The organism is Methanosarcina baikalica, assembly GCF_031461075.1.
In the GTDB taxonomy this organism is placed as follows: domain Archaea; phylum Halobacteriota; class Methanosarcinia; order Methanosarcinales; family Methanosarcinaceae; genus Methanosarcina; species Methanosarcina baikalica.
Genome location: NZ_JAVKPK010000016.1, coordinates 1 through 57,671, shown reverse-complemented (window position 1 = coordinate 57,671; position 57,671 = coordinate 1). Strand labels below are relative to the sequence as shown.

At 41.6% G+C, this 57,671-nt stretch carries 45 protein-coding genes and 1 tRNA gene (1 of these 46 running past the window's edge); 20 read left to right on the top strand and 26 right to left on the bottom strand.

The window, feature by feature from the left end; genetic code table 11:
• The 8 genes from RG963_RS05630 to RG963_RS05595 all read right to left on the bottom strand — a co-directional run.
• Positions 1-324: the beginning of a pyridoxal phosphate-dependent aminotransferase gene (locus RG963_RS05630; RefSeq protein WP_310575297.1), read on the bottom strand. The gene continues 819 nt to the left of window position 1, outside the view; 324 of the gene's 1,143 nt are visible here — the first part of the coding sequence; its start codon is at positions 322-324; the stop codon falls past the left edge of the window.
• A 55-nt stretch (positions 325-379) separates the two neighbouring features.
• Entirely contained in the window at positions 380-784 is a 405-nt protein-coding gene (ribH, locus tag RG963_RS05625; RefSeq protein ID WP_048108716.1) for a 6,7-dimethyl-8-ribityllumazine synthase, read from the bottom strand.
• 39 nt (positions 785-823) lie between these two features.
• A complete protein-coding gene (gene ribC, locus RG963_RS05620) occupies positions 824-1,288 on the bottom strand; it encodes a riboflavin synthase (RefSeq protein ID WP_310575296.1) in 465 nt (154 codons plus the stop codon).
• 82 nt (positions 1,289-1,370) lie between these two features.
• Positions 1,371-2,522 (bottom strand): pyridoxal-phosphate-dependent aminotransferase family protein, encoded by a 1,152-nt coding sequence (locus RG963_RS05615; RefSeq protein ID WP_310575295.1) that lies wholly within the window; start codon positions 2,520-2,522, stop codon positions 1,371-1,373.
• 330 nt (positions 2,523-2,852) lie between these two features.
• Positions 2,853-3,416, bottom strand: a complete 564-nt coding sequence (locus RG963_RS05610; protein WP_310575294.1) for a CBS domain-containing protein — start codon at positions 3,414-3,416, stop codon at positions 2,853-2,855.
• Between the two features lie 266 nt (positions 3,417-3,682).
• Positions 3,683-5,977, bottom strand: coding sequence for a CDC48 family AAA ATPase (locus tag RG963_RS05605; protein ID WP_310575293.1), 2,295 nt, complete (start codon positions 5,975-5,977; stop codon positions 3,683-3,685).
• 78 nt (positions 5,978-6,055) lie between these two features.
• Positions 6,056-6,562: a flavodoxin family protein gene (locus RG963_RS05600; protein WP_310575292.1), complete on the bottom strand. Its 507-nt coding sequence runs from the start codon at positions 6,560-6,562 to the stop codon at positions 6,056-6,058.
• A 240-nt stretch (positions 6,563-6,802) separates the two neighbouring features.
• A complete protein-coding gene (locus RG963_RS05595) occupies positions 6,803-6,979 on the bottom strand; it encodes a winged helix-turn-helix domain-containing protein (protein WP_310575291.1) in 177 nt (58 codons plus the stop codon).
• Between the two features lie 913 nt (positions 6,980-7,892).
• Here RG963_RS05595 and RG963_RS05590 point away from each other — a divergent pair.
• The 5 genes from RG963_RS05590 to RG963_RS05570 all read left to right on the top strand — a co-directional run bounded on the left by RG963_RS05590 (position 7,893) and on the right by RG963_RS05570 (position 15,767).
• A complete protein-coding gene (locus RG963_RS05590; RefSeq protein WP_310575290.1) occupies positions 7,893-8,078 on the top strand; it encodes a hypothetical protein in 186 nt (61 codons plus the stop codon).
• Between the two features lie 218 nt (positions 8,079-8,296).
• Positions 8,297-10,870, top strand: a complete 2,574-nt coding sequence (locus RG963_RS05585) for a PocR ligand-binding domain-containing protein (protein ID WP_310575289.1) — start codon at positions 8,297-8,299, stop codon at positions 10,868-10,870.
• Between the two features lie 162 nt (positions 10,871-11,032).
• Positions 11,033-11,167, top strand: a complete 135-nt coding sequence (locus RG963_RS05580) for a hypothetical protein (RefSeq protein ID WP_310575288.1) — start codon at positions 11,033-11,035, stop codon at positions 11,165-11,167.
• A gap of 346 nt (positions 11,168-11,513) precedes the next feature.
• Positions 11,514-13,394, top strand: coding sequence for a PKD domain-containing protein (locus RG963_RS05575; RefSeq protein ID WP_310575287.1), 1,881 nt, complete (start codon positions 11,514-11,516; stop codon positions 13,392-13,394).
• A 717-nt stretch (positions 13,395-14,111) separates the two neighbouring features.
• Complete coding sequence (locus RG963_RS05570; protein WP_310575286.1) at positions 14,112-15,767, top strand: PKD domain-containing protein; 1,656 nt, start codon at positions 14,112-14,114, stop codon at positions 15,765-15,767.
• Between the two features lie 693 nt (positions 15,768-16,460).
• Here RG963_RS05570 and RG963_RS05565 read toward each other — a convergent pair.
• Positions 16,461-16,534, bottom strand: a tRNA-Val gene (locus tag RG963_RS05565).
• A gap of 878 nt (positions 16,535-17,412) precedes the next feature.
• Positions 17,413-19,200, bottom strand: coding sequence for a replication factor C large subunit (locus tag RG963_RS05560; RefSeq protein ID WP_310575284.1), 1,788 nt, complete (start codon positions 19,198-19,200; stop codon positions 17,413-17,415).
• Between the two features lie 455 nt (positions 19,201-19,655).
• Here RG963_RS05560 and mtxX point away from each other — a divergent pair, with 455 nt between their 5' ends.
• The 3 genes from mtxX (at position 19,656) to mtrH (ending at position 22,118) form a co-directional block, all read left to right on the top strand.
• Positions 19,656-20,513, top strand: a complete 858-nt coding sequence (gene mtxX / locus RG963_RS05555; protein WP_310575283.1) for a methanogenesis marker protein Mmp4/MtxX — start codon at positions 19,656-19,658, stop codon at positions 20,511-20,513.
• Complete coding sequence (locus RG963_RS05550) at positions 20,510-21,103, top strand: tetrahydromethanopterin S-methyltransferase subunit A (protein ID WP_310575282.1); 594 nt, start codon at positions 20,510-20,512, stop codon at positions 21,101-21,103. Before mtxX ends, RG963_RS05550 begins: the two co-directional genes overlap by 4 nt.
• A gap of 82 nt (positions 21,104-21,185) precedes the next feature.
• Complete coding sequence (gene mtrH, locus RG963_RS05545) at positions 21,186-22,118, top strand: tetrahydromethanopterin S-methyltransferase subunit H (RefSeq protein WP_310575281.1); 933 nt, start codon at positions 21,186-21,188, stop codon at positions 22,116-22,118.
• Between the two features lie 35 nt (positions 22,119-22,153).
• On the opposite strand, the gene RG963_RS05540 is transcribed toward mtrH, so the two are convergent.
• Both RG963_RS05540 and ilvD read right to left on the bottom strand, forming a co-directional pair.
• Positions 22,154-22,336, bottom strand: a complete 183-nt coding sequence (locus RG963_RS05540) for a hypothetical protein (RefSeq protein ID WP_310575280.1) — start codon at positions 22,334-22,336, stop codon at positions 22,154-22,156.
• 145 nt (positions 22,337-22,481) lie between these two features.
• Positions 22,482-24,143 (bottom strand): dihydroxy-acid dehydratase, encoded by a 1,662-nt coding sequence (gene ilvD / locus RG963_RS05535; RefSeq protein ID WP_310575279.1) that lies wholly within the window; start codon positions 24,141-24,143, stop codon positions 22,482-22,484.
• A gap of 575 nt (positions 24,144-24,718) precedes the next feature.
• Between ilvD and RG963_RS05530 the strand changes: the two genes are divergently transcribed.
• The 5 genes from RG963_RS05530 to RG963_RS05510 all read left to right on the top strand — a co-directional run bounded on the left by RG963_RS05530 (position 24,719) and on the right by RG963_RS05510 (position 28,682).
• A complete protein-coding gene (locus RG963_RS05530; RefSeq protein WP_310575278.1) occupies positions 24,719-24,970 on the top strand; it encodes a class I SAM-dependent methyltransferase in 252 nt (83 codons plus the stop codon).
• Positions 24,937-25,260, top strand: coding sequence for a class I SAM-dependent methyltransferase (locus RG963_RS05525; RefSeq protein ID WP_310575300.1), 324 nt, complete (start codon positions 24,937-24,939; stop codon positions 25,258-25,260). The genes RG963_RS05530 and RG963_RS05525 overlap by 34 nt, the downstream gene beginning before the upstream one ends.
• Positions 25,261-25,807: 547 nt before the next feature.
• A complete protein-coding gene (locus RG963_RS05520) occupies positions 25,808-25,960 on the top strand; it encodes a hypothetical protein (protein ID WP_310575277.1) in 153 nt (50 codons plus the stop codon).
• Positions 25,961-26,254: 294 nt separating this feature from the next.
• Entirely contained in the window at positions 26,255-28,021 is a 1,767-nt protein-coding gene (locus tag RG963_RS05515; protein ID WP_310575276.1) for a PAS domain-containing protein, read from the top strand.
• Positions 28,022-28,235: 214 nt separating this feature from the next.
• On the top strand, positions 28,236-28,682 hold the full coding sequence (locus tag RG963_RS05510) for a flavodoxin domain-containing protein (RefSeq protein WP_310575275.1): 447 nt from the start codon (positions 28,236-28,238) through the stop codon (positions 28,680-28,682).
• Between the two features lie 443 nt (positions 28,683-29,125).
• Here the strand turns inward: RG963_RS05510 and RG963_RS05505 are convergent, their stop codons facing one another.
• The 5 genes from RG963_RS05505 to fae form a co-directional block, all read right to left on the bottom strand.
• Complete coding sequence (locus RG963_RS05505; RefSeq protein WP_310575274.1) at positions 29,126-29,419, bottom strand: transcriptional regulator FilR1 domain-containing protein; 294 nt, start codon at positions 29,417-29,419, stop codon at positions 29,126-29,128.
• 20 nt (positions 29,420-29,439) lie between these two features.
• On the bottom strand, positions 29,440-29,559 hold the full coding sequence (locus RG963_RS05500; RefSeq protein WP_310575273.1) for an HTH domain-containing protein: 120 nt from the start codon (positions 29,557-29,559) through the stop codon (positions 29,440-29,442).
• 370 nt (positions 29,560-29,929) lie between these two features.
• A complete protein-coding gene (locus RG963_RS05495) occupies positions 29,930-30,337 on the bottom strand; it encodes a DUF1699 family protein (RefSeq protein ID WP_310575272.1) in 408 nt (135 codons plus the stop codon).
• Between the two features lie 999 nt (positions 30,338-31,336).
• On the bottom strand, positions 31,337-32,779 hold the full coding sequence (locus RG963_RS05490) for an MBL fold metallo-hydrolase (RefSeq protein ID WP_310575271.1): 1,443 nt from the start codon (positions 32,777-32,779) through the stop codon (positions 31,337-31,339).
• 645 nt (positions 32,780-33,424) lie between these two features.
• Positions 33,425-33,907 carry a formaldehyde-activating enzyme gene (gene fae / locus RG963_RS05485; RefSeq protein WP_310575270.1) on the bottom strand — a complete coding sequence of 161 codons (483 nt, stop codon included), beginning with the start codon at positions 33,905-33,907 and terminating at the stop codon, positions 33,425-33,427.
• 499 nt (positions 33,908-34,406) lie between these two features.
• Between fae and RG963_RS05480 the strand changes: the two genes are divergently transcribed.
• From RG963_RS05480 to RG963_RS05465, 4 genes are all read left to right on the top strand, one after another.
• The gene (locus RG963_RS05480; RefSeq protein WP_310575269.1) at positions 34,407-37,385 is read left to right on the top strand and encodes a hypothetical protein; all 2,979 of its coding nucleotides are present in this window, start codon (positions 34,407-34,409) and stop codon (positions 37,383-37,385) included.
• Between the two features lie 15 nt (positions 37,386-37,400).
• Positions 37,401-38,558: a DUF7286 family protein gene (locus tag RG963_RS05475; RefSeq protein WP_449566834.1), complete on the top strand. Its 1,158-nt coding sequence runs from the start codon at positions 37,401-37,403 to the stop codon at positions 38,556-38,558.
• Between the two features lie 4 nt (positions 38,559-38,562).
• Complete coding sequence (locus RG963_RS05470; protein WP_310575267.1) at positions 38,563-39,168, top strand: sarcinarray family MAST domain-containing protein; 606 nt, start codon at positions 38,563-38,565, stop codon at positions 39,166-39,168.
• A 444-nt stretch (positions 39,169-39,612) separates the two neighbouring features.
• Positions 39,613-39,945, top strand: coding sequence for a hypothetical protein (locus tag RG963_RS05465; RefSeq protein WP_310575266.1), 333 nt, complete (start codon positions 39,613-39,615; stop codon positions 39,943-39,945).
• 735 nt (positions 39,946-40,680) lie between these two features.
• Here the strand turns inward: RG963_RS05465 and RG963_RS05460 are convergent.
• Positions 40,681-41,181 carry a hypothetical protein gene (locus RG963_RS05460; protein ID WP_310575265.1) on the bottom strand — a complete coding sequence of 167 codons (501 nt, stop codon included), beginning with the start codon at positions 41,179-41,181 and terminating at the stop codon, positions 40,681-40,683.
• Positions 41,182-41,781: 600 nt separating this feature from the next.
• Between RG963_RS05460 and RG963_RS05455 the strand changes: the two genes are divergently transcribed.
• Positions 41,782-43,491, top strand: a complete 1,710-nt coding sequence (locus RG963_RS05455; protein ID WP_310575264.1) for an exonuclease SbcCD subunit D — start codon at positions 41,782-41,784, stop codon at positions 43,489-43,491.
• Entirely contained in the window at positions 43,488-46,700 is a 3,213-nt protein-coding gene (locus RG963_RS05450; protein WP_310575263.1) for a DNA double-strand break repair ATPase Rad50, read from the top strand. The genes RG963_RS05455 and RG963_RS05450 overlap by 4 nt, the downstream gene beginning before the upstream one ends.
• A 56-nt stretch (positions 46,701-46,756) precedes the next feature.
• On the opposite strand, the gene RG963_RS05445 is transcribed toward RG963_RS05450, so the two are convergent.
• The 6 genes from RG963_RS05445 to RG963_RS05420 all read right to left on the bottom strand — a co-directional run bounded on the left by RG963_RS05445 (position 46,757) and on the right by RG963_RS05420 (position 52,056).
• Complete coding sequence (locus RG963_RS05445) at positions 46,757-47,545, bottom strand: C15orf41 family protein (RefSeq protein WP_310575262.1); 789 nt, start codon at positions 47,543-47,545, stop codon at positions 46,757-46,759.
• Positions 47,546-47,882: 337 nt separating this feature from the next.
• A complete protein-coding gene (locus tag RG963_RS05440) occupies positions 47,883-48,599 on the bottom strand; it encodes a hypothetical protein (RefSeq protein ID WP_310575261.1) in 717 nt (238 codons plus the stop codon).
• A 62-nt stretch (positions 48,600-48,661) separates the two neighbouring features.
• Positions 48,662-49,513: a ribose-phosphate diphosphokinase gene (locus tag RG963_RS05435; RefSeq protein WP_310575260.1), complete on the bottom strand. Its 852-nt coding sequence runs from the start codon at positions 49,511-49,513 to the stop codon at positions 48,662-48,664.
• Between the two features lie 79 nt (positions 49,514-49,592).
• Entirely contained in the window at positions 49,593-50,060 is a 468-nt protein-coding gene (gene moaC / locus RG963_RS05430) for a cyclic pyranopterin monophosphate synthase MoaC (RefSeq protein WP_310575259.1), read from the bottom strand.
• A gap of 125 nt (positions 50,061-50,185) precedes the next feature.
• Positions 50,186-50,371: a hypothetical protein gene (locus tag RG963_RS05425; RefSeq protein ID WP_310575258.1), complete on the bottom strand. Its 186-nt coding sequence runs from the start codon at positions 50,369-50,371 to the stop codon at positions 50,186-50,188.
• 176 nt (positions 50,372-50,547) lie between these two features.
• Complete coding sequence (locus RG963_RS05420; RefSeq protein ID WP_310575257.1) at positions 50,548-52,056, bottom strand: NAD(P)H-hydrate dehydratase; 1,509 nt, start codon at positions 52,054-52,056, stop codon at positions 50,548-50,550.
• Positions 52,057-52,481: 425 nt separating this feature from the next.
• Between RG963_RS05420 and RG963_RS05415 the strand changes: the two genes are divergently transcribed.
• On the top strand, positions 52,482-53,942 hold the full coding sequence (locus RG963_RS05415; RefSeq protein WP_310575256.1) for a DHH family phosphoesterase: 1,461 nt from the start codon (positions 52,482-52,484) through the stop codon (positions 53,940-53,942).
• 218 nt (positions 53,943-54,160) lie between these two features.
• On the opposite strand, the gene RG963_RS05410 is transcribed toward RG963_RS05415, so the two are convergent.
• Positions 54,161-56,644 carry an oligosaccharyl transferase, archaeosortase A system-associated gene (locus tag RG963_RS05410; RefSeq protein ID WP_310575255.1) on the bottom strand — a complete coding sequence of 828 codons (2,484 nt, stop codon included), beginning with the start codon at positions 56,642-56,644 and terminating at the stop codon, positions 54,161-54,163.
• Between the two features lie 388 nt (positions 56,645-57,032).
• On the bottom strand, positions 57,033-57,149 hold the full coding sequence (locus tag RG963_RS05405; protein ID WP_396654690.1) for a transposase: 117 nt from the start codon (positions 57,147-57,149) through the stop codon (positions 57,033-57,035).
• Between the last annotated feature and the right edge of the window lie 522 nt (positions 57,150-57,671).

Here is a 57,671-nt window from a genome sequence, read left to right as displayed (position 1 = left end):
ACCCAACATTATTTCAAAAATTCCCTGCTTTGCCCCTGGAGTTACCAGCACGCTTGAATCGGTCACGTCGAGATTGTTTTCCGTTCTTAATTTTTCGGCAATGGCTGCCCTCAATTCCGGAATGCCTCCGGAAGGGGAATAGTGGGTTTTTCCCTCATACATGGCCTTTGCCGCAGCATCGCAGATATTTTTCGGGGTATTGAAATCAGGTTCACCAAGGCTGAAATTGATAACGTCTGTACCCTCTTTAATCATTCTGGTTGCAATGTTGGAGATCCTGATCGTTGCGGATTCTTCTACACGCTTGAGCCTTGTGGATGTCATGGGGATGATCCTGGTTTGTTACATTTTGGTAGCTTATTTAAAAGATCACAGGAATTCACAGCCGCCGCACCAGCTTTACTGCAGCTTCAACTGCTCGTTTTGCATAGTCCACACGCTCATGAGCTGCCATCCGAGTCATGCCTGGGCCTGGAATCCCGAGAGTTACAGGTTTATTGAACTCAAGGGAAAGATCCATGATTTTTCTTGCAGCATGCTGCATAACAACCTGATCATGATCAGTCTCACCCTCGATTACAGATCCTATAGTAACCACGGCATCGATGTCATCCCTCTGGCAAAGCTTCTTGATTGCAAGGGGCATGTCAAAGACCCCAGGAACGAGAATGGTCTCTTTAACTGTTGCCCCCAGGAACTCTGCGTGTTCTCTTCCAAGCAGTTCCATCTGATAAGTCAGATCCCTGTTAAATTCAGCTACAACAAATCCTAGGCTGATAGTCATCTAATAAGGTCTCCAGTCATTGTTTTTACTTAAATTGATTCAAATCCTCAATGGGCCTGCATCTTCAAAACCCTGCCTCTGGCCGGTACCGGCTTCCCGAATTAAATTTTCAGGTTTGAAGAGCAATTTTATCACGTTTAAAGCGTGTTCCCGGGTTCGTCTGTCCATAAGAAAAGCAAGTTCTTTCTCATCTTTTCCCTCATCCTCATGGACAAAGACTTCGATAATATGGGTATTGGTCATGAGCTGGGCCATGATAAGACCCTGTGAAGCTTCATGCGCACACATCTTGTCTTGTTGCTTTGCACCGGGCATGCCGAGGGCCATGACGATATCGCAACCCCCTTCCTCAATAAGTTTTTTGGCTGCGACCGGAAGGTCCTTTATCCCGGGTACGGTAACTCTCTTAATTTTTACGGATACATTTTTTTGTATCTCGTCAATTGCCGCACGCCCCATATTACAGCGTGCGAATGTGGTATCTGCAATTCCTATTGTAGGCATGTGAATCCGATCGGAACTTCAAGATTAAAATATTTTTTGGGTTTTCCTGAAAAGGTTTAATAGATCTATAAATTTAGACTATTCAGACCCTATCAATAACCCTGGTTGCAGCTTCTGTGCCTGCTCCCAGGCTTTCAATGTAACCACGTTTATTCAGTACGATTTCCAACTGCTGGATGGTTGAGAGTACATCCCTTGCTGTAATATTTCCCATGCATCCGATTCTGAAAATCTTGCTCTTCAGGCGTTCCTGCCCGCCTGCGATAATTACGCCTCTCTTCTTCATATCGTTCTTTATATCCTCTCCATCAATGCCTTCAGGAGCTTTCATGGCAGAGATCGTATTGGAGTAATGGCTGTACTCGTTAAGCTGCGGGAACATCTCGATCTTCATCTCGGCAACTGCCGCTCTTATGGCTTCTGAAAGAATTCTGTGCCTTTTAATTCTCGCCTCCATTCCTTCCTCTTTTACGATATGCAGGGCTTCCTGAAGTGCGTAGAAAAGAGGAATTGCAGGAGTATAGGGTGTTTCTGGCCTGGGTTTATCCCCACTCTTTTTATATGCCATGAGGTCGTTGTAGTAGGGCTTTTTTGAGACACTCTTCATAGCCTCGAAAGCTTTTTCACTTACGGAAACGACTGCAAGCCCTGGAGGGGCTGCAAGGCACTTCTGTGAACCTACAATTGCAATGTCAACTCCCCATTCATCGACTTTGACGTCATCTCCTCCAAGAGAGGTCACGCCATCCATGATAAAGAGGGCGTCATGTTTTTTAGCAAGTTTGCCAATTTCTGAGGCCGGGTTAAGAATACCTGTTGAAGTCTCATTGTGGACAAGGGTGATGGCTTTTGCTCCTTCCTCAAGCTTTTCCTTGACCATTTCAAGGTCAATCGGAAGGCCCCATTCGAATACAAGGGGAACAACTTCCGCATAGCGGGCTGCAAGATCTTTAAAGCGCTCTCCAAATTTACCATTTTCTATGGCAATAACTTTGTCCCCGCTTCCAGCCACAGAGCCGACAGCAGCTTCCATTCCCGCAGTTCCCGAACCACTGAGCAAAAAAATGTTATTCTTTGTCTGGAAAACGCTGGAAAGGATTTCCCTGCAATCGGTATAAATTCCGGCAAATTCCGCACTCCGATGATTGATCATCGGTTTTGACATGGCTCTAAGGACTCTGGGTGCAACAGGTACGGGACCAGGCATCATGAGAAGGGTATCTTCCAGATCCATATGTATTATGCTCCACATTTTCAAATATTTAATCGGTTTTTGTTTTTATCTATTTAAGGAAATTTTTATAAAATTCTGTAGTTTTAAAATCCTACAGTTATTAAATAATTCAGAGTTATATCGGTATGGATACGGTGTGCCCTAACGGCTCTAAAGTATCTCTTATTATCCTGGCACTTATTTTAACAGGATTTATTAAATACAGTTACTTTGGACAGATCAAGCATTAAATCAAATTTAGAGTTCAGGTTTAATTGAATCCTAGTATATAATTGATGTGCTTTCCATGTTCAGCCTCAGACGTCACCCTGTTAGGAAGAAGGATTCCGGTTATTGGTTCTGAAGGAGCCTCATAACATCATGTTTTGTTACGACACCCACTACGGTCCCTTTTTCCACCACCAGTACTGCAGGATTTCCTTCCAGTATATGCGAAACTATTGAGATAGAAATGCCGGGAGATACTGTTGGGAAAGACTCTCCCATTATCCCGGAGACTTTCAACTGGGAAATTGATTTTTTCTTATTTTCGCCCATTAATTTCACTATCATATCTTCCGAAATACTTCCAACCGGAATGTCACCGTCAAGCACAGGAATTTGTGAAAAACCATGAACATGCATCAAGTTTACTACCTCTTCCAAGGAGTCATCCGGAGAAACATGAATAACAGGGGAATGCATCAAATCTCTTATGATAATCTGCTGTTCCTTCTCAGCTTCCTCAAAAGCATCAAGGATTTTCCGGACAGTCGAAAGTCTTGGGTCCACATCTCCTGATTCTATACGAGCTATAAGAGGCTGGCTTACTCCTGCCCTTTTAGCCAAGTCGCTCTGGGTAAGCCCGAGTTCATTTCTTCTTTTTTTAAGATCTTCGGGTGTTGGAAGCTGCATATATATTACCGATAGTAATTATGATATTTAATATCATTGGTTAACATAATTAACAAAGTATAGATATAAATGAATCTCGGAACTAGAAAATCGCTCTCGGAAAAAGCTTTGTAACACAGGTGAGTAAGAATGAATCTAATTAAAAAATTGGTCGACTTTAAAGATCATCTAGTTCAATAACAGAGTAAAAAATTTAATAATGCCATAAGGAAATTGGGTTAAATAGATAAATAGGAAATAATAGTAAAATAAATCGCCGTCCTTACTCAGCTATAAGAGGGGTTTTCTATTTCCTTAGATTTCCTGGTTCTGAGCTCGCCTTTTATCGCTTCGTAATATTTCATAGTATCCGGAGTAACTGAAGGACCTGATTCTGCAATTGCTTTAATGAAGTGCCTCTGCTTGACACTTTTTGCGTGAAGGTCCTCACGTAGGGCATACCTTCCCGCCTTTTTGCACACAGCTGCAATGTCTGCACCTGTATACTGATCTGTCATTAAAACGAGACTTTCAAGATCAACATCCTCTGCAAGAGCCATTTTCGCGGTGTGAACTTTGAAAATTTCCCTTCGAGCTTCCTCACCAGGAATCGGTACGAGAATAAGTTCATCAAAACGCCCTGGCCGGATGAGAGCAGGATCAATAATGTCAGGGCGATTGGTTGCGCCGATAACCACCACCCCCCTAAGTTCTTCGAGCCCGTCCATTTCGGAAAGGAGCTGATTAAGTATCCGAGCCGTAACCTGAGGCTCCCCTGCGGAGATTCCACGAATGGGGGCAAGAGAGTCAAGTTCGTCCAGGAAAACAATCGAAGGGGCAACCTGCCTTGCCCGCATGAAGACCTCAGCAATCTTCTTTTCCGACTCTCCGTACCACTTGGAGAGGAGGTCACTTCCTTTAGCAGTGATAAAGTTGGCATCGGATTCATGGGCAATAGCTTTTGCCAGGAGGGTCTTTCCAGTGCCAGGGGGGCCATATAGAAGCACTCCTTTAGGAGTTTCCACCCCTATGTCCCGGTAAGATTCAGGATTTTTAAGCGGCCATTCCACGGCTTCTTTCAAGAGGCACTTTATATCTTCCAGACCGCCCACATCATCCCAGCTAACGTTGGGAATCTCAATAAGTATTTCCCGGATAGCTGAGGGCTGGACTTCTTTCGTGGCATCTTCGAAGTCTGCTCTTGTGACCTGCAGGGAGTCCAGGATTTCTTTTGGGATCTGGGGTTCTTTCAGGTTGATCTTCGGAAGGATACGCCGAAGAGCACTCATGGCGGCTTCCCGACAGAGTGCTGCAACGTCAGCCCCTACAAACCCATAGGTAATCTGGGCGAGGTCCTTGAGGTTTACGTTCTCGGTAAGGGGCATCCCCCGGGTATGGATATGGAAAATCTCTAGCCTGCCTTCCGTGTCCGGGACCAGGAGTTCGATTTCCCTATCAAACCGACCTGGACGACGTAATGCCAGGTCCAGAGCTTCGGGGCGGTTTGTTGCACCTATAACGATCACGTTTTTACGGCTTTTCAGGCCGTCCATCAAGGAAAGGAGCTGGGCGACCACTCTTCTCTCAACCTCCCCTGTGACTTCAGCTCTTTTTGGAGCAATGGAATCGATCTCGTCCAGAAAGATAATTGCAGGGGCATTCTTTTCGGCCTCATCGAAGATATCACGGATCGCTTTTTCGGATTCCCCGTAATATTTAGACATTATTTCCGGGCCGTTAATAGATATAAAATAAGCATCCGATTCATTTGCAACCGCCCTTGCAAGCATGGTCTTACCCGTCCCTGGAGGACCGTGAAGCAAAACTCCCTTTGGGGCATCAATCCCTAACCGGTCAAAAAGTTCAGGGTGTTTTAGAGGAAGTTCTATCATTTCCCTGACCTTTGTAATGGCATCCTTGAGCCCACCCAGATCTTCGTACATAACAGTGGGAATGTTTTGCTCAGGAGCAATTTCCACGGCTTCGGGAAGGAGTTCGATTTCGGTCATGTCCGTGATCTTTACGATCCCAGACGGAGATGTGGAAACAACCTGCAGCTTGATTTCTCCGAGTCCGAATGAGGGGCCGAAACCCTGCCCGAAAAAGTCCTGGAAAAAGTCATCGAACATGAGTCCCTTGCTATAGGTGTCCTTCTCTCTGGACTTCCTTAAGCTGGTGGTGGAGATGAAGTCCCCTTTCGAAACCGTACGGTTCATGAAGACCCCACTGAGAATCTCACTGGGAGCATAGATCTGCAGACCTCTCATTACGGGAGATAGGGTCATATGTTTTGCTTCTTTCCATTCTGCTTTGCGGATTTCCACATATTCCCCTATGCTTGTCTTCGAATTCGTTCGGATAAGCCCGTCCATACGAACGATGTCAAGGCCCTCATCGCTAGGATAAGGCCGCCCTATGAGGGCTGAAGTTGCCTTCTCTCCCCTGATTTCCACAACATCAAAGGAATTTAGGCCCAGTTTTTCCCTGAAGCTTTCGTCTATCCGAACTATGCCTTTTCCAACATCCCGTTGATCAGCCTCTGCAACCTTCAATTTAATTATTGTTTTATCCTTATCAGTCAAATAATACCCCCATTTACAGCAGTAAGAGTGTTCAGGACTTTTGTGAAAAAAAATCAGCGGCTTTCGGGCTAGTCAGCTTCAGGCGCTTACCTTCTTTGCCCCCTCATCAAGTTTTTTTAAATTGGTAGGGATAGAGTTTTCTTTAAGCAACTTTGCTAAATATTTTCTGTTGAAAAGCGTGGTGCCGGCGACATTGTGCACCCCGTCTTCATTTCCAGTAACTATCACCCCTGCAACCTTTCCATGAAGGGCATACTGCCTGGTTTGGGGTCTCCTCTCGACGTATGTCCCATCCAGCCTTTCGATAACCATCCGGGTTACCGAAGAACGTACCCTGACCCAGATCGGAAATGCTATTATCGGGATATCACAGGCCGTTATTTTTTCAAGGATCAAAGGCCACTCATCTCCTCCTCTTTCATCCGAGGAAACCCCGAAAGCTACGTTATCTATAATCCTTATTATTTCACTTTCAACACTATGTTCTTTAAAAATAGCCTCTGAATTATCAATAAGAGCACAGGTATTCGAAATCATAGGCGGTTTTTTCAATGTGCAATTTAAGAAAAGTACCTTCATCGCCATAGTATATATATTTCCAAACTGCCTTTATATATACGGGGGCGCATGATAATTCAGAAATATTAGTACTGAATTACTTACAGACAGCTCTTCCTCAAATGCTTCCTGGCTGGGGTTTGTAATTGAAATGTTAAAAGAAGTAAGAGTAACGAAAAATCCGTTTAGAATGCAATATAAAAGTAAACCGAAAAAAGGAAAAAATGGGAATACTTGATAAAAAATTAAAAAGAAATTAAAAGCTGCTTAAAGTTTGAGTTCCTTAGCCATTTCCTGAAAAACTTTTCCTTTGTCGGTGGTGATAAAAATCCCATTTTCATGTCTGATAAGCTCTTTTTCTTTCAACATTTCAAGGTATTTCTGAGCAATATTAAAGTTTAGATTTACCTCATATACAATATGAGTTTTCTTCGCCCCATTCATTGCTACTCTTAAAATATCTACTGCAATATCAGTCCTGCTCCTTCTCTTAATACTGACTCCTCCCCCACTGTAGATTTGGAAATAATCTTTGTATGAAGTTACGCTTAAAAAATATTAAAGCGTATCTTTTTGTAGGTAACAAAGATTCTAAATCTTAATCGTTTTCCTTTCTATATAACAATATCAGTATTATATAAAATATCAAGTTATAAAGAAAAATGATTATAACTGATGATTTACGTTTGCGGCCGAGGAAAAGGGGAAATTATAGGAGGAAAAGGGGAAATTATAAGAGAAAAAGGGGAAATTATAGGAGAAAAAACAGGAAACAGCTGTTGTTTAGTCTTTTTAAAACAAAAATCAGTTTTGAAAAAGGATAATATACACTAGAAATATATAAATAAAAACTGAAAAGATACACAAAAGTATATATGTAAGTTATATGTGAGCCAATACTAGGTAATAAATTTAAGGAGCTCATAAATAATTTAACTCACAAGAGTATGGTGGGCCCGTTGATTAGAACGCAGAATCCCCACAGTTTTTAAAGACTTTATTTGGAATTCTAGTATAAATGATGATTTTAATTCACATTCTAAGGCCATTAATCCTTTAATATCAAATTTCTTCAAGAAAAATAATTGCGATGAAAGTTCAGAGAGTGAAAATTACGATAAAAGCCTAGAGAATTGTAGTTGCGATAACAGCTTACAAAAAAATAATTGTCATAAAAGCTTGAAGCTTAATGATTTATGGCTTGAATGCAAAAAAGATTTCTGAGAGGAGTGCGGATTGCGGAATTTGTTTAATTATTTCGAAGATGAAGAAATAGATGAAATATGTGGTCATCGCCTCGAAAAATGGAGACGTTTTGTGAAGATTGAAAAGTCTGGCGTCGTTGAGGTTTACGTAAATGGTGAAGAAATCAAAAACGGATATGAAGAGCGATGTAAGGGTGCATTATAACTCATCAAAACCTGCTGAAAACCTGCTGAAGTGGAGGCTTTGGATACATACTCCAGGGGACGAGTATTTATGTAGCTCCAGGGCAGGAGAGGCATTACCTCATGAAGCTTGGCATATGGTGCAGCAGGCATAGGAAAGGGTAAAGCCGACGATGCAATTTATACTACTTCTTTCAAACACTTCACATGCGAGCTGTTATTAGTATATAGCATGATTTATAAATATAATCGAATGAGAATCTGCATTGCTACCAAAACGGAATTTGCTAGGAACAATAGAGAATAATAATTGGACCTGGCCTGTTTGAAGCGACAAACAAATTGAGCTCTTCGTGGTTGGAGAAGGTGTGAGATGAGAGAAAAACCGAGAGATTCTGGTATTGAGAAAAAGCGAGATGAGGAAGCACCGGGCCAGAGAGAGGAATGTCTCAAGCTGAGATTGCAGAACGGCTTCTCATCTTCTCGGAGGATAGAGAACCTTGAGCTGGCTGACATTATTGACATCCAGGCTATCCAACCCCTAATGAACGATTTCTATAAACTTACTCATATTCCCATAGGCTTAAACGATCTCAATGGAAATGTCCTGGTAGGTGTAGGATGGCAGGATATCTGCACCAAATTCCACAGAGTCCATCCCGAAACCTGCAAACACTGCGTAGAAAGTAACATAAAGCTATCTTTAGGCGTTACCCCTGGAGAGTTTAAAATGTATAAGTGCAAGAACAACATGTGGGACATCGTGACTCCCATCCTGGTGGGTGACCAGCATGTTGGCTATGTCTTCGGCGGGCAGTTCTTTTTTGAGGATGAGCCTGTAGACTACGAATTCTTCAGGACTCAAGCTAGACAGTATGGCTTTAATGAGGAAGAATACATGGCAGCGCTTGAAAAAGTTCCGCGGTTGAGCAGGGAAGCTGTGGACACAGGCATGGGCTTTTTCATGACATTTGCCAACATGCTCTCACAGATAAGTTATAGCAATATCAAGCTGGCCCACTCGCTAGAGGAACGCAATGTTCTAGTGGATGCTCTTCAGGAGAATAAGAAAGATTTCGACCGTGCCCAAGCAGTGGGAAATATCGGAAGCTGGCATCTGGATGTGTGCAAAAATGAGTTGAAATGGTCCGATGAAAATCACCGTATCTTCGGCATCCCAAAAGGCACCCCTTTGACCTATGAGACTTTTCTTTCAACGGTTTATGCAGATGATAGGGAGTATGTCGATAAGAAATGGAAAGCAGGGTTAAAGGGTGAACCATACGATCTCGAACATCGAGTTGTCGTAGACGGTAAGATCAAGTGGGTACGTGAAAAGGCATATCTTGAATTTGACAAAGCCGGATCGGTGGTCGGTGGCTTCGGCATAACGCAAGACATTACCGAACTTAAAAAGGCAGAAGAAGCTCTAAAAAAAGCACATGAAAGTTTAGAAGAAAAAGTTAAAGCACGCACATCTGAACTTGAAGAAGCTTATAAGGCGTTAATGGAAAGTGAAAAAAGTCTTGCTGAAGCTCAAAGAATGGCACACCTTGGAAATTGGGATTGGAATATTGTAACCAACGGATTGCACTGGTCTGATGAAAGTTGCCGTATTTTCGGTCCAAGTCTTCAAAAATTAGGCTCAACTTACGATTCATTCTTAAATTATGTGCATCCAGAAGATAGAGACTGTGTGGATAAAGCCGTTAAAGAAGCATTAGATGGAAAACCCTATGAAATTGATTACAGGATTATCTCAGCCGACGGAGTAGAGCGCATAATTCATGCACATGGAGAAGTCATTTTTGATGAGGAAAATATTCCTGTTCGAATGAGAGGGACAGTCCAGGATATTACGGAGCGTAAAAAAGCAGAAGAAAAGATTCAGAGCTTAGCAAATATTGTGGAATCATCTGATGATGCTATTATAACCGAGTCGCTTGATTATATTATCACAAGCTGGAATAAAGGAGCAGAGCAAATATACGGTTATTCAGCGGAGGAAATTCTAGGAAAGCCGATATACACCCTGGCTCCACCTCATTTAGAGGAAGAAACAAAAAAATTAGTTGAACGAGTTAAACAGGGAAAAAAGATCCAGCAATACGAGACTTTACGATTAAGAAAGGATGGTAGAATAATCAATGTTTCAATAACTCTTTCTCCGGTTTTTGATATTTATGGGAAACTCACTGCTGTTTCACTTATTTACAGAGATATAACCAAAAGAAAAGAAGCAGAAGCAGCTCTGGAAAAAATACAGGAAGCCCACATAAAAGAAATCCACCATAGAATCAAGAATAACCTACAAGTAATCTCATCTCTGCTTGACCTTCAGGCAGAAAAGTTCTCTACGCTCGAAGTTTGTCACACTTCGGAAGTTGTTGAAGCTTTTACGGAGAGCCAGAACCGTGTGGCTTCAATGGCTCTGATTCATGAAGAGCTCTACAAAGGAGATGAACTGAAAACTCTTGATTTTGCAGCTTATCTTCAGAACTTGACTGCAAATCTTTTCGAGTCATATAATCTTAGAAATAATGATATCGTCCTTAAGCTGGACCTTGAGGGGATCCATCTTGGTATGGATACTGCAATACCTCTTGGCATTATTGTGAACGAGCTGGTCTCAAATTCCCTAAAGCATGCTTTCCCTGCCGGAAGAGCAGGCGAAATTAGCATAAAACTCTGCAAAAATGAAAGTTTTGCCGTAAACTATGACATTCCCGGTCCATGCCCATCCTGTATGGAAAAAAAGGGCTTTCATTACGTACTCACCGTAGAGGATAACGGAAAAGGCATTCCCGAAGAAATCGAATTTCCAAATGCGGATTCCCTCGGACTCCAGCTTGTAAATATTCTTGTTGAGCAGATAGATGGCTGTATAGAACTCAAACGGAATCATGGAACAAAGTTCACCATCTGGTTTAGCAATGTAGAAACATGAACCAACAAGGATTATTGGGATTCAGTACCTCCAGGCTTCTCCTTCTGTAACTTTTTTCTTCCTTTTGCAGAGGATAAAACTCATTTGATTCTTGAAATCTCTTTTACCCTTTTTGCGCCTTCATCCTGTATTTCACAGCAAATGTTCCTTGGTTCTCCTTTTGTGATAACAGGAAAGAAAGCAGAGCAGAGCAGAGAAAAGAAGAGCAGAGCAGAGAAAAGAAGAGAAGAGCAGAGAAGAGAAGAGCAGAGAAGAGCAGAGAAGAGAAGAGCAGAGAAGAGCAGAACACATGGGTAGCAGAACCTATTACAACAGTTAAAAACGGTAATCAAAGCACTACTACGATTAGGGCAACTGAAGGAAATGAAAAGACTTCAAGGTTTAAATTAGTATTTAGACTCGTTTCTCTATTGTGTATATTCCTTAAATTCGGAGAAGGTGGTTTTTCCCCACTTCTTTTTGAAAATAAATCTAGTGAGTTATAGAAAAATTTCGGCAATATTAAATAATAATATAAATATTTGAGTATTAAGGCTGTATAATTTTCAAAAGTTCAAAACTCTTTAGCATTTAAGCAACATTCCAGCCTGCTTAATAAATAGATATAGGGGTTTTTCCAGTGTGGAAAATGAAAAATCGTTTTATGGCATTATTATCTGCCATTCTAATATTAATGGCAGGTTCTGGAATTGGTGCTGCAGCTGATGAACCAGCACAGGCTGCAGGTAATAATTCAACATTGAATCAGTACAATCTGGCATCTACTGTACAAAGCTCTTCGCCAACGATTACTGAAACAAGAATAACAACAAACCCATCAAATTCGTGGGAACCTTCAATTTATGGAAACAAGATCGTGTGGACCGATGACCGTAATGGAAACAATGATATTTACATACAAGATCTGTCCACTAAAAAACAAATTCATACTACCAATACGGCAGCTCAGCACAGTCCAGATATCTACGAAAATAGGGTTGTATGGGAAGATGAGCGCAATGGAGGCCATGATATTTACTTGCAGGATCTTTCCACTTCCAAGCAAACTCGGATTACAACCAGTGGAAAAGCTTGCAGTCCTAAAATCTACGCTAACAGGATTGTGTGGATGGATGGTCGCAATGGAGGGAGCCTGGATGAAAGTAACTGGCCTGATGGAAACTGGGACATCTACATGTATGACCTTTCCACTTCCACTGAATACCAGATAACTACTAATGAGTCAATACAGCAAGATCCTGATATCTATGGAGATAGAATAGTGTGGGGGCAGGATAACCGCAATAAAGATGAATATTATAGATGCGATATTTACATGTATGACCTTTCTGCTAACAAGGAAACTCATATTTCCAAATATTCATATCAGAACTATAACCCCGGTATCTATGGGGACAGGATAGTATGGACGGCTGAAGATGAAGCGTCAAACTATAATATCGGCATGTTCGATATCTCCACTTCAACCGAAACATTGATCGCTACCGGCTATTATGGCACAAGTGGAGGCCCTGCAATCTACAAAGACAGGATAGTGTGGACGGATGGTCGTGACTCCTGGGGAAACGGTAATAGCGATATCTACATGTATAACCTTTCTACTTCTACAGAAATTCAGATTACTACCAATGAATCAGGCCAGGGAGGACCTGACATCTACGAGAACAGGATAGTATGGCAGGATGATCGTAACGGGAACCAGAACGATGTAATTAACTACGATATTTACATGGGTACTCTTTCAGAGAGCGAACCTACACCAGAACCACCTGTAGCTAACTTTTCTGCAACCTCTCTATCTGGAAAAGCCCCACTGAAAGTTAAATTTACCAGCACAAGTACAGGCTCTCCGACTGAATGGAAATGGAATTTCGGAGATGGCTCTGACTTGGTAACTGAACAGAACCCTGAGCATACCTATTCAACAGCCGGGGTTTATACTGTGAAACATACTGCAATTAACGCATATGGAAGAGATACGGAAATAAAAACAAATTACATAACTGTGGAATCAGCTGCACCAAATGCTGATTTTTCAGCATCCCCAACTTCAGGAAATGCACTTCTAACAGTCAAGTTCACAGATAAAAGCACTGGATCACCAACTGCATGGAAATGGAGCTTTGGAGATGGATCTGCTCTGGTAACTGAGTATAATCCAATACATATCTATTCAAAACCTGGAACTTATACAGTGAAAGAGACCGTAAGTAATGCAGCAGGCAAGGATACAGAAATAAAAACCAATTATATAACTGTTAAAGCAGCTCCTATAAAGCCGGTTGCTGCATTCTCTGCATCCCCAACATCTGGAAAAGCACCTCTGAAGGTTCAGTTTACGGATAAGAGTACAAACAGTCCAACATCATGGAAATGGAGCTTTGGTGATGGAACATATTCAACTTCTAAGAGTCCTTCTCACAGGTACAGTAAAACAGGAAAATACACTGTTTACTTGACAGCAACGAATAAAGCTGGCAGCAATACTAAAACAATGTCCGGATATATTACGGTGAAAAAATAAGATAGGTATGGTTAAAAAGAGAAGAACCGTGAGGATAGAATCCTCACATTTTCCCTTTCTTTTTTAAGAATTATTCAGCCCATCCAAAATAATTTAATGATGGCAATGTTGCAATAGCCTTTCCTCAGACTCTGGAACTACATTCTCTGCCGATTTGTATAAACCTGAGAAAATTAGTTCGAAAAAAGTCCATACGATTGAATGTCAGATCTTTGGCACCCTATTGAGATACTAAAAGAGGTGCTACATCAGGATATCAGCTTTTAATATCCTTCTTAGCATTTCTATTAGCAAACAGAACTTCTCCATATTCAAAACATTTAGCATAGAGCCCTATTAACATGTACTTTTCTCTCAGACTCATCGTGTAGAATATTCTACAGGCAGTCTTTATTCCTCTTTAGATAGGCTTTCGTACATATGATTTATTTAATGATTCCTCCTGCAACCCAATATAGTCTCAAATACATGGAGCAAACTTATAAATAATTTAGATAAGTAAACGTTTACAACTAGTTTAATTAATTTTAAAAGATTGGTGTTTGTGATGTGAGTAGAATGTATATTTAAAGAGCCTGCCCACAAAATTCGAACTCTTTTCAATAACCGCTACAAGTGCTTGTGGGCTTTAAGTGATTTCGTAAAAATGGTTATGTTCTTGCATATATCCAAAAAATTGGATTTAGAACATGGTTTGGCCATAGAGGAGTCAAAAGCATGAATAAAAGTAAAGGAAAGAAGGCAATATTCCAATTTGTTGTGTTGCTGCTTTGTATGGTATTAATTCATACTGCATTTGCATCAGAGAATCAAAATCAGTTCACTATGAATTTCATAGATAATTCAACGTCAGAGAATACAACTATTGAGAATTCGACTACGGAAAACTCAACTATAGAGGATCCAATAATTGAAAATGCAACTATTGTAGACCCGTCTTATTATTATACATATATAGGTGAGGGAAATAGCACCGAAATAACTGTGAGGTTCACTAACAACGGTAATGAAACCCTATTTTTAAATCCGAAAGTTATAGCTACATCTAATACGAACAGCATAAATGAAAGCTGGATTAATATATATCCGGCAAATGCAACGGTGGCTCCTAGCTCAGTACAATATTTTACAATTGAAGTAAATGTCCCGTGGGACTCGCCAGGCGGATACTATCAAGGCAAAATAGCCTTTAATGATGACATTGTGCCTTATACAGAAGATTACAATGACCCTCAATATGTCAATTCAATGCAGCTCGTTCTCTGGGTCCAAGCGGAGGAGAAGATACAACTTCAGGCAAGTTATATTTCAGATACTGTTGAAGCTGGAACGGAAAATGAGTATAAAATAAAAGTCAAAAACGTAGCAACAAGAGATATTACAATCAATCCCACATTGATTACATACAATGAATATTATACAGATTACGAACAGGCATTTGGCAACGATACAATAGAAATTTATGCACCTTCAACTATAAAAGCAGGTGAAATCGCTAATATGAGTATACGGGTACATGTTCCTGAAAATGCAACCGGAAATTATAATGGGTATATCAACATGCATGTTAATGGGAAAGCTAATGACGGATATGACCCTGGAATAAATCTCTATTTTAGTGTTTGGCAACCGCCAGCTCCTTTCGTGAAAACTTTTTACACCACGACCGACGACCCCATAATTATAGAAGTTTCGGGTGATAGTTACAGATCGAATAACCAATTGCGTGTCTCACAGGAAAAAGATAAACCACCATTTGAACTTGGACTGGCATATAATTCCAACCCTGTCAATATGACTTTTACAAATTCAACTGAAAGTGGTAGCGCCGATATTCAAAACTCCTATTACCCAACGTGGTTAAATATGAATCAAAAAATTTATGAGAATGTCCGAGATCACTATACAGCAACCTATATCGCACCTGGCGCAATAGGAGAGTGGGAACTCATCATTCTTCCAAAAGGTGCGGATAACTTCCAATACTTAATAAAAATATCAAATAATAACTTAGAAAAAATATGGAATGTAACTAACGAGAATTCAGCAACAGGAAATTCATCTACTGGAAACGCAACTGATGAGAATACATCTACACCAACAGATGGACCGGAATCGGAAGTACTTATTTCAGACTTCAGCAGCGATGTTACTACGGGCTATACTCCGCTGGAGGTACAGTTTACAGATCTGTCCGAAAATGCAACAGAATGGAACTGGGATTTTGGGGATAGAGTACATTCAACAATCAAAGATCCTGTACATATATACAGTAAAGCTGGAAAATATACCGTCAGCTTGACAGTAAAGAATGCAAACGGAATGGACACGGAAGAAAAGAGTAAATATGTCTCAGTGTCCAAAAGAAAATGAGCTTATTAAATATGGAAGAGGAGATTAAATGAGCTTCTCCTTATTTCTTCTTTTTTAGAATTATTCAGCTTATTCAAAATTGGTTAACGCTCTAAGTTATACAGTAGCCTTTCCTCAGACTCTGGAACTATATTCTCTGCCGATTTGTATAGAAGCAACCTGATGTTCAGCCTGCTATTCTCTTAGATTAACATTTGAATATGAACCGCTTTTTATACATGTTTTCATTTAGTTTTTATCTGTTCATATTCCGTACTTAGGACTCGCAGCGAAATAACATAGGCAGTATTTAAGAATGTATTAAATCACTTAAATCACTTTCACAAACGAATGAGTTGATTTAACTTCAACTATATTATTCATTGCCTAAGTTATTTCGTTACAAATTCTTAGTATAATAGAGAGGGAATAATGAAAAATTTTGGGAAATCCAAGATTACAAAACAGCAGGCAAAACCAGAAATATAATATCCATTAATAAGGCTGCAACAATCTGAAGTTAATATCGCTGGAGAAACAGCATATGTTTTCAAAACAGAATACAATGGCAAACCTGTTTACGCAGTTTCCTTAGACGAGGAATTTAATGGTGAACTTAAAGTTGTACAACCCGAAGTAAAAATCGACCTTGAAGCAAGAATTAGAGCATTAGAAAAGAAGGTATTTAAGGCATCTAAATCGAAAATAAAAGAGTGGGCCCGCTGCGATTCGAACGCAGGATCCCCGCCGTGTAAAGGCGATGTCATAACCGACTAGACCACGAGCCCATTTTACCGTTGCTTACATTCGCAGAATTGCTCTAAGAGCAAGACCAAAATGTCACTAGTTATATATATCTCTTTTGTTAGTGGGGAGACTTTATAGATTATTTTCTGAATAATTATTACACAAAGTCAAATACCCGCTCAATATAAATATCTAAAAAGAAACGTTAGTAATAAGGATTATCAGCAAGGGACAGGATTTACTGTTTAGGTATTATGAAATTGGTGTATATCCTGCAAGTCTAAGATTTTTTGTACAGGAAAAATAAGACACTGAAATAAAGTGTACTTGTTTTGGAGAATTAGATATATTCATTTACAGAGTAAGCCTGCGGTAGTTTTGAGGAATAAAACATTAAACAAAATATATTGATTTCAGGTCTTAATTCTGCCCATTAATTATCGAGCCATACGTCAAGAAGTGGAATTTTCTGCCAACAAGACGAGCGTGGCTTATAAGTTTTCAATTATAAATTAAAAAAAATAAAATGAAAAGCTATTTATAGCATTAATAGGTATTCATTTCGAGTGAGCGGGTCTCTTTTCCATAGTATAACCCCCAACTATTTCCCCAACTATTCCCCCAACTATTCCCCAAAACTCTCCAACCCGCTCACAAACTTTTCTTTCCTCACAAACTTTCCTTTCTTTTTCTCAATTTTCCTGTAAATGATCACACTTTTGTAAAATTATTAGCTTATGCAGAGTTTATATCAATCTATTCAAAATTGATCTAATTTTACTGTGACTTATCTCAACTTTGTTCCAATTTTGAATTTCAGCTTTTTTCATAAGTCCTATGCAGTCTGAAGGAAATCTTTTTACGATACTGCAATCCGGAAAGAAAAAGTAAATTACTTTGAACAAAGAGCGAAAAAAAGTTAGAAGTCGAAAAGCGTCTTCTGGGTTTTCGACTCGGTTTTTTTGGAAACTTCGGTGGCTTCGACCTCAAGATCTGCAGGCTTAAGTTCGTTAACCTTCTTGAGAACAGGTTCGCTGTTTGTAAGTTCCTTTTGCTTTGAAAACTCAGGAAAAGCCGTGCATTCTAGCGGTTCAGGACCGCTCAAGGCTTCCTTCTCAGAGGGTTCAGTCAAAGAAGAAGCATTCTTATTCTTAGTACCATCAGATGTGAGGGTATCAGGCGGATTACTTCCTAAATTCTTCTTTTTCCCGGAAATCTCCTCCAGAGAAATGTCAAAACCACAGTTAAGGATCTTCTGCTTGCCTTCGGAAGTCAGAGAACCGGAAATTTCAGATTTGCCAGAAGGTTTCCTTTCTTTTTCCCCAGGAATTTTAACTGCGGAACCGGGCGAGACATGTGCATTGTTTCCTGAAGGAGCAGGAGTTTTGAAAAATTCCATTTCTTCAGATTCTTCTTTTCCTTCAAGGAGCAGTTCCTGTGCTTCATCATAAATTTTCTGCAATTTTTTGCTGGCTTTTGTGCTTCCCGAGAGATATATCAATCCCTCCAGCTCAAGCCCAAGGCCTGCAGTAATTTCAACCGCATATTCCTCGTCCCTCAACATATGAGAGTAAAGCTCCAGCAGATTGTTTCTGGAATAGCGCATGGATTTGAAGCTGTGTTCTCCTATTTTAGAAGCGATATTGTCCCTGAGATCGCGCTTCGAACGGGTCTGCCCGAGCCTCTTCCAGAGTGAAGGCTGCTGATACTTGATAAATCCGGGGTAGGGCCTTGCCTTTGAGATCGCAGCTCCGCAAACCATCAGCATACTGGCATATCTCCACATCCTATAGTTCTGGCGTTTCTTTACACGTCCCAGGTAGAGATCAGCCTTAGAAAGATAACCAAAACCGGCTCTTATATCCTCGAGGTTCCCGTCTTTGCAGGCATACTGGATAGGCAGATTCTCATCAATCCAGTGTATAAGGTCTTCAGGACTTTCATCAAGCCCACGGGCAGCTTCCAGGGCCCTTTTACAGTCAGTACTCTTGAATATCTTCTGCATTGCCTTGAAGATATTTTCCTTGACATCCCTGCCTGAAGTGCTGATATCCTCCACCTCCAGCACTTCCTTCCCGTTGGCAGCAGCCTGAAGGTCGTTCATTGCGCTCCGGAGGTCACCCCCCGCACTTTCCGCAATCTTCTGGAATGCATCCGAGCTGCATGAAATTCCCTCACTCTCGCATACCTTATTTAAGGCCGGAATCATAGAACGGCTTTGCACGGACCCGAACTTTATTTCAAGACAGAGGCTCCTGATAGCAGGAGTCAACCCATAAACGTCGTTTGCGATCAGCACTATTGGTTGAAGTGTGGTTTTTATAATCCCTGCAATGGCCCGCATTCCGCCTCTGTCTGCAGTCCCGTGAATATTGTCTGCTTCGTCCAGGATGATCAGGCGTTTTCCTCCGAAGAGAGTCTTCATCGACGCTGCCGATCCCGCAATCTTCTCGATCACACCTGCAGTTCTCTGGTCGCTTGCATTGAGTTCGATTACTTCCCAGCCCAGATCCCGGGCAAGAGCGTGAGCACTTGAAGTCTTCCCTACACCTGCAGGCCCGTGAAGGATCACTGCCCTTCTCTCAGGAAGGCCTGAAAGCCACTCCTCAGCCCAGGTCTGCAAATCCTGCACCGCCTTCTTGTTCCCCACGATCTCCTTGAGGGTCTTGGGCCGGTATTTCTCAGCCCATTCGATTGCCGACATCATCTTAAACCATACCAATAAAAAAGAACTAATTATTAACTTTATACGTTTTGATTTTTTTATTATGTAAAAAATCTTTATCCATACCGTCTCATGATGCTTATTTTCAACTGGAAAACAATAAATTTACATTTGCATGTGTATTATTTTTTTACATTTATAGAAAATAGACAATTTCCAATTGTTAAATAAATCTGGCGACCTGACAAAGCAAAACTTTTCCTTCAATTCTAAGATAGCCTCAGGTGAAACGCCAGTACCTGCAGTTAGTCCGCCTGAGCGCAGCGAAACGGACCTCGTGCTGTTGCGATGACATCGCAACTCCCAGAAAATCTTAGATTTCCTGTGATCCCGAAGCGAAACTTGGGAGTCTCAACTCTACAGGGACAAAATTAATTAATGATCCTGTTTGTACTTCTTTGAACTACTTAAAATCTTACACAAAAGTTAGGATGGATATGGAAAAAAATAGCATGTATTCCCTCCTTGAGGCTATTGAAATAAGAGCCAGGGCGAACAGGGCCAGAGTAGCAATGGGAATAAGAGAACCAACTCCCAAAATTCTCGAGAGTGCGTGGAAAGCCCAGGAACTGGGATATGCACATGTCGTTTTGGTTGGAAGCAAAGAAGAAATCGATGAGATCGGGACAGAACTTGAGGTAATGGATACAGACGATCCGGAAAAGACTCTTGTAGAACTCCTTATTTCAAGAAAAGTCGATGCTGCTATTCGGGGCACTGCAAAGGCATCAGGAGCCCTTTTTCACCTTAAAGAAGCCCTCGGAAAGAAAAGAATTTGCCGGCTTGCCCTGCTCCTGACGGTTGACGGGACGCCTTTCTTTCTCGCCCCCGTAGGAATCGATGAGGGAAATAGCATTGCAGACAAACTCCGCATGATAACTCTTGGCGCCGAATATATAAGGAGGTTCGGGATCGAACCTGCAGTCGGCGTGCTTTCCGGAGGCAGGATTGGAGATATAGGAAGGGACAGACGTGTAGACAGGACCCTTGCGGATGGGGAATTCGTGACAGGGCGAGCTGTGGAACTGGGGATCAATGCTAAGCACCACACTATTCTTATTGAAGACGCCATAAAAGAATCGAACTTTATCGTTGCCCCTGACGGGATCTCAGGAAACCTGATCTTCCGAACAATTGCTTTCCTGGGCGGAGGCGATGGACTCGGGGCTCCAGTGCTAATGGACGATTACGTTTTTGTGGACACATCAAGGGTAGGCGGACATTTCACTAAAGCTATAATGCTTGCAAGTGCACTATCCCACCTGAATAAGGAAAGAAAAGAGGTGATCCATTGAAAACCATTTCAGATACATGGCCGGTAGTAAAAGGCGACTACAATGTAGGGAACCCCGAATCCCGGATTGCGGTTGTAACTCTTGCAAGCCAGATCAATTCTTCACCTGAAGTGGCCATCTGGGGAAGTTCAAAAACCGAAAATCTCGGAGTCGAAAAAATAATCGTAAATGTTATTTCAAATTCTAATATCCGGTATGTCCTTGTCTGTGGGACGGAGTCAAGGGGGCATCTGGCAGGTCATTCGCTGCTTGCAATTCATGAAAACGGAGTTGACGAAAAGGGCAGGATTGTTGGCTCCGATGGAGCAATCCCTTTTATAGAAAATGTATCCAGAGAAGCAGTCAGACGTTTTCAGCATCAAGTCGTACTCCTTGACAGGATCGGACTGGTAGACCCCAAAGAAATCAGGAGGCTCGTGGAAAAATATAAAGATAGAGGAGATGCTTACTCTGATGAGCCTTTTATCGTCTGTTCCCCGAAAAGAAGGCAATCTTCCTTTGCAGTCCCTATCTCAGGCGATGTAATAATTTCCGAAGAATTTGTTATGGACGCAACTGCGGGAATTGTCTGCCAGGCCAAAAATCTCTGATCTTCAATGAAAGAGACTCACTTCGAAAGTATTATGATATTTTAAAATAAAATAGTAACCTGTAGATTTTGAGGGCGTAAAGATGTTTAAGTTCCAGACAGAACAGGAAATAGTTAACATTGCAGGGGTTAAAGTAGGCGGACAGCCAGGAGAACTCCCGACTGTGCTTGCAGGAACTATTTTTTATGATAAACATGAAATCGTAGAAGACGTTGCAAAAGGCCTGTTTGACCGGAATGCTGCCGAAGAACTGATAAACCTGCAGGAAGCAAGTTCGGAAGAAACAGGAAACCCGCATATTATCCATATTTTCGGTACTACCCCTAAAAGCATTACTCGATATATTGACTTTGTGACCGAAATTTCAGAAGCTCCTTTTCTTATCGACTCCCCCGAAGGAGCTGTGCGTTCCCATGCAGCAGAATATGTAAGCGAGATAGGGCTTGCGGACAGAGCAATTTATAATTCCATAAATCTGAGTATAAACGCTTCGGAAATAGAGGCTCTTGCTCTATCCGATATAGACAGTTCTATTATCCTTGGCTTTAATGCAATGGACTCAACCCTCCAGGGTAGGATGGAACTGCTGGAAAACGGAGCAGGACTTCTGGAAGAAGGACTTCTTTCAATAGCAGACAGTTGCGGGATAGTTAACAAGCTCATAGACCCGAGCATCACGCCGATAGGAAACGGAGCAGGCGTTGCACTCAGGATGACCATCACCGCAAAAGCAAAATGGGGACACCCAACAGGCTCGGGGATACACAATGCGCCTTCGGCCTGGAACTGGCTGAATCGGAAGAAAGAAGAAAACCCTATCCTGTACAAAATCTGCGATATTGGATCAACCTGCCTGCAGCAGGCAGCAGCCGGAGATTTTATCCTTTACGGACCTATCGAGTATGCCCCATATGTTTTCCCCATGGCTGCCATGAGCGATATAATGATTGCGGAGGCTGTAGCTGACCTCGATATAGAACCTGTCTCCAGGCACCCTATAAACCTGCTTGTATGATTTACCTGAGATTTAAAACATATTTTTTAGTTTAATTACTTAAGCCCCCCATTATCCCCTAAATCATGTATATAATGACCAGCCCTGCCGCTGGAACAGCTGATACAGATGCCTTTTTTAAGATCAATACACTGGCTACATACAGTTTTTCCGCATAACTGGCAGGTATACAATTTAACCGGAAGTCCACAAATTGCACACAGTCCTTTTACTTCCAAATATCTACCCCCAATTTTTGGATTAATTTCTTCGCAGGGTTCTTCAGAAAAGATAGATTTGAGGCTGAAAAAAATTAGAAAAGGTAGGGAGGGATAAAACCCCCCAGAAATAAAAATCTTTTATAAAACAGAACTATCAGGCAGCTCAGTCCACTATCCCACCTGTATTTGCCGAATGAACGGAACGCTGGTACCTGGCAAGATAACCTGTAACTTCCTTTTTCGGAGGTACGAAGACAGCTTTCCTGTGCTTAAGCTCTTCTTCTGAAACCTTCAGATTCAGAACCCTTTCAGGAATATTGATCTCTATCATATCCCCATCTTTTACCAGAGCAATCGGCCCTCCTTCACTGGCTTCAGGGGAGACATGCCCGATGCAAGGTCCACGGGTACCTCCGGAAAAACGCCCATCGGTTATCAGAGCTACCGATTCTAGAAGGCCCATGCCTCCTATTGCAGCTGTAGCTGCAAGCATTTCCCGCATACCTGGGCCGCCTTTCGGGCCTTCGTAACGGATAACAAGGATGTCTCCGGGCTTCACATCGCCTGCAAGGATGCTCTTCATAGCGTCTTCTTCACAGTCATAAACCCTTGCAGGGCCTGTATGAACATGCATCCTTGGATCAACTGCAGCCTGTTTTACAACCGAGCCGTCAGGAGCAAGGCTGCCTTTCAGGACTGCAATTCCTCCCTGGGCATGAATTGGATTTTCAAGAGTTGCAATAATCTCTTTATTGAGCTTCGGATTAACAATATCCAGTTCTTTCAGGTTTTCCCCAATAGTCTTGCCGTTAACAGTAAGTTGTTCCAGATGGAGTTTAGGGGAAAGTCTCTGCATAATTGCCTGAACTCCACCTGCCCTGTCAAAATGCAGCATGAAATTCGGGCCGCCTGGACGCAGAGAGATCAGATGAGGGGTCGTCTTGCTCAGTTCGTCAAAAACCTCGAGAGGTAGCTTTAACCCAAATTCATGGGCAAGGGCAGGAAGATGGAGAGTAGTGTTCGTACTCCCTCCAATGGCCATGTCCACCATTATAGCATTCTCAAAAGACTTGAAAGTGACAATCTTTCTGGGAGTCAGGTTCTCTCTGACCATCTCCACAATGCGCTCTCCGGATTCCTTGGCAATACGAGTCTTTTTAGCATCCACTGCATGGGCAGTTGCACAGCCCGGAAGGCTCAGCCCTAGAGCTTCGGTCATGCAGGCCATTGTGTTTGCGGTAAACATTCCTGCACAGGATCCGGCTCCTGCACATGAAAGATTTTCGAGTCTTTTAAGGTCGGCTTCTGAGAGCTTGCCTGCCCTGTGAGCACCCACCCCTTCAAAGACTGAGATGAGGTCCGTATATCTGTCATCCACATATCCAGGAAGCATCGGCCCTCCGGTTACAACAATTGAAGGAATATCAAGCCTGCCTGCTGCCATAAGGTGCCCTGGCACGATTTTGTCACATGTGGGAATAAGGACCATGCCGTCAAACTGATGGGCTTTAACCATCAGTTCAATTGTATCCTCGATAACTTCTCTGCTGGGGAGGGAATATTTCATACCTTCATGTCCCATTGCGATTCCGTCGCAAATCCCTATAGTATGGAATTCAAAAGGAACTCCCCCGGCATTCCTGATCCCGGCTTTTACAGCCTCCGCAAGTTTATTCAAGTGCATATGACCAGGGATTATATCATTCCAGGAATTGACGACTGCGATGAACGGTTTCTTCATTTCCGAATCTGTGACCCCGGTCGCTTTCAAGAGTGAGCGGTTGGGAGCTCGTTCCGGTCCCTCTTTGATGATATCGCTTCTCATGTTAAATCTCCATAGAATTTCGCGATGAAAGTTAAAAGTTATAATGTATAGATAGGAAAAAACTTCATAGTATAAACAGGTTGGGGAAGAAAAATCTGCGAAGGGGACAGACAAAAGTACTGGGAATATGGATGGAAAAATAAAGATAAATACGGATAGAAATCTCTAGTCCAGGTCTTAAAATTTGCATATATTTTCACAAAACGGCAATTTAATATAATAATACCCAAATATTTATATAGCCATTTAGAGTCTTAAATCAATAGCATAGTGAACGGGCCTCCTCTGGACCACATCTACAAGATCACACCCGATAAAGAACACACCACAAACACTTAGCCACGAGAGGGTTATACCCGTTCACCAAATTTTATTATTTATACTTATATTACTCATTTTTGTTTCTTTTGAGATTTTTCTGTTAAAACTTTCTTTATTAAGAGTTAATCTCTATTTTCGCTGGAAAAATTTATTTTATAAAGGGACAAAGTATTTTCATGTACTACTGAAACCCCGAACTTTATACTTCCAGCTTTTAGGCCCAGAATAACTGGGAACTCGAGCTTCTCACAAAAGTGCCCCTTAAAGGAAACGAAAGAGTTCTTAATATAGGGTGCGGAGACGGAAGACTCAGTGCCGAAATAGTAAAGAACCTGCCTGAAGGCTCGATTCTCGGAATTGATGTTTCAGAAGCAAGGTTAATTTTGCAAAAGCTCATTACCTTCCCGAGCAATCCCCAAACCTTGCCTTATGCAGACAGGAGGGAGAACTTCTTTTTGACTCCGAATACGACATTATCTTTTCTAATTCTGCTCTTCACTGGATAAAGAGTTCAGAACCTGTCCTGAAAGGTTTTTCGAGAAGCCTCAGAACCGAGGGAACATTACTGGCTCAGTTTGGAGGGAGGGGAAACGCTGCGGGAATCCTTAAAATCATTGACTCAATACTTGAAGATGAAAAATGGAACTGGTATTTAAGGGATTTTGTTTTTCCATATGGTTTTTACGGACCTGAAGAATATCGGGAATGGCTCAAAAATACAGGTTTTATAGTGAAACGTCTGGAAATGAACTCAAAAGATATGGCTCTTGTGGGAAAAGAAAGCTTGCCTCAATAGCCTCAACCTGGCACCCGTTCACACAGCAAGTACCTGAAAGGTTGAGAAATAAATTTATAGATGATCTTATGAATCTTTTTGTCAGCTTCCGCTCCCCGGATAATTAGGGGTATATCCATGTCCAGATGATGAGGCTGGAAATCAAAGCATACGCTCAGAAATGAACTTTCAAGCCCAATGATATTATAAAGAGCTAATCAAAGGAATGGATAAAAGCAAAGGAACTGCAGTAAAGTCTCCCTCATACCTTACTGCAAGCCCTTTTATGGAGGTTTATGTCTTTTCAGGCCTTTTTGCCATTTTTGCCTTTTTAGACTTTTGCCATTTTTCTGTATCAAAGGAACTGCAGTAAAGTTTCCCTCATACCTTACTGCAAGCCCTTTTATGGAGGTTTATGTCTTTTCAGATCTTTTTGCCATTTTTGCCTTTTCAGGCTTTTGCCATTTTTCTGTATCGTATTCCGTATTTACCGATCTTATTGAGTTACAATATTGTCTTCTAAATCCGCTTTAACTTACTGTTTGCCGATAAACATCCATTTTGATTGATGATACTTAGCTACTCACCTGTTGGGTTCACAATGGGGTTCATGATAGGCACGCGGACTTTAAAGCCTTCTATCCAGCCGGTTTTCGTTGGTGGTGTGATAAAGGAGCTTTTAATGACAGAGCTCTTCTGGCTGGCAGAAGTCCATCTGTAAATACGGAGTACGGAATCTTACTACCATCTTTTTTATATATATAGATTACGGTCACTGTGCGAAAATGAAATTCAATATCTAGAGCCATACTTTTGAGAGCTGAAAAATTGCCTTGTTTATAGTTATCGGTGTTTAGCACTGATAGAAATATGAAATAAGATACAGTAATCAAGAAAACTAATATTTGATAGAAACATAATTATATAAAAGAAATGTCGATGAGAGACACGGAAAAATAACGCAGAAGCATATAAAAGGGGGATATTGTAGGGCCCTCTGAAGGTGGTTGGAGAAATGGATGATGAGGATGCGGAAGATAAAAAAGCTTTAAACACGAGATTCCAGAAGACAGACAGTAGAAACAAAACGAGAGGAGAGGCCCTTCACACAGCCCTAGAAAAAGAAGAAACTCTGAGAACGATAATCAATAACAGTCAGGTTGTGCTCTTTCTCAGGAAAAACGAAAATAAATGGCCTATAGAATTTGTCTCTGAAAACGTAGCGAATTTCGGATACATGGTAGAAGATTTCACTTCTGGAAGGGTAATGTATAGGGATATAATATATCCCGACGATCTCGAAAAGATTGAAAAGGAACTTGAGAAAAGAGTAAAAAGTGCTGATCCTGCATTTAATATGGAGTATAGAATTTTTACTAAATCCCGAGACATTCGATGGATAAATGAAAGGACCTTTATTCAGAGAAATACAGACGGTGAGATAACACACTTTCAGGGGGTAGTGCTCGATATCACTAAGCGGAAGAAAAATGAAGAAGAACTGGAAAAAACTCTAAAGATGCAGAAAATGCTGACTGCGGTAATCAATAACAGCCCTGCAGTGATCTTTCTCTGGAGGAACGAAAAATACTGGCCTGCCGTTTCTGTTTCAGATAATGTGATACAGTTTGGATATACAGTTGATGATTTTATATCCCAGACGATTCAATACGGGAAAATCATACATCCAGCCGACCTGGAAAAAGTAGAAGAGGACCTTGAAAGGAGCATCCAGAAAGGAGAGGTGAGCTTTAATTCAGAGTACAGGATTTTTACAAAAGCCGGTGACGTGCTATGGGTAAACGAAAGAACCTTTATCCAGAGAGAGGGAGATGGGAAAGTAAGCTGTTTTCAGGGGATAGTGCTTGATATAACTCCCCGAAAAAAAGTTGAAGAAGCCCTGAGAAAATCTCTTGAAATGCAGAAAATGCTGAAAACTATAATCAACAAAAGCCCGGCGGTAGCTTTTATATGGAAAAATATGGAAAACTGGCCTTCAGAATTTGTTTCCGAAAATGTAATACAATTCGGGTATACAGTAGATGACTTCACTTCCGGAAATATACTTTACGGGAATATAATCCATAAAGACGATATTAAAGCAGTTATCGAAAATCTTGCGCGTTCAATAAGAGAAGGATACGATTCTTTCGAGATGGAGTACAGAATTTTTACCAGGGACGGCAGTATGCGCTGGGTTGAGGAGCGGACATTTATCCAGCGAGATGATAAGGGAGATGCGGTTCATTTTCAGGGAATAGTTGTCGATGTTACTGAAAGGAAAGAAGCACAGGAGATGCTCGAGATCCAGAGAGAACTTGGGATATCCCTGAATACCACATGGAACCTTCAGACTATGCTTAACCGGATTCTTGATGCCTGCCTGCAGATAGAAGAGATAGATACTGCAGGCATATACCTGAAAGACGAGCTATTGGACCAGATTAATCTGGTTGCATATCGAGGACTTTCTTCCGAATTTGTGAAAAGTGTTTCCACATATAAGAGAAATTCCCCTGAAGCAGGACAGATCTGGACTGAAAAACCTGTTTATAAGCTTGATTTTTTCTCAGAGAAAATGGCAGACCTGATCAGGAAGGAAAAAATTACCGCTGTAGCTGTGATTCCTATGAAATACAGAGGAGAAATTATAGGCAGCCTTAACTTTGCTTCTCATACTAAGGACAGAATTTCCCAGAATACCCGCAACTTTCTTGAAAGCGTAGCTCTCCAGGTAGTGAACTATATAGCCCCAATCCGTATTGCGGCAGACCTGGCATAAAGGATTTTCTTTCATGCCTGAAGTAAACCTGATCCTGGACGAAATCCTTATTTAAAATAATTTTTATAATTAATGCAGGACAGGAAAAGTGAGAAGGCCTCAGGTTTCAATTTATTTTCCCTGGGCTTCGAGTAGACATTCACTTGCGTATTTTAGCTCACTTTTTGTACGTAACCGGCGTTAATATTAGATATTATATAGGATGGGGATAAGGTTGAAAGCAATAGTAATTTATCTCAGCACCTCAGGAAATACAAAAGCTATGGCCGAAGCGATAGCTAGTGGAATTGAATCGAAGAATGTGGATGTAAAAGCTGTCAGCTTTTATGACGTAAAACCCGAAGATATTAATGAAGCAGATGCAATTGCAGTTGGCTCCTCAACTTTTTACTATAAAATGCTACTGCCGATGGAAAAATTCATGAATGAAACTCTTGCTGCCACAAACCCAGAAGGCAAATTAGGAGCTGCTTTCGGGTCTTACGGATGGAGCGGAGAAGCGCCCATACTGATAGCCGAAAAGATGCGAGAAATGGGAATGAATGTCATAGACCCTGTGCTCCGAATCCTTCACAAACCCACAGATAAGGATGTCCAGGAATGTAAAAGGCTGGGTATTGACATTGCCGAAAAGCTGAAACACAGGAGCAAAACAGCTTAACCAGAGGAAACAGCAAGTTAACTTGTAGTTTCGAACCTGATATCCGTACTTAACTTATTTCAAGTTATATGACCATAGAAAAAATGGATGGGCCGGAAAGATCGTAATTTTGTAAATTGGTCCTCTTGAAAGAGAGCAGTGTTACTTGTCCATATCAATCCACTTGAGCGCAGCGAAACGGATCCCCCTGATGTTGCGATTATATCGCAACTCCCAGAAAATAAGAGATATTTCTGTGATCCCGAGGCGTAATTCGGGAAACGAAACTCGGGCGACAGTTTACCTTTTATGAGAAAAACTAAGGAATGTCAGGAGAGAAGAACCTGGTGAAATTATACGTGTAACTCTAATTGAGGACATTGTCACAAAGTAAACTGGAACATAAAGCTCAACAGTTCTGGAGACATATTCCTGCGCAGGTCTGTGCAGGCAAGCTTCTTATTTTATTCAGATGGCACTCGAGTAATTGGGGTAGAACTCCTGAGTAACTCGTTAAAAAGCTCATTTCCAAATAAGAGAGCTGAAGGCTCATAACTTATCAGACTTCCCCTATCGAAATGCTTCTGATTCTTAGGGAAAAGAGAGATCATAAAAAATTTGTCCACAACAGTAAAGTTCGCGATCCCGAGTTCTCCAATCAGCTTTCGAAAAGAAGGGGGAATCTCATGCAGATCCCTTTCAGTCCAGTACTCAAAATTGTCCTCGAAAACATCAATTATACTGACAAGCGGCTGCATTTTTTCAACAAAAACTTTTCCTATAAGGGAGAGTATATAGTTTTGTCCTCTTGAATAACCAGAGACTTTTCCTTTAATTTTTTAATTTGAGGTCGGATGGCTGTGGAAGTTACCTGAAGAGCTTCCTTGATTTCATCCATGTTTTTCGGCCCGTTTTTCAGAAAAAGCAATAACTGTTTTCACTTATCGGAAAGTAAAATCAACTCTAGAAGTTCTAATTGCAACCCTTCAGTCTCCTCTCGCGTTTTATGTGACTAAAAAGGTTACAAAAGATACTTATTATATAAACAAAAATATAAAACAAAGCAGTTGACGATTAAAAAACATGTGGAGTCTCCCTGACCGGGATAGCTTATGCTATTGTCCAAGGTCAGGGGGCCTTTTGAGGCTCCTTAAGTTTAATGTTTAAGCTGAAAATTGGATAATGGATGAATTCCCAAAGATTTGATACTATTTGCATGGTTTTATCTGCGTTCAAGAATTTAGTGGAAATTCTGGCCTGATATCTATTCAGGCAGGAGCTTCCTTGGTCAGGATATAAGCAACCATCTCAGGATTGAGTTTGCTTTCCCTTGAAACCTTTTCTTCGATTCTCTCAGCAGGTGTACCCTCCGATTTTAGCTCCCTTATTTTCTCAATCACTGAGGAAGGAATACTGTAATATTCGTTAATGTCCTTCCTGTGACCCCATACATCTCCTTCAATAAGCTGGATTCTCTGCATCTCAAGGAACATTTCTATGGATTTTGAGACCGTACGCCTATAAGATTTAGGTAACTGAATTACCTCAATTTTCGGGCATGTTTCAACAAGTGCAAAGATATCTTTGTTCGAAGGCCTGAAAGCCAGGTGAACGACACGTTCATTAGGATTGAGAGTAAAAATTTCCTCTCTGGAACTAACTACTCTTATTTTCATACTTTTCCCCCACTGTAAAGTTCTTTTACGTTTTTACCTCAATATAAACTACTTATACTGATTATAAATATTTATCTACCAGCACATTTATTCTTTACACAGTACGCTGGAGTATTCTGGATTATCTATCTCCTGTCAGATTCCTTTAAATGCTGGAAAAAGCCTGGAAGAGATAAAACCTGAAAAAATAACCATAACTCAGAAATTTTAGTCCTTGCAGGAACGTTCTTAGCAAGGAAATCAAGGAAACAGTAATCAAGGGAGCGGACCTATAAAATTCTGGAAGGATTTTATTCTTTTAATCCGCTTTTTTCCGGAATTCGTCTTTTAACTTGCAGTAAGTTTTACAGAACGCTACATATTAGAAAAAACTCCTGGTATTCTACCGCGAGAGACAGATTAGAAAAAATTTACTGCAACATCTGTAATGGCACTTTGCCAGATCACTATACTTCAAATTGTTTATTGAGAAACCGATAACTCAGGAAATTTTTAAAAAAATAGATCTGCTTCGAATACAGCCCTATTGACCTCAGAAAGTTTAAGAGCTGATTCTGGTAATGTAAAATAGCAAGTATAATTTTCAGTATCATAGATCTGGCAAGGGAAGCTGCCCTATTATTATGTAATACTCAATATCATAAGCTTCCTGGCAACTTTACCCTCCAGAGGAAAGAGCGAGAGGAGTTAAAGGTAAGAAGCAAAAACACTTCCAAGAAGAAAGAAATTCATTGAGACAGAAAAATATCCAGGGAAAGAAAAAGCATGAAATAAGCCTGCTGCAAATATTCATTCCCAATTCATCATTATTAAGAACTTTATAAAATATGTACTATGTTTGACCTTTTCCCCAAAAAATTTCTTGAGGGTCCCATGTTCAACCAATTGAAGTATTAAGCATTTTAGGGGGCAGAAAGGAGAAACAGCCCAGATTCCCGGCATCCGCCACAGCCTCCTGAAAATATTAAGTCTCAACCCAGATCATCACTCTTCCTGATCTCACTTTCCAAAAAATTCTGGTCTCCCTTCCTTCCCGGCTTTTCCAGCCCAGGAGAGGGCACATATCGGGCATTCAGGTCCGAAACCTGCGGCATTATAACCTGTCATTCCTCCTGCGGCATTATTCACTCTGGAAAGACCATGCTGTTTAAGAATACTGCAGCCCATACTGGACCTGTGTCCCGTACTGCATATAACTATTTTCTCAGCCTCAGGATCAAGTTCAGTGTACCTTTCCCTGAGATCCTGAACCGGGATATGAATGGAATTTTCTATATGGAAAGTCTCATACTCTGAAGAGGCCCTTACATCGACAATTACAAGTGGATTTCCACTTATAATCCATTCATGAAGCTCCGGGATTGAGAGCTGGGGCACATGGGAAGCCCTGAGACCCGCAGTCACCCATGCAAATACCCCTCCGCCCAGAAAACCGATTATATTATCAAGCCCCACCCTGTGCAGCCAGACAACAGATTCCATAGCATAACTTTCGCTTTCTGATACAAGCAGGATCTGTTTATCCGGAGGCAGGAGCCAGCCTGAATAGGTTGCGAAATTGCCCCGAAGGTCAATACACCAGGAACCTGGAATATGTTCTCCCCCGAACCCTTCATAGCAGCGTGTATCAAGAATAACAATGTCATCCCTTCCAGAAAGATTGAAAAATTCCTTTGGAGGGATTTCCCTTACAGGTGGAAGACTTTTGAGTTTTGTCGGCCCTTTCCGGTTGATTTCAGTACAGCGGCTGAAATGGTCGGGTGCAGGTGGCATATCAGTTGTAAGATTATCTATGAATTCGGCTCTATCAGGAATCTGCAGGGCATAGTTGTATTTGCATTCATAGCCTATTGTACTTGAGCGTTTGGCTCCGAGGACTCTCCCACAAAGAGAACCTTCACCATGAGCAGGGTAGACCTCGCAAGAATCAGGAAGGGAAAGCAATTTTTCGTGCAAACTGTCATAAAGCCTTGAAGCAAGTTCTTCTGCCCGGTTGGGAAACAGGTCTGGCCTGCCCACGTCCCCAACAAAAAGCGTATCTCCGCAAAATACTGCAACCGGATCAGAACCTCTCGAAGTATCTGAAACAACATAGCAGATATGCTCGGGTGTATGCCCTGGAGTTTCCAGTATCCTTATAGCAATGTCTTCAATTTCAAAGGTATCGCCTTCAGCCAGCCCGGTATGCTCAAACTCACAGTTAGCAACTCTGGGAGCATAGATTTTTGCCCCCGTTGCTGCTGCAAGATCCAGATGCCCGGAGATAAAATCAGCGTGCAGGTGAGTCTCCAGAATATGGGTAATTTTCAAGCCCCTGGATTTTGCTTCTTTGAGATAAATATCTGTATCTCTACTCGGATCAATAACCGCACAATTCTGTTTTCCTGCAAGGATATATGAACTGTGAGCTATGCCTTTTACAAAAAACTGAGCTATTTGCATAAAATTTTCCCCCGGATAACCGGATTATACCTGCAATGTTCGTGTAAATAGCCATACAGGTTATATTACTGCACCAATAGAAATTTGTTATCGGATATTTTGTATCTTATGTTATATCCCCTTTCTTATATTCAATTTTACACTTGTTTCAGGCTCACACGTATTACCTTCCGCCTTCTACCTTCCGCCTTCCGGGGATTATTTTTTTCTCTCAGACACCCCAAAAACAAGAAAAAAGAAAAGTCTGAAGAATATATAATAAGCATTCATTGGTCATCGGTTAAGGAATTTTCTTGCCTGAAAGCTATCGATTTTGCACCTTAATCCTGATTAAACTTTGGCCTTTTTACATGAAATCGATATCTTGCTCCAACCCACAATGTGTTTAAATTTATAATAACTGTTGCAGAAATGGAGGCAATTTGTCATGATTCCTCACTTAACCGAAGACGCATGAATAAGCATTTCATGAGCGTTTCTACTTTAATTAAAATATTTTGAAGCTCTTTAGAAAAAAATTGCAGGCAGAGAACCTCTTTGAAAAGGTTAGATACCCCAACCCTGCCCACAATTTAAAGTAAATCTATCAGGTTTAAACCCGGAATAAATCGCGTTTTAAATTTAAACTGTCCTGAACCCACAAGCTCAAGCAAATGGGTGTTTTGCCGAGTCTTTCTTAGCGAGCGCTTCTTCAACAGTCGGACTGTTATCTATGGCTCGTGTTATTGCAAGCTTTGTTGCTTCATAATTGTATTCGTAAATTTTGTCCTTGTCTTTTGCGTCCCATTCGATAAAGACAGAAACGATAATAAAAATGTCATCAGCCTTTTCTGCAGGGAGCACGCCAGCAGCTACGGAATCCATGACTGCCTTTGCAACCGCAGCCTGAGCCGGCCCGAACATAAGGGCAGCTTGAGATACATTCTTTATTGTTACCTTGTTTACGAGCAAAGTAACAGGCTTTGGCTGGACATTTGGTTCAAGAACTGCAAGAAGTGGTGTGTGGCCCTGCCTGGGCATTGCAAGCGAATTTATAAATGCTGCTTCTACGGGCCCTCCTCTAGGTCCGATAACCAGATCTATGTGTGCAATTTCCGGACCGGAACCTATGAGAGCTTCTCCTACCATACTTTTTAGAATATTTTTGACCAGATTAAACACCTCATCTTTATTCTACAATAGAAAACTCGATACTCAAAATTCCCGGATAGAGAAGTGAATTTATCTTCATATCCGCTAAATAAATTAGATAACGAATAGGGTATTAAGCACGATTATTTCTATCGTAAAGAATAGTTAAGCTTGTAATACTTATACACATACATAAATAATTTGGCAGTTGTAATTTCAACAGCGTAAACAAAGAAAAGTGCTCCAGATCAAGGCATAAGTAAAATTTCATCAAGGTCCCAAAAAAGATTATATTAGAGAAGTTCTATAAAAATTTGTCCTGAGTTCAAGGAACCTATAATCAATGGAAGTAATTAAGTAAACCTCTAAACCGAAGCAGAGAGATTTCACTATTTTTTATTTTGAGGTATTTATTTTTGGCTTATTTTTATCTTATTATGTTTTTCCAATCAGAAGTAAAATATTTATGGAGGAAACACTTTAATATTTTTTATATTTGTCTTTTTTGGGGGCAGGATCTACGGCTGATAAATTATCCGATGAATTTCCATCGTTCATTGAGGATACTTGTGCGTATATTCCCTATGCCGTAATCGGGATTTTCATTATCCTTGCTGCAACCTTTACCTCAGTATATCTTTTAAAAATAGATAGCGAAGTAGCCGAAACCATTTACACTACAGAAAACAGTGATCCCAGGCAGACTGCTATCAATCTTGCTGCATCCGACCTCGCTCGCTGCCTGAACTATGCAGGGATGGAAGCCCTTGAATGGCAGGGAGAACATCCTGTGATCCTGCCCGAAGGCAATCCTGTTGACAGGTTTTCTGCGGATGGTTTCATGGTAATCCCAGAAAATCAGAACCTTGAAAAAGGCGACATGCTTAAAGTTTCCATAAACCTGCCATCCGATATCTGGGGTAAAATCGAAGCCCTCTGGAAAAACAGGGATATTATATTGGTTATCAATGACTCTTCAGGCCGTGAAATCAAAAACCTGAACTACGGCCAAGCAACCGGTTATTTTCAAAAAGTTTCCTTTGAGGAATATGCCAAAATTCCGGATTATGCAGCATCAGGATATGCATCAGTCGAACTCTATTACGGGGATGACCTCAAAGCTTCGGACTGGTTCATGCTCGAAGTAAGCCCTGTAAAAGATATCACAGTGAACTCTTTTAACAGGCTGCTCTCTGCAAATTACCAGGGAAATAGCCACACCTTCATGGAATATGCAATCAACGTGGAACCTGACATAACACCCGAGCAGATAAGGATAAAGCAAGTAAAAGGAAATCTGCAGCGGGAAACTAGAAGTGAGGACAAAAATTACACTATTTACTATGTTTTTGAAATCCCTGTCCTTAACTATACCCTTGTGAACCTTGAATCAGGAGAAAGATTCAACAACAGTATGAACCTTTCCACGCTGATCACTTCGAGAGAACCGCTTCTAGAAGAACTGGTAAGGGAATACGAAAACGAACTTGGAAACTCCTCAAACCTTGAGTCGACATCTAATCTTGTGCTCGGAGCGACAAACCTGCGGACCTTCGTTTACGGCCCCTGGCAACATTATGCAAATGGCCCTCTCAACATCCTGACCAACCCTGCCCTTTCAAGCTCAATTAACGGGGCTACTCTTTATACTCAAAAAAGGGTTTTTGATTCGGTTGATCCCCTGGCTCTTACATACACAATCTACTACAACGGGAAGGTCCTCTACGAAGACGTTTTCACTCTCAGCAACGAAAAAGAAGATTCGGGCCTCTCTACCAGCCTCAACACCTCAGAGTCCCTTTATGAAAAAAATAAGAGTGCATATGAAAAAAATAAAGGCGTAAACCTCACAACCACTTATGATTCGCTTGCACAGAACAGGTCATTTTCCCTGGACGTGGAAGAAAGCATTGGACAATCTCTTAAAGAGACAAATACTTCTTTGAAGGAGCTTTCCGAATATTCGGAAATAACAGCCTCAGCCTCAGACTATACAGATGGAGTTCTCGATGGCTGGGTCTTTAATGACCATTTATGGATAGAGGAAAATCCTGACCTTATCCATGCAATCACGGATAGCGTTTATACGGCTCCGGTACAGGGGCAAATAATAAGAGATGGCTTTGATTCTCCAGACTCGCTGGCCTCAATAATCACTGCTGATTTAGACAGTAGTTCAGTTTCGTTCGGCGGGCAAACCGTTAGCTGGGATTCGGACTATTTCGCATCCGGAAGGCATAAAGGGTCTCTTATGCCCTCTTATTCCTGGAACAACTCCAATCGAAATTCTTATTCCGAATCCTTAAGCCCTTCAATTGACCCTCCGAAAGGAAGTGTGGTCGATTGGTCTGTTACGGGGGCGTCTGTCAGTCTGATCTCTGCCGATATAAGTGATGTAAATATTGAGCCTCATTACTCTTACGCAAGTAATGATAGACTTACGGTTGAAAACAGGAGCGAAGGCTACCTGAACCGGGAAGACCATATTTTTGACTGGGGAGTCAGGTACGATATTTCCTATAAAATAAGAACTGCATGGAAAATAGACTACAGTTATGACTATACTTACAGGTGGAAAACCAGGGAGCAACTGCCTGATGGAAATTATACGACTGTAACTCATTATGATAAGTCAAGCGATTCGGACTCCGAAACGGCAGGCGAAGTCAATCTGGAATATTTTTCCCACACCGAAACCGAAGCCGAAAAACTGACCATAATTTACCACAGCTGCCCTCCGACAGGCGGCTATACGGGTTTGTCGACTTATGCTGATCCCATAGAAAGGGAATACAGAGAAACAACAGTTTATTCAGACAGTGTAGACAATGACAAAAGTTTTGACCCGTGTTGTTCCGATGCTGCAGACAAATACAGGGGTGCCTATGTGGATTTAAGGGCAATCGAGAGCAATTTTTGGGCATATCCTGATGGGAAATACCTTGCCCGGCATGCTGTCAGTTGTGATATCCCTCCGTGGCTGCACAGGGTAATGGCAGAAGAAGTCCTGGGAATGCTTTATTCGGTCGAAAAGGCCAATCCAGCCTTCAATTATTCCCTTGCTGAATCTCCTGGCCGGGATCCTACAGACCTGCAACTAGAAGCTGCAAAAAAACTCATTCTGGATCTGGAAAAAAGCCGGGATACTTACGTAAACAAAGAGCAGTACTTCACGCCTTCAGGGAAAATGTACACCTCAAGCGATTCTGCTCGCTACATTGCAAAAAATGAGGCTTACAACAGGCTGATCGAAGATATCGACCGGAAAAACCGTAAGCTGGATTCTGACCTCAATTCCTATATACTCGATGCCCTTGAGGAAAAAGGCCTCGATATCAGTGCCCTTGACAGCGTTACCTCAGGCCCGATGACTCTTTTCAATAATCCGGCAATTGAAAGAGCTACCTCAGCTCTAGGAGAAGATATGGGCATCATATCCACGATGACCGTCACCGGTCAGCCGGAAAGCAAATAAAAATGGACCGAAAATCTGACCCTGATCATTGACCAGAAACCGAACTACCTCTACCATGATCCTGATTTCGACCTCATGAAAGAATACGAATGGACCGATTCCATGACCGGAAAAACGATTTATCCCCTCGGTGTTCGGAACACCTGTATTTTCACAACCGGCATTTCCAAGGAGATCGCAGATGCAATTTCTTCAAGTGACGAATCCGTAAAAACCGAAACTTCCCAGCAGATCAGCCAGAGCATCTCCACCCTGAACGCAGAAGTTCTCCTGCTTGAGCAGAACCTCAGCGAACAGAATGTTACCCTGGATACAACCCATCTCAACACCGAAGTCTCTAACCTGAAGCACACATACGCTCAGGAAATGAGGTCTCAGATAATTGAAAAGGTAGCCTTTGAAGTTAACTCAAATCCTGTTGTTTCCGACTGGATAAAGGAAAATAGAGTCCGGGCGCTCACAACAAATTACCTTAACAGCCTCTCCGACGACCAGGTAATTCAAAAATCCACTACGGATGAACTCGCGTCAGAACTCTCCGCCGCCGTAAAGTCTGAAATTCGAAATTCAAACCCGCCTGTTGGACCTGATGAGCTTGAAGCCACTCTGAATAGAGTTGATACTGATATTAGAGTTGGCGTTGCAAACGGAATCTGTGCAGTCACAGTAAATAAAGGCGAAGCTCTTGACGCCGGCTTCGGTAAAATAGACCGCGAATTGAAAAATCTGGCAAATGAAACTGTTGACAGGTATTCAGGAGAGGTTGGATACAAGGTTTCAAAAAGGCTGGATAGGACTATGGAAGCTGTTCCATGCGGGTTGCCGGTATTGCCACCTCACTGGATTTTTACCGTGAATGTGTGGACTTATGAGATTGTGGGAAAATATCAGATTTTTACTGTTATCGACAATGACAACGAGGTGATTCCTGAGCCTTATTTCGGGCATAAGGGGCAGAGGTATCTAAGGCAAGAAGAACGTGTAAGACACCCATTTAAACAGAGAGATGATGGATCTCCAATAATAATCGGAGATAATATTCCTCTAAAATTCAGATTTAATGGATATGCTTCAACAATTGTTGGAGCAGGACCAAAAGGTGTTGGAGATAAACTGGGCGATCGCATGGAAAAATCAATTGGATATGATGATATGATACTGGAAATGGGGTAAAAGTATGAAAAATATCAGTTTAATTACTGTGGGAGTTATATTCATTTTTTTAGTAGGAACAGCTTCTGCTAATAGTCCACATGGTTCTATAGATGTCTACTACAATGACCAAGCACTCCCTGGAAAAGAAATTGCAAAACCTCTTTTAAAGATTGGAGAACCTTTTAAAATAAGATTTGACTTCACAGTATACCAAAAATGTTACGTCTCTGTCAAGCTGAGTGAACTTGAAGAAAATGATTTTATTATAATAGATGGCCCAACTTCAAGGATGGAAGAATATTCTGGGAAAATTATCGAAGAAAATTCAACGGAAATTTTCGAATGGACTGTGAAACCAACTGAAAAGTGGGCAGGTGGAAGCATACCTATTGATTTTGTATACCAAGTTGATGAATTGGGTACGGGTGGAAAAACATTAGTAAATAGCGAATTTACAGTCGCTTACTGCACCATTTCCAATGAGCATTACGAAGGTGAAGCTCCAATTTCTGAAGAACAACCAGTTCCGAAAACCGAGCCTTCGTCCACATCTGCATCAACGCCAGCTTTCACACTTGCCGGCACGATTTTAGTTCTTGCATTTGTCTTCGCCCTGTTCCGCAGGTGAGATACCTGCGGAGAGTTATTTTAGAATTTATTCTGAATAAATAAATTCAATAATTTTATCTATTTACTTGTATTGAGTTCAGCATCGACAACTGAGCACTTAAATAAGGAAACATGGAGCTTTTCCTCTTTGTGAATTAGCGCTCAACTCTCTTTCAATTCTTAAGCTTTTTACTTTTTGTCGCCCTTTTTTTCTATAAGTAATAATATTAAGGACAATTTATTCCATTCAGTTTATATGTTTTCCAATTGTACACATAGATATTCGCTAACAATCTAAATTCAGGTTTATTAATCTAAAGATGGGGTTATGCGACTTAAAAAATATAAAAAATTAATTGCTGTGCATATTAAACAGATTCTTACATTCAGAGATTTTAAACGTCAATTGTGTAATAGTGGACGCCATAAAATTCACGTTAAACAAAATTTGGGGGGTAGACAAATGGGAAAACAAACATTTGACAATATGAGAAAGACACTGGGTATTCTCCTGTTAGTCCTTTTTATAGCTTCATTGGCAGCTGAGTCGGTGAGTGCAGTTTCGTCTGTAAAATATGGGAGCGAAAAGTATGATAGCTATGTTCGTGGATACTCAGAAGGATACTATAAAGGATATAACGATGGGTTTAAAGACGGCACAACAGGTAAAGATCCACGCATGTTCATCATGATTTACTATGGACCGGATTCCGGATACAATGGCGGATACTTTAATGGATACAAAGCCGGATACGGTATTGGATACACTGCCGGAAAGAAATCCTACATTCCATAATCCCACCTGAATACCACTTTGGCCTTCCAGGTGATAATTGTCAATACCCGAACTCAAAAAGAGATAATAACTCGGACCTACGCGCGTGAAGTACAAAACCAAGTACAATAGACATTATAGCTAAACTCACCTATTAGATAGATTTGAATTTTTATATTACTTTTTTTTCAGTTCAACTGTGTAAATCCGAATTTACCTTCTATCTGGCTAGAGAATAGAAGCCGTTTATAGTTTTGAAGCCGTTTATAGTTTCAAAAGAATCTTAAGCATTTGTGTAGGCGGTGCTATCCTGAACAGAAAACGCACCTTTGTGAGCCCGAAACAAGAAAGTATCTAGCATGCTATTGATTTTGATATGTAAATGAGAGTATAAATAGGTACATGAGAGTATAGGTAGATAGCAAAGAAAAAAGTGATAACATTCATAAAACACACTGAAAAGGAAAAAGGAAAAAAGATTTATGATTGTTTTTTATCCAGTGTATTTGTTCAGTATCTTTATTCAGTTTTATTATTCAGGACTGACTCCATAATTTATTATACTTTCCCGGCTTTTGTTAAATTATGTATGTAATTTTTGATCCTGCCGTACCGGGAATGACATATATTATGTGGTTATGGATATTTTGTATTTTATTTGTTGCCGTGATTATATACAAGTATTTGAGGACTCTATAAATCTGAGCTATCTGAGATCTCGAAACTATAATCCTGAAGCGTGGGAGCTTTTGATCATTATCGTTTAATCTTCACACCGTCATCGGTTATCGTAATTTCGCCAGTTCCAATAAAAAAGTTATGATGAAGTTTTATACCATTTACTGTCTGCAGGGTTACATCATCTATTCTCACTGCGTCATCAGTGATATGGATTTTCTTACCTCTTATATGTAAAATTTCAGTCACTGCTACGTACTCATCTTCTGTGATTCTGGCATTGAAAATAACAGTACCATCTTCTTTTCCTATCAGTGTAAGGCCGGTTCCTTTCTCGATTTCTCCCTGTACATCAAATTTTTCGTTAAGCTGAGTAAACTCGTTTTTGTCTATTTTTGCTATAAGGTTGGCGTGTTCATCCCGAATCTCGGCTGTCAGAATCAAACCTTTTTCGCTATTTTCCAGGGTAAACAGGTTTATCCTGTCTCCGGTGTCCTTATCCACCTCATATGACACTGTATATGTTGGATTTGCATACACGTTCGTTCCTATAATTAGCATATAATCTTCATGGCTCATGTGATTTTCACCTAGGTGGTTTTATCTCACTGTTTATATTTATAGTCATATAAACTGATTTTTAATTTATATGCGTTGCGAATAATTAAAGGGATGCATACGTGTACGGTTTTCGAGGAGAGGAAAGAACAGTCGTTAATGTATGTTTTTTGAGATTATTGAAGTTTTCAACAAGCGTAGAGATGCTAATAATAGCTTATATAAGAGCAGCGGGAGTGCTAAAACTTTTAAAATTTATTCACTTCATGATATGTGGTCGTCCATCGCTCAATAATTGATTTTTTGATACTCGATTTTTCCAATGTGGTTGAAGTCGCTTTTTCATTTAATCATAGTCCATCGGCTCCAGCCGCGCCAATGCGCGGGACATGAACGACCGGAAGATGCAATTAAGGTTTCTCTGGACTAACATAAATCTCTTAAACTCCTGATCACCGTAGTTTTGTCTTTGAATTTTACGTAAGGTTTAGGCCAATGAGCCTGGGTTCTATTGCTGTAGGTGTTAAATTTCCTTATTCGGGTGAGATTTGGTTCTGTGGAAATGAGTTAAATACTAATATAGAAATCCTTATAGCATAAAAATTAGAGACTGATAGAACCATGGCCAGGGAAATAAGGATACTCCACACTGCAGACACGCATCTGGGATACAGGCAATACCACAGTGAGGTCCGGAGAAAGGACTTTTTTGCGGCCTTTGAGGTTGTTGTAAATGATGCGATTGAGATGCAGGTTGATGCTGTCGTGCATGCGGGAGACCTTTTTGATTCGAGGAACCCGACCCTTGAAGACCTGCTGGAGACAATGAATATCCTGTCCAGACTGAAGGCTGCGGGTATACCTTTTTTTGGAATTGTCGGGAACCATGAGAGCAAACAGAATACCCAGTGGCTCGACCTCTTTGAGGAAATGGGGCTTGCGGCAAGGCTTGGGAAAAAGCCGCTGATGGTAGGGAATGCGGCAATTTACGGGATCGACAGTGTTCCGAAGTCAAAGATTCCTTTATTCGACTATTCAGGGTTTGAAGCTCCGGATTCTTCTAGTTCTCCATTTTCTTCCCCTCCTCCCCTTCCGGAAAACTGCTGGAAACTGCTTTTAATGCACCAGATCATGCACCCTTTCCCATATGCGGAATGGGACTGTGCTGAGGTGCTTGAAAAGCTTCCGTTAAAAATTGATGCGATTCTTCTTGGCGATTATCACAAATATGAAAAAATTAAGGTAGGGGACGCCTGGGTTACGTACCCTGGCAGCACAGAGCGGAACAGCGCTTCTGAAGAAGAGCCACGCTCCTACAATATAATCACTCTTTCAGACGAGGGGCTGGAGATTAGCAGGCGCACAATTCCTACCCGTGATTTCCTTTTTATTCCAGCAAAACTGGATGGAGAAGAGAAACCCTATGAACAGATTTTTTCTGCAGTAAACGAGCATCTTAAAGAGCTTCCCGGATCAGTGGTGTTTCTGGAAATTTCCGGGGATTCGGGAGTAGTTCTTTCCTTCAGCGAGATTGAGGAGTACCTGCTGAATAAAGGAGTTCTCGTTCCCAGGGTCAGAGACCTGAGAATTAAAGAGGCTTTTCCCGAAGAGGTTTTGAAAGTCACATTTTCTGATCCTGACCATGCAGTTGCAAACGAGATCAAGAGACTGAGCTTAAACGACGGCGGGCTGATTGTTGATGAAGTTGTCCGGAATCCGAATATCTCAAGGTCAAGGGTGGACGAAGAGACCGAAGGCCAGCTTTCGAAGCTTATTGATGCTATAGACTTTAAAGACCCGGATTTCAGGATAGAAATTCCTGCAAGCCCTGTAAACCCCGTAAACCCTGAAAGCCCGGCAAGTACTACCGGATTTGTTGAGTCTCAAGAAGCCAGGCCTGACAATGAAATTGGGCCGGATGGGGATATCAGACCAGCCAGGGAAACTGAATTTGCCGGAGAAACTAAGTCCGTCAAGAAAGCTGAATTCATCGGAGAAACTAAATCCGTCGAGAAAGCTGAATTTACCGGGGTAATTGCGGGATATTCTGAAATTACTGAAAACCTTACAGAAAGCCCTGAAAAAGAAATTGAGCTCTCAAAAGAGGAAAAAAAGGAGCCCGAAAAAATTGGGAATCTGCCTGAAGCCAGGTTTGAACCCGGAGTTGAAGCTAGTTCCGGAATGAAGGCAGAAGGCAAAAAAGAAACACTTCCGGAAAATAAACTGGCCAAGACTCCGGATACAGCCGAAAAAACAGTAAAGGCAGGGCAGAAAAAGAGAAAAGAAAAGCCTGCTGTACTTCGACAGTATAACCTTGGTGATTACCTGTGAAGCTGAAAAACCTGTATATAGAAAACATCCGGAGCTACAAAAAGCTGGATTTCACTTTCGAAGACGGAGTGACAGTCATTTCCGGGGTGAACGGGAGTGGAAAATCCAGCCTGCTCGAAGCCTGCTTTATGGGCCTTTTCGGGAGCAAGATCCTTTCAAAGGATTTTGTGCTTGCGGACGTAATCTTCAAAGGGGCTGAGAATGCAAAGATCTGCCTGGGTTTCGAGCATTTAGGGCGGGAATACCTTATCGAGCAGGCTTTCAGGTATTCTCTTAAAAGTGAAAACGCTTCGAGCTCCAAATGCGTGCTCTATGCTGACGGGGAAAGTATTGTAGATCAGGCCACGCGGACTTATGAAGAGGTCTGTTCCCTCCTGAATATGGATGAAGAGGCATACCGGAACTGTGCTTACATCCGGCAGGGGGAAATTGATGTACTTATTAATGCGAAACCGAAAGACAGGCAGCGCATGATCGATGATTTGCTGCAGCTTGGCAAGCTTGAAGAATACAGGGAAAGGGCAGGCAGCGCAAAAACAGCGGTCAGAAGGCTTGAAAGGGACGCGAAAAACAGCCTAACGGGTGTCAAAGCCGAGATTGAGGGAATTGAAAGCACAGAGCCTTTTGCCGTACTGAACGGGCTCAGGCATAAGGTAAAGGAAAGCGATTCCGCCTTAAAAGAATTCAATGAAAAAAAAGAGTTTGCAGCTGCCCGCAAAGAAAAACATGATCTGATGATTGCAGAGTACAGGGAACGCCTGGAGGAGATTGATACCCTTAAGCAGGCCATCCGTAAATCACAGGAAAACAAGGCTGGCTGTTTCCGGGAAAAAAAGGCCTTCTCAGGGGAAACCCAGGAACAAAGGCAGGTTTTGCTTGGACTGGGAGAAGAAAACAATTTTATCAGGGAAGAATGCGGCTTTGGAAGCCTTGATATTGAAACCCTGATCTTGCAGCAGGAAAAAGAAGAGTTTCTTGCCAGGGAAAAGGTAAATGGAATTTCGAAGGAGCTTGCTCTTCTCCTCAGAGAAGAAGAAGTCCACACTCAGGCCTTGCGCGATCTCGAAAAAGAAAAGGTAGAGACTGAAAGCATTTTCATGCAGTGCAGAGCGGATATCGGGGCTACAAACGGGGAAATAGAAGGAAACAGGAAAAGTATACGGAGAATCGAGGAGGAAAACAGAAGGCTTAAAGAAAAGGCAGGGGTTGGAGAAGCTCACGAAATCCCTTCATTTATAAAGGGACTGGAAGAAAAAGAAAGCCTTCTTCGTGACAGGAAAAGTGAAGTGTCAGCAAAGCTTGCCCTTGCCTCTCAGGAGAAAGAAACCGGAGACATAAATTTAATCACGCTCGATAAAGAACTTCAAAATTACAGGACTGCAGTTCGGAAAGGCAAGACAGAAATTGAGATTCTTGAAGAGGAAGTCCGGGAAAACGAAAGGGCAGTTCTGGGAGTCCATGAACAAAAATCCGAAGCCTCAGCGGGGTTAAAGGGACTGGGCTTTACCGTGGAACAGCTCGAGGACCTGGAATATTTCAGCGAGCTTCTGCTGGAAAACAAAAATAGGCTGCATGGGCAGGAAAAAGAGCTTGAGACTACCCTAAAGGAGCTTGAGAAAGTTATCCTTAAAAATTTGCAATTGCTTGCCGAAGGAAAATGCCCTACCTGCGGGCAGGAGCTTAAAGGGTCTGAAATTGCATGCACGACAGAGGAATCCGAGCAGAAGAAAGAAAAGCATGCAGTAGAGCTTATGGATATAAAGCTCCAGCAGGCTGAGATTGAGAAAAAGCTCAACCGCCTTAAGGACGCAAAAAAGCTGGAGAAACGGATCTCAGATTACTACCTGGAAACCGAAAAACTCAGTGATAAGGCAAAGGACTTGCAAGAAAGGATAGAGATCCACCGAATCCGAACCGAGGAAGATTCCCTTAAACTGGAAGGCCTTAATAAACGAAAACAGGATTTTGAGGCTAAAATGGGCCAGCTCCTCCCCGATATTAAAGCCCTGCAGGGCTGGGAGGAGGCGGCCCAAAAAGCTCATAGTGAGAGTGAAAAAGCTCTTCAAGAGGCAAAAGTTTTTGAGAAAAAGTTTGCTGAAAACGCTTCGGAAATTGAAGCCCTGAATGGAAAAATAAGGACTTCCCTTGCACTAATCGAAAACTATGGCCAGAGGCTTGGAGAGTTAAATGAGAAGCTGAAAGGACTTGCAGAAGGGGAAACCCGTGAAAAAGAAAAACTCAATGCACTGAGGATGTATCTCGAAGCCATGCGGAAAAAAGAAGAGCTGGCGAAAAAAGTCCAGCAGGACAGTGAGAAGCTCCTCTTACAGGCAAAAAAGCTCCAGGCAAACCTGTTCAGTAGTGATAACACAAAGCACAAAATAGCAGAGCTTGAGGCGTCGATCAGGAACCTTACAGAAAAGGTCGGTTTCTTTGACCGGGAAATCCTTGAACGGAGTGAAAGAGTAAAGCAGCTCGAAGAAAAACTGGAGGGAAACAGGCTAGAAGACCTTCAGCTTAAGCGCGCCCAGTTCGAAGAAGCTCAGGCAAACATTACAGAAAAAATCCGGCAAATGACTGCTGCAAAAGATGCCCTTTTAAAAGAGATCGGTATGGTCGAGAATAGCTTAAAACGCCTCAGGGAATTGAAAGAAGAGCTCAGAGCGCTCGAAAACAGGCAACTGTACCTGGAAGCCGTATACGGTAATGCCGAAGAACTTGAGAATACCTACATGCGCGTCAGGGCTGATATGCGAGCAAGAAATATAGGCGCACTTTCTGCCCTTTTAAACGAGATGTTCGGTTTCATGTACACAAATAATGCTTATTCCCATATAAAACTCGACCCGGAATACAACCTTACAGTCTACAGAAAAGACGGAACACCCCTTGAACCCAAACTCCTGAGTGGGGGTGAACGTGCTATCTTTAACCTTGTCTTGCGCTGTGCGATCTACAGGTTGCTTGCTCTCGGTTTTGGAGGAGAGAGGGCAGATGGGCTTCCACCAATGATCTTTGACGAACCTACGGTTTTCCTGGACCGCGGACATATAAGACAGCTTTTGAAACTCATAGATATGATGCGCAGCATAGGGGTCGGCCAGATAATCGTGGTCTCCCATGACGAATCTCTTATCGATTCTGCAGACCATATATTTCAGGTAGAAAAAGACCCCCTTACCAATATGTCCTCGATTGTAAGGCTTTAAAAATGTATGATTGCAGAAAAGCGGATCTGTTACCTAATTCACCAGTATATCAAAATTCACCAGTATACCAGATAATTGAACAGTCCGTCAATTTCTTCTTTGTATTCTTCAAAAAAGCTGTAGTTCTTTACAAGATAGCCGTCTGCAGGTAGGTTTTCGAGATAACCATACCAGTAGACAACCATACCTTCTCCGAAAATACCTGCGTACTCTCTGAACTGCTTCTTCGAATAATGCTCATGTTCGAAATCATCCCCGAAGAGGGCTTTGCTTTCAATCCAGTTTACCATGAGGTTATCTATACGTATAGGGTTTTCCAGGACAAAATCGGGGGTCTTGCCGTCTCCCTGAGCTCGAATATCTGCTTCGGTGAAATAAGGAATTTCCCTGTCATCGAGCCATTTCCGAATCACTTCTTCTCCCATTTCACCTTTCTTACATTGCATCTCGTGAGCATGTGGAGAAAAGAAATGGTCTGCAGCAAGGGCTTTCTGGACTTCTTTTCTCAAACGGTGGTTTTCGATTAAATCGATGTTTTTGAAAAGCCAGTTTATATTCTTCTTGGAAATATCACAATTTTTCATAATTAGAGATGCCATAAGGGTTGGAGGAAAACCGGTATATTCCGCAAGATCAAGAATAGTACGTCCCTGCTTCCATTTTAAATAGAGTTCATTCTCTCTGGAATAAATCTTTCTGTGTGTGAACCGTGTCTTTTTCACGACTTTCTGGTTAAGAATTGTTGCTAGCATGCCTGCAGGTTTAGCATATTCCTCGGAAAGGCGGAAAACATCTTTAAAGTCGTGCAGTGAACTATATATTTTCTGGTATGTCTGGCGGTCCATCCTCAATCATATCCTTTTGTTTTTTCCTGAGCATGCAAAATGAAAATTCAGCGGCATGAAAAACGAGAATTTTACAATATCAAAAGTCTCTCTCAGACGTGCAATTGATTTCTTCATAATTCCTTCTGTGCTCATGGTTAATAGTAATATAATATTAGTAATATTATTATTAATAATCAATGCCTTGAAACCCAGAGCAGGAGATTTCTCAAAGAAGTCACGCAGATTCTCTTAAGAAACGCCGCGAAGAAAGAGATTTTTTTTCCTTCATGGGCAAGATGACCTTTTTCCGAAACTTTTGCCTGTAGATCTGGGCTCTTTCCTTTTTTCCGGGCCGTTAACTCCAGAACTCTTCATCGTAAACGTCAGGAAGGTCTATTTCCATCACTTCATCAAGCTTCTTACGTTTTTCCCTATTCTCAGGGGGCTTTATTATTTTTTCTTCTCTGCCTGATGGGTAAGAGCTATCTTTTTCATCTGCATCGCAGGATGCAAAGATTGTCGTGTGCTTATCTCTTGAAATTACTTTTTCCTGGGCTCTTGGCTTTTCCAGGACTTTTGGCTGAGTTTTTGCACATATAATTGGATTTTGTTCAGCCTGCTCTTTTTTTAACCTGGCTTCCAGTCGTATGGAAGCTCTCTCGGCTTCACTGGCAGAGTATCTTTCATTCAGCCTTTCTTCGTGGTTTATCTCAGCTCTTGGGTCAGGATTTCTGACAATTGTTTCCTGTAAATTCGGGCTCTGAGTAAATATTTCCTCTTTCCTTTCAACAGGTCTTTCCGGAGGTTTTTCTGTGGGCCTCGTGGGAGTCCAGTCTCCCTTTTCAGAGACGTTTTTCCTTTTAGGGAGAGGCTGTCTACCTAACTTACGGAAGGTCTCTTCAGCGTAGGTATCCTTTTTGCGATCAGCCTTCCCTGACTTAATTTTACTTGTTGTGCTGTAGCCTATAAGGCAGGTAGGTTCTCTCGTTCTCCACTCAAGGCAGAAGAGGTGGCACTCCCGCCCTTTACATATCTGGCTTTCATCAAGTGGACATACTTCTGGAAGGGTCATAGTACTAAGAATAAGCAGAATATAAAAAATAGTTAACGGTAATAAAAATTAAAGCAATTTTATCAAAGACCTTTCAGGGCGTCTGCAATCAGGGGAGCAACGCTCAGCCGGCTCTCTGCTTTTTCAAGGGTATCGGTCCCGATTATATCCTTTACACCCGCATTGAAAAGCCTTAGAGCTGCATTCCTTGCAAGTACGGGATGCACGCAGACAAGATAAACACCGACTGCTCCCTGGTTTCTAAGCATCCTGATAGATTCGGCCATTGTCCCGCCTGTTGCAATCATATCATCTACAAGGACGACGGACCTGCCGGTTACATCCACATTCTTTGTCTTGATTACGACCGTATCTCCGCTGAGCCTGGTTTTCTGCAGGTGATCGTAATCAAAACCCAGGCCGGAAGACACATTCTTTACAAGCCCTTCGGCTCCGGAATCAGGAGCAACCAGAATAGGGGATTCGAGGCCAAAACCTGCGATATGCTCCCCAAGCAGCTTTGCTGCGTCAAGGTTGTATGCGGAGCCCGGGAAATGTTCAAGCACAGTTTTTTCGTGGATGTTTATTGTAAAAATCCGGTCAGCATTGATGCAGCGGGCAACTGTGCGGGCACTAATAGGTTCTCCGGGTTTGAACTTCTTGTCCTGTCTGGAATATCCCATGTAAGGGATGACGACATTGAGTTCTCTTGCCCCTTCGCAGGCATCGATAAGCTGGAGCAGGGAAACAAAGTCAGAATCTGTGGGTGTGCTCTGGATAAGGGTCACACTCTCGTTTTCAATCTCTTCTGCGATTCGAAGATAAAGTTCTCCGTCAGGGAAACGGTTAAACTCACAAAGCACCGGTTCTGTCCCTAAAGCCCGGGCAGTGCGGCTGGCGAGTAATTGTGATGCTGGTCCACCTACGATCTTCAAGATATATACCTCAGTCTGCCGTCTTGATATATCCCATCCTTTAAAAAGCTTATTTTAATGGGTTTAATTTCTTGGGTATTTACCCTTTGAGTTTTTCGAGCACCCGGATATTTTTTATCGAAGTATGAGGATAATTTCCGCTCTCGTCCTTTTCCGCCGATTTTACCATATCCCATATCGTCAGCAGCGCTGCCGAAACGCCTGTGAGGGCTTCCATTTCAACTCCTGTTTTCCCAAAAGTTCTGACCTCTACTACAGCCGAGATCATTCCTTCCCCTATATCAAAATCCACATCTATAGCAGTGATAGGAATCTGATGGCACATGGGAATTATTTCCGGGGTCTTTTTAATTGCAAGCACTGCTGCAACCCGCGCAGTTGCAAGCACGTTTCCTTTTTCCACATCTCCAGTCTTTATCTTTTCTAAGGTCTCCCCGGAGAGTACGATTTCCCCTGCAGCCCGCGCCAATCGTGCAATATCAGTTTTTCCACTGATGTCAATCATACGCGCTCTGCCAGACTCGATATGAGTAAATTGTTTTTCCACTAAATCACCGCGTTTTTCGTATTTTATCCTGAAATTTTTATCTCGAATTTATTTCATTTTGATTTCGAGCCCATCTGGCTTTCAGTTACCGTGTTGTTCAATATTTCAGAGTCTTTCTTCTCTGATCAGTCAATTCTTATCTGCTTTCTTTTTGAATAGTCATCAAGTGCTTTCTCCAGCTCGTTTGCAAGTTCTCTGGCTTCCTCAAGGTTGAGTTTTATGACCTGCTCATCTTCCCCATGAAAAATATTAATCCTTATCCTGTTTCTTTCGATTTCTAACTCAATTTTCCTTTCAATTTCCTGTACCATATCAGTTGCCCCCCACTTTACGCACGTTTACAATATTTTATATTAGATTTGCAGTATAAAAGTGCTAATTGAAGTGTTAAATTAATCGTAGCGTTAAATAAATTATACTGTTAAATAAATCGCCGTATTAGATTTCCAGTTTCACACTTGAGTCTTTAGAGTTAATTTCATCTCTTTCACCCTATATCTGCCTCTTTAATTATTCGGGGAATATTTTCTATTACATCCGTTGCAAGCAATCCATTTCCTGCTTTCTCAAAAGCCAGGTCTCCGGCTGCTCCATTAATGTATGCAGCACAAGCTGCAGCGAGAAATGCCGGATTTCTGGAAAAAAGAGACCCTGTAAGCCCTGCAAGGACATCCCCAGTACCTCCAACTGTCATGCCTGTGTTTCCTGTCCTATTCAGGAGGGTCTGTTTTCGGTCTGAAATAATGTCTGTCCTTCCTTTGAGGAGCGTTACAACCCCTTTTTCCTCAGAAAACTCTCTGACGGCTCTGATACGGGCTTCATAGCTTTCAGGAGTTTTCATGTTTCGCAGACGGGCAAATTCTCCTGCATGAGGAGTTACTATCAGTTCACAGTTGCCTGAGAGGGCTTCAAAGATAGAGCCTGAGAGGGCTGAGAGAGCATCGGCGTCAAGGACGGCTTTTCTGCAGAAGGGCAGGATTTTTCGGACGGCTTCCAGAGTTTCTGTCGCTCTCCCCATCCCCATCCCCATCACGACCACGTCATGGGAATTTATAAGGTCCGGGAGGATGGAAAGATCGTCCGGACAGAGTACATTTGAAGAGAGTTTCCGGACAATCAGGTTCGGAGAATAAGATGCCACTATTTCGGCTACAGGCACAGGAACTGCTACTGTTACAAGGTCTGCCCCTGCCTTCAGAGCTGCAAGGGCTGCAAGGGCTGGAGCTCCTGAATACGGGCCGCCTCCTATAACAAGAATTTTCCCGGAATCTCCCTTGTGCCCTTCTGGCTTTCGCCTGTGCAGCATCGTCAGGTCTCCGGGGCCCACATATTGCTCAGCGTCTGCACAGATTCCTATATCTGCAACCTTTATCATGCCAGTGTATTCTTTTGCCTTCTCGCCCAAAAGCCCTATTTTCAGATGGTGAAAAGTGACCGTAAGCCCTGCATGCACAGCTTTTTCAAAGTCTCCGCCATCAGGGTCAAGTCCAGATGGAATATCAACAGAAATTACGGTTTTCCCTGCTTTTCCTTCCCCGTTTATAAGGTCGATAACTGTGGACTCAGGTTCTTTTATGTCCCCTGTTATTCCAGTCCCGAATACTGCGTCTACGACCATGTCAGCTTCTGAAAACCAGTCCGAAGCTACAGCTCTAAGCTGGCTTGAATCTGTTATTTCGAGTATCTGCACGCGGCTGAACTTCAGCAGGGAAAAGTTGTGGAAAGCTTCTCCGGTTCCTATATCCCGGGCTTTTCCCAGAACAATTACCTTTACAATGTATCCTGAAGAACCTGCAAGGTGCCTGGCGGCAACAAAAGCATCTCCTCCGTTATTTCCTCGGCCTGCAACAAAAAGAACTTTGCCGCTTTCAAGCTTCTCCCTTATATTCTGAGCAATAACGGCCCCTGCGTTTTCCATTAACTGGATAGGTAGAAGGCCAAGGCATTCGCAGTTTCTGTCTATCGCCTTCATCCTCAAAGAACTGATGCACTTCATAATAATTACCTGCTTGTTTATTTAATTCGGTTTCCTGCTATCTGCTTAATCTTTCGAATGTTTCTGTAAGCTTGAGTTATTTGACTTCATGATTGTTATAGAAACGGTTATATATCTTTCAAGTAATTGAAACGATTTATTTATTATTTTTACACCGAGGAAAACCTATTTGATGTTATTAACTATATATGTTACATTCCGATATAATATAATATACCGAGATGACTTAAATACCGAAATGACTTAATTACTCGGAAAAAAGCTGTTAATCTAAGAGATTTATCAGTAAAAGGAACTATTTAAAATAGCTACAACCAGTGTTAAAGTTAACTAACTGCAGTAAAACGTGAATAGGCAGGATTCTGATCAAATGTTTGCTTTCCTTTGCACGTATCTGGACTTATATACAACAGGGAGGACTACTTTTGACTAATTTTTCAAAAGATGCGGACAGCAACCTTAAGAGCACAGTCAAACCCAGATACCTGGTTCTGGGCAGTGGAAGTGTTGGTTTTGCGCTTGCAAAAGAGCTCCGGGAAAGTAATAAGCTTGTGATTATCGTAGATAAAGACGAAGCCAAAGTAGAGACCCTCAGGGAAGAAGGCTTTGAGACGATTGTAGGCGACATCTCCGACCCTGAGATTGTTAATAAGATTGATCTTAAAAACGCTGTTGTCATACTTTTCTTGACTTCCAATAACGAGGCTAACAGAAAGGGCATTGAAAATTTCAAAAAGGTAATCAATCCTGACATCCAGCTATTTTCCCGGGCCTCAGATATTATCAATAAAGAAAAGATGGAAGATCTTGGGGCAGATTATGTCTTTATGCCTTCCAAGCTTGTTGCTAGCTCCCTTTCCCGTTCCCTGGAGAGAGCTGAGTCGGTTCACAGGGGCAACAGGCTTGCAAGGTGGCTGAAGGGGATAAGAGAAAAAAAACTTGCGATTGTAATTCACGATAACCCTGATCCTGATGCCATATCTAGCGGGCTTGCCTTAAAAGAAATTGCAAAAAACCTGGGCGTGGAAGCAAATATCCTCTACCATGGCAGGATCGGACACCAGGAAAACAAAGCCTTTGTAAACCTTCTAGGGATTGACCTTGGCAAAATGGAAGAGCACAACCTTAAAAACTTTGATGAAATTGCCCTGATAGATTGCTCCATCCCCGGTGTTAACAATATGGTCCCTCTCAATTCATATGTGGGCATTGTAATCGATCATCACCCACCAGGAGAAACTGAGATAAAGGCCGAGTACATCGATATTCGGCCTAATTTCGGGGCAACGGCCACTATAATGACAAAGTATCTGCAACAGCTCAATATCAATATATCCAAGACCATGGCAACGGCTCTGCTCTACGGGATTCGGACTGACACACAGGACTTCAAAAGGAAAACCGACCCTGCAGACCTCTCAGCTGCTTCATACCTTTATCCCCTTTCGAATCACGGCATTCTGGATCAGCTTGAGCAACCTTCAATGGCTATTGAAACCCTGGAAGTGCTCGGAGAAGCCATCCGCAATCGGCAGGTGCTTGGGAGTTACCTTCTCTCAAATGTCGGAAACATAAGGGACAGGGACACTCTCCCGCAGGCTGCAGATTACCTCTTGAGCCTTGAAGGAATATCCACAACAGTCGTCTTTGGAGTTACTGAAGACCGCATCTACATTTCCGGCCGAAGCAACGATATCAGAGTCAATCTCGGCGAAATTATGCGCCAGGCTTTTGGAGAGGATGCAGGCGGGCACGCAAATGCAGCAGGAGCCCAGATCCCTCTCGGGGTTTTCAGCGCTACGAAAGACCGTCAGACCTTGTTGAGGCTGGTTAATGAAGCAGTAGTCAAAAGGTTCCTGAGTGCTGTGGGAGTTGAAAATACATGAAAATGAAATTTTCGGAGGTCCACGAAACTGAAGGACCTTTCCAAAAATTACTCAGTAAAAGTTTTTCAATGAAATGATAGGAGAAAAAGAATTTCTTTATTTATTCTTCCTTTTCTCACTGTTTTTATTCTCTTTCTTCTCTTTTTCTTTTTCCCCTCACTTTTCCGAATATTCTTATTTTGAGATTTTTATTCTTAAGAATCCAGTTCATAAAATTCTCAGTTAACTTTCGAAAGATTCACTTCTACTCGATTTCCTTTCAGAATGTCACTTTCAGTTACCTGGATTCCAGATATTGTAATGTTTTCTCCTGCATTAAGGGAATAAGCGGATGAAACATTGACTCCACCTGCCATATTTTCGGTCGAGTAGGGTACTATTATCTCAAATGAACCGTTTTTATCTGACACTGCTTTATTCTGATATGTAAATTTTCGGCCTGTATTCGAGCTGAGCTCAAGCGTTGCAGTAACGAGCTGGCTCGGGATTGAAGTACCTGATAATTTGGCCCCAGGGACAAATTCGAATACCTTTACACTATTTTTTTTGACATCGTCTTTCTCTGCAGTGCTTTCGTGGACAAGCCTCAGGTTTCCGAGGTTTGTTCCGTCAAGTTCATAAAGTTTATATATCTCGGTATTCAAAAATCCCTTTTTAGCAGTTGCCGAGGTCTCAAAGCCTCCTTCTCCATTGACTGTCTTTATGTCAACATAATTTTCAATATTTTTTCCTGCAAGCTCAACGATGGCCCCAAACTTGCCGCTTGCCATTAGTTTGTCGACTATTACGTATTTTACTTTGAGCTTTTCCATAATTGCCTTTCCTTCCTGTTCCGAGTCAGTTGTGAAGAAAAGTGCAGAATCCTGTACGCCGGTCTGGAAATTGTTCGAAATCGCAGGCCTTCTGGAGAGGTAAACGATCCAGTTTCCATAGTCCCACCAACTCAAAACTCCATATTCAGGAGTTTCTGAAGGCTCAAGGTAATAAGAAGTTTCAGGGGTTGACGTTCGAAGCCACCTGAGAGAGTCCTGCCATTCAGGATCAATCGAGCCCGTACTTTTTGCAATAACAGAGCCCATCCATATGCAGGGTATAAAAATAAGCCCGAACAGTAACAGCGAGGATACCAGTTTGAAGTAATCGGGGTCCTGCCCTTTTTTTAATCCGGATCCATTATTCATCTTCTGTTTTGATTTCGCTTTTAACTTTGTCTCTTTTCCGGTCTGAAGGACAGGCATGGTATTTTTTCCAGTCGTCTGCCCAGATTTTATAAGTTTTCTTGCCTCAGTCTCAAAGTTGAGGGATTCAAGTAAAACCCAGAGAAGATATGCAGTAAGGATTGAAACATTTACTGCAAACAGATATGAAAAACGCCTTTGAGAAATAGCCAGATATGCGAAAAAGACTGTCCATAAGAGGAAAAATACCCCTTCTGGCTTTGAATTTTCTCCTTTCCACTCAAGACCGAGCAGAAAAAGAGCTGCCAGAGCTGCAGGGAAGCAAAATCCGAAAGCAGCCAATACTGGCGAAAGGTAAAGATTTCCCTGTGCATCTAAAAATAGAGGCAGAGCTTCGGAAATCGTGCCTATGTACTCGCCTTTTCCAAGGAAGAAATTTATTCCCTCAAATACAAAAGCATAGGATTCAACGGAAACAATTCTGAGGGACAGAAGCCCTGCACCTAAGACCAGTATTAGAATTCCGGGATAATACTTCCAGTTCATGCCTTTTTTTGAGATATATAAGGAAAAGCCCCACAGGATAAAGGTTCCGGCTAGCAGGCTGAACACATAGAATACCTGGAACCAGGAAAGGTGCATCGCGCTCATTTCCAGGCCAGAACGTAAAGATCCGGCTGACAGGGGAATGGTAAACAGAAGTGTTGAAAAGAGGCATGCAATAGAGCAAATAAGAAGGTAATCGGAGTTTTTCCCGGCCTTAAGGTTAATTGTGGTCTGTATCAATGCATACAATACAATAAAGCTTGCGAAAATCGGGGCTCCTATCCATGTAAAAATAAGGAGTGCTAAACAAAGCCCGGATGCTCCTGCAAAAGCCAGAGATTTTACAAGTTTCTTTTCAGAATAGATGGTTTTAAGAGAAGTCAGCGAAAAAGACCCATCCTTTGCCCATTTTAAGGCAAGTATAAAAAACGCATAAGCTGCCGTTGAGAGGAGTGTTTCTGCTACGTGATGGTCAACTGCCCCAAACCGGGATATAGATACATGAGCTGGAAGAACTGCAAAAATGAAGGCCCCAAGAAGTCCTGTCTTCCTGTCAAATACCGAGGAAGCTGCGATATACAATGGAATTATTGTCAAAATCCCGAGAAGTACCGGTAATAGAGCTCCTGCAAATTCGATAGTATGCAAATCCGGTTGCCCTCCTCCCAGGACTTTTGCAAGCAGCCCGCCTAACAGGTCAAAAAAAGGCGGCCACCCAATTTCAAAGCCGTAAGGATAATTGAGGTAAGAATCAAAATTAAGGGAATGAGGAAAATTGGAAGCTGTATAAAGAATGCGCCGCATATGATAGAAGTCATCATATCCAGTGAAGGTTATGCTTCCGTTTGCAGTAACCGAGGCATATGAGAGCATGCGCATGAGAAAAGCAACTAATGTAACTGCGGTCAGAGAAATAATACTTAATTTTAAACTAGAAGTTGATGGTTTTGACTCCAGATGCCTCATTTTTTCATTCATAGCGACCCTTTATTGTATTTTTGATTTTTTAATAGTCCATTTATTAATAACTTATTAAAGAAGTAATAGTAAAAACAATTCTTAAAATTTCCTGTAATATCTAATACTTTCTTATTTTATCCAACACCTTGTTATTTTAATGATATAATTGTTACGTTCACAGCTTTCAACTGTAGTTCCTTCCTCGACGATAGTGATCACATAATATATTTGTATTTAATTATTTTAGTTACAATCATGTAAATCCCAACATTTTATTTTCCGGATAAAGATTTCTGGTTTCATCATTAGGATTGTATACACTTTCTATCTATTCTCCAAACTTTTCCAACTATCTCTTGGCGAAAGACTTTGATTTTACTAACTTAATAAATTTACCAGAGGTCATTTATTTGAGATATTCTTCCGATTTAATAAATCCTTTAGATACTGACTTTTTTACACATCTCCAAATCCGTTCAAGTGGATTAAGATCCGGTGAATATATGGGCAGGAATAACAATATTATGCCAATTTTTTCTGCTTTTTGATTTTAATCTTTGCGTGATGTGTCAATAAGGTTTCGAGTAGTCCTGAATATTTTGTCCAACCTTTCATACCTTATGATAATTCTTCTAAATCCCTTTTTTATTGAAAAGAACCTGGAGGAAGGTGTGAGTGAATATAATTCATTGAGCATCACGAAGTTCTTCAAAATATATTCTATCTCCCTATATAATATAAAACCCAGTTATATATGGAAACCGGCTCATTATATATATATAGTTTTGTAATTCAATACGCAAACAATTATTACTTAGGAATGATTCAAATATAATTTCAAGAGTTTTTGTTGCTACCTGCTTTCGGCAGGTCGACATTAAAAATTAGAGTATTTTTTCCGAGACCGTTTTTGAATATTAGCTAACTATATATTGGGTTTAAAGTTGGTTAACGTGTGGCTCAACTCCCACGATATATATAAGTACTGAATCATTTTTTCATAGAAGTTTTGTATGAGAAATTAATAATTGGTCATATGTAAACC

Bases quoted from the DNA above. Each gene is read 5' to 3' on its own strand.
- ribH (WP_048108716.1), bottom strand. From the start codon at position 784: ATGACTATCAGCCTAGGATTTGTTGTAGCTGAATTTAACAGGGATCTG.
- ribC (WP_310575296.1), bottom strand. From the start codon at position 1,288: ATGCCTACAATAGGAATTGCAGATACCACATTCGCACGCTGTAATATG.
- RG963_RS05615 (WP_310575295.1), bottom strand. From the start codon at position 2,522: ATGGATCTGGAAGATACCCTTCTCATGATGCCTGGTCCCGTACCTGTT.
- RG963_RS05610 (WP_310575294.1), bottom strand. From the start codon at position 3,416: ATGCAGCTTCCAACACCCGAAGATCTTAAAAAAAGAAGAAATGAACTC.
- RG963_RS05600 (WP_310575292.1), bottom strand. From the start codon at position 6,562: ATGGCGATGAAGGTACTTTTCTTAAATTGCACATTGAAAAAACCGCCT.
- RG963_RS05595 (WP_310575291.1), bottom strand. From the start codon at position 6,979: ATGAATGGGGCGAAGAAAACTCATATTGTATATGAGGTAAATCTAAAC.
- RG963_RS05590 (WP_310575290.1), top strand. From the start codon at position 7,893: ATGGTGAAGAAATCAAAAACGGATATGAAGAGCGATGTAAGGGTGCAT.
- RG963_RS05585 (WP_310575289.1), top strand. From the start codon at position 8,297: ATGAGAGAAAAACCGAGAGATTCTGGTATTGAGAAAAAGCGAGATGAG.
- RG963_RS05575 (WP_310575287.1), top strand. From the start codon at position 11,514: ATGGCATTATTATCTGCCATTCTAATATTAATGGCAGGTTCTGGAATT.
- RG963_RS05570 (WP_310575286.1), top strand. From the start codon at position 14,112: ATGAATAAAAGTAAAGGAAAGAAGGCAATATTCCAATTTGTTGTGTTG.
- RG963_RS05560 (WP_310575284.1), bottom strand. From the start codon at position 19,200: ATGATGTCGGCAATCGAATGGGCTGAGAAATACCGGCCCAAGACCCTC.
- mtxX (WP_310575283.1), top strand. From the start codon at position 19,656: ATGGAAAAAAATAGCATGTATTCCCTCCTTGAGGCTATTGAAATAAGA.
- mtrH (WP_310575281.1), top strand. From the start codon at position 21,186: ATGTTTAAGTTCCAGACAGAACAGGAAATAGTTAACATTGCAGGGGTT.
- ilvD (WP_310575279.1), bottom strand. From the start codon at position 24,143: ATGAGAAGCGATATCATCAAAGAGGGACCGGAACGAGCTCCCAACCGC.
- RG963_RS05520 (WP_310575277.1), top strand. From the start codon at position 25,808: ATGATACTTAGCTACTCACCTGTTGGGTTCACAATGGGGTTCATGATA.
- RG963_RS05515 (WP_310575276.1), top strand. From the start codon at position 26,255: ATGGATGATGAGGATGCGGAAGATAAAAAAGCTTTAAACACGAGATTC.
- RG963_RS05505 (WP_310575274.1), bottom strand. From the start codon at position 29,419: ATGCAGCCGCTTGTCAGTATAATTGATGTTTTCGAGGACAATTTTGAG.
- RG963_RS05500 (WP_310575273.1), bottom strand. From the start codon at position 29,559: ATGGATGAAATCAAGGAAGCTCTTCAGGTAACTTCCACAGCCATCCGA.
- RG963_RS05495 (WP_310575272.1), bottom strand. From the start codon at position 30,337: ATGAAAATAAGAGTAGTTAGTTCCAGAGAGGAAATTTTTACTCTCAAT.
- RG963_RS05490 (WP_310575271.1), bottom strand. From the start codon at position 32,779: ATGCAAATAGCTCAGTTTTTTGTAAAAGGCATAGCTCACAGTTCATAT.
- fae (WP_310575270.1), bottom strand. From the start codon at position 33,907: ATGGTAGGAGAAGCTCTCATAGGTTCCGGTCCGGAAATTGCACACATA.
- RG963_RS05470 (WP_310575267.1), top strand. From the start codon at position 38,563: ATGAAAAATATCAGTTTAATTACTGTGGGAGTTATATTCATTTTTTTA.
- RG963_RS05465 (WP_310575266.1), top strand. From the start codon at position 39,613: ATGGGAAAACAAACATTTGACAATATGAGAAAGACACTGGGTATTCTC.
- RG963_RS05460 (WP_310575265.1), bottom strand. From the start codon at position 41,181: ATGAGCCATGAAGATTATATGCTAATTATAGGAACGAACGTGTATGCA.
- RG963_RS05455 (WP_310575264.1), top strand. From the start codon at position 41,782: ATGGCCAGGGAAATAAGGATACTCCACACTGCAGACACGCATCTGGGA.
- RG963_RS05445 (WP_310575262.1), bottom strand. From the start codon at position 47,545: ATGGACCGCCAGACATACCAGAAAATATATAGTTCACTGCACGACTTT.
- RG963_RS05440 (WP_310575261.1), bottom strand. From the start codon at position 48,599: ATGACCCTTCCAGAAGTATGTCCACTTGATGAAAGCCAGATATGTAAA.
- RG963_RS05425 (WP_310575258.1), bottom strand. From the start codon at position 50,371: ATGGTACAGGAAATTGAAAGGAAAATTGAGTTAGAAATCGAAAGAAAC.
- RG963_RS05420 (WP_310575257.1), bottom strand. From the start codon at position 52,056: ATGAAGTGCATCAGTTCTTTGAGGATGAAGGCGATAGACAGAAACTGC.
- RG963_RS05410 (WP_310575255.1), bottom strand. From the start codon at position 56,644: ATGAATGAAAAAATGAGGCATCTGGAGTCAAAACCATCAACTTCTAGT.